Consider the following 57,671-nt stretch of genomic DNA (forward strand, 5'->3'; position numbering starts at 1 on the left):
GGGTCGTTAGCTCAGTTGGTAGAGCAGTTGACTTTTAATCAATTGGTCGCAGGTTCGAATCCTGCACGACCCACCAATGTAAAAAAGCGCCCTAAAGGCGCTTTTTTGCTATTCAAGCATCCCAAAATTCCAATTCTTAACCCTGATGACATACTCTGCGCTTGCTGCGTAAGCAACTCTACGTCGGTGGAAATAAGATACATAGCATCGCATCCGGCATCTCATACGTAATTCGAGTGACTTTTCTCCACCATTCGGCTATCTTGTTTAGCATATAAAACAAATAAAACCGATAATGGCGAATATCACGCTTTGTGTCGGTTTAAATGTTAAGCATATAAAACGAGATGGCAAGATGAGCGTGATGTTTGATCCTGAAGCGGCGATTTATCCTTTCCCCCCGAAGCCGACACCGTTAAGCATTGATGAAAAAGCGTATTACCGGGAGAAAATAAAACGTCTGCTAAAAGAACGTAATGCGGTGATGGTCGCCCACTACTATACCGATCCTGAAATTCAACAGCTGGCGGAAGAAACTGGCGGCTGTATTTCTGATTCTTTAGAAATGGCGCGCTTTGGTGCCAAACATCCCGCTTCAACGCTACTCGTAGCCGGGGTGAGATTTATGGGAGAAACCGCCAAAATTCTCAGCCCGGAAAAGACAATTCTGATGCCGACACTTCAGGCTGAATGTTCACTGGATCTCGGCTGCCCAATTGAAGAATTTAACGCATTTTGTGATGCCCATCCCGATCGTACTGTTGTGGTCTACGCTAACACTTCTGCTGCGGTAAAAGCGCGCGCAGACTGGGTGGTAACTTCAAGTATTGCTGTTGAACTCATTGATCATCTGGATAGTCTGGGTGAAAAACTCATCTGGGCACCAGACAAACATCTGGGTCGTTACGTACAAAAACAGACGGGCGCAGATATTTTATGCTGGCAAGGCGCCTGCATTGTGCATGATGAGTTTAAGACTCAGGCGTTAACCCGCTTACAAAAACAATACCCTGATGCAGCCATACTGGTGCATCCGGAATCACCACAAGCTATTGTCGATATGGCGGATGCGGTCGGCTCCACAAGTCAGTTGATCAATGCTGCGAAAACATTGCCGCATCAGCGCCTTATTGTGGCAACTGACCGGGGAATCTTCTACAAAATGCAGCAGGCGGTGCCAGACAAAGAGTTACTGGAAGCACCAACCGCTGGCGAGGGAGCAACCTGCCGTAGCTGTGCGCATTGCCCGTGGATGGCTATGAATGGCCTCCAGGCCATCGCAGAGGCATTAGAACAGGGAGAAAGCAAACACGAGGTACATGTTGATGAAAGGCTGCGAGAGAGGGCGCTGGTGCCGCTTAATCGTATGCTGGATTTTGCGGCTACACTTCGAGGAAACTGACAATAAAGCGTCATGTTACGCATTGGGGGAAAGATGGATTTTTTTAGCACACAGAACATTCTGGTTCATATACCGATCGGCGCTGGTGGTTACGATCTTTCATGGATCGAAGCGGTAGGGACGATCGCAGGGTTACTGTGTATTGGCCTTGCCAGTATGGAGAAGATCAGCAACTACTTTTTTGGCCTGATCAACGTCACCCTGTTTGGCATTATTTTCTTTCAGATTCAACTGTATGCCAGCTTGTTGCTACAGGTATTTTTCTTTGCCGCCAACATTTACGGTTGGTATGCCTGGTCACGACAAACCAGTCAGCATGAAGCTGAGTTAAAAATTCGCTGGCTGCCATTACCTAAAGCGTTAACCTGGCTGGCGGTTTGCGTTGTTGCTATCGGCCTGATGACGGTATTTATCAATCCGGTATTTGCTTTCCTGACACGTGTTGCAGTCACGATTATGCAGGCGTTGGGTTTACAGGTTGCGATGCCGGAACTACAACCGGACGCCTTCCCGTTCTGGGATTCCTGCATGATGGTACTATCCATCGTGGCAATGATTCTGATGACGCGCAAATATGTCGAAAACTGGTTATTGTGGGTCATCATTAACGTGATAAGCGTAGTGATTTTCGCCTTGCAGGGCGTCTATGCCATGTCGCTGGAGTATCTGATCCTGACGTTTATTGCTCTTAACGGCAGCCGGATGTGGATCAACAGCGCACGCGAAAGAGGCTCACGCGCGCTGTCTCATTAATGGTGATGATGTGAATGGCCAGACACGCCTTCATTAAGGTGGCAGTCTGGTCCATGACAAGGTTGATATTCCATCTGAATGGTGGCGTGCTCAATCTGATAGTGATCCATCAGATAATGTTGGATCGTATCCAACAACGCGTCATGATCGTGTGGCGGGATCACCTGCACATGCAGCGTCATTACTGGCTTTTCACCCACCATCCACACGTGTACATGGTGCACATTGCGGACTTCCGGGATTTCCCGGCACATACGACGCTTCAGCTCAGCGATATCCAGCGACACCGGCGCCCCTTCAAGTAATTCATTCACGCTATCTTTCAATAATCGCCACGCGCTGCGCAGAACCAGAAGCGACACCAGTATCGAGAGAATGGGGTCAGCAGGCGTCCAGCCGGTCCAGATAATAATCAACGCGGCAACGATAGCACCAACCGAACCCAGCAGATCTCCCAGTACATGCAGTGCTGCTGCGCGCACGTTAAGGTTTTTCTCTTCACTACCGTGATGAAGTAACCAGAAAGAAAGTATATTAGCCAGCAGCCCAGCTACGGCAATCGTCATCATCATGCCGCCTTCCACCGGACGCGGCGTGCGAAAACGTTCTATCGCCTCCCAAACAATCAAAATAGTAATCACCACCAGGGCAATGGCATTCACAAACGCCGCGAGTGTGGTCAACCTGAGCCAGCCGAAAGTGTGGCGAATGGTGGGCGGACGACGAGAAAATTGTACGGCAAGCAGGGCGAAAAGCAGGGCAGCAGTATCGGTAAGCATATGTCCTGCGTCGGCCAGCAACGCCAGAGAACCTGAGAGAAAACCGCCAATAACCTCAACCAGCATAAACCCGGCAGTCACGCCGAAAGCATACAACAAGCGACGAGCATTATTATCTTCTGGCAGGTGTGAAGATGTGTGTGAGTGCGCCATGACGAGTCATCCCTTAATTAATCTCACTTAACTTTATGACATCATACCGCTTTTAGAGGGGAAAAATTAAAAGGGAGAGACTCTGCTCTCCCGGTATTGGCTTTTTGGCAGAGTTACTGCGTAGTACCGTCTGTTTTGGTATCGACATCATTGTTGATGCCATCGCCAGTTTGTACTTTTTTATTAATGTCCGGGCAGCGACCATCTTTGCACATCGTATTTTTGTGCTCTTCATCTTTGGTCATGCCGTCATTGTTCATTGAAGAACCATCCGGATGCAACATTGTGCCGCCAGAACCGGTATTTACCCCGTTATTGTCGACGTTATTTGGTGCGACATTTTCACGGGCGTCCGGGGCAACCTGACCCGCATCAGCTGCGGCGTTTGCCTGGCCATTATTGGTTTGCGCTCCGCTATCGGCGGCCAGTGCGGCACCACTGGCAAGGCTTAGAGTGGCAGTCAGAAAAAGTGTGGCCAGTTTTGTCATTTTCATAGGATGCTCCTGTTATGGTCGTTATGTCGGATAACCTCTTCCAACAGTGCATTTGCAGGTGAATATCAGGTAATGGTTTAAGATTTCAGCCAGAAGAATAAATCCAGCAGAGAATCTTGAAAAAATTAATAAACAGAGAAGTTACAGTTAGAAATTGTAGGTCAGATCTCGTTATTCGCGACAATCTGGCGTTTTTCTTGCTAATTCCAGGATTAATCCGTTCATAGTGTAAAACCCCGTTTACACATTCTGACGGAAGATATAGATTGGAGGGATTGCATTCACTAAGATAAGTATGGCAACACTGGAACAGACATGAATTATCAGAACGACGATTTACGTATCAAAGAAATCAAAGAGTTACTTCCACCTGTCGCACTGCTGGAAAAATTCCCCGCTACCGAAAATGCCGCGAATACGGTTGCCCATGCCCGAAAAGCGATCCATAAGATCCTGAAAGGTAATGATGATCGCCTGTTAGTGGTGATTGGTCCTTGCTCAATTCATGATCCGGTAGCTGCTAAAGAGTATGCCACTCGCTTGTTGGCGCTGCGGGAAGAGCTGAAAGACGAGCTGGAAATCGTTATGCGCGTCTATTTTGAAAAGCCGCGCACCACGGTGGGCTGGAAAGGGCTGATCAACGATCCGCATATGGATAACAGCTTCCAGATCAACGACGGTTTGCGCATTGCCCGTAAATTGCTGCTTGATATTAACGACAGCGGCCTGCCTGCAGCGGGTGAGTTTCTGGATATGATTACCCCGCAGTATCTCGCTGACCTGATGAGCTGGGGCGCAATTGGCGCACGTACAACCGAATCGCAGGTGCATCGCGAACTGGCATCAGGGCTTTCTTGTCCGGTAGGTTTTAAAAATGGCACCGATGGTACGATTAAAGTGGCTATCGATGCCATTAATGCCGCCGGTGCGCCGCACTGCTTCCTGTCCGTAACGAAATGGGGGCATTCAGCAATTGTGAATACCAGCGGTAACGGTGATTGCCATATCATTCTGCGCGGCGGTAAAGAGCCTAACTACAGTGCGAAACACGTTGCTGAAGTGAAAGAAGGGCTGAACAAGGCGGGTTTACCGGCGCAGGTGATGATCGATTTCAGCCATGCAAATTCGTCCAAACAGTTCAAAAAGCAGATGGAAGTTTGCGCTGACGTTTGCCAGCAAATTGCCTGTGGCGAAAAAGCTATTATCGGCGTGATGGTGGAAAGCCACCTGGCGGAAGGGAACCAGAGTCTGGAAAGCGGTGAGCCGCTGGCCTATGGCAAGAGCATCACCGATGCCTGCATTGGCTGGGAAGATACCGATGCTCTGTTACGTCAACTGGCGAATGCAGTAAAAGCGCGTCGCGGGTAAGGTTTAATTGTCGGATGCACCGCCAGAGTGGCGTATCCGATTAATCACCGTAGGCATGATAAGACGCGCAGCGTCGCATCAGGCAATGTGCTCCATTGTTAGCAACAAAAAAAGCCGACTCACTTGCAGTCGGCTTTCTCATTTTTAAACGAATGACGTTTACTTCGCTTTACCCTGGTTTGCAACAGCAGCTGCTTTTGCCGCGATCTCGTCAGCATTACCCAGATAGTAGCGTTTCAGCGGTTTGAAATTCTCGTCGAACTCATACACCAGCGGCACGCCAGTCGGGATATTCAGCTCAAGAATCTCTTCTTCGCTCATGTTGTCGAGATATTTCACCAGTGCACGCAGGGAGTTCCCATGAGCGGCGATGATCACGCGCTCACCGCTCTTCATACGCGGCAGAATGGTTTCATTCCAGTAAGGGATCACGCGGTCAATGGTCAGCGCCAGACTTTCAGTCAGCGGTAGTTCTTTCTCGCTCAGCTTCGCGTAACGCGGATCGTGACCCGGATAACGCTCATCATCTTTAGTCAGCTCCGGCGGAGTCACCGCAAAACCACGACGCCACTGTTTCACCTGCTCGTCGCCATACTTTTCAGCGGTTTCCGCTTTGTTCAGACCCTGCAACGCACCGTAGTGACGTTCGTTCAGTTTCCAGGATTTCTCAACGGGCAGCCATGCCTGATCCAGTTCGTCCAGCACATTCCACAGGGTATGGATAGCGCGTTTCAGCACAGAGGTGTAAGCAAAGTCAAAGCTGTAACCTTCCTCTTTCAGCAGCTTACCTGCTGCTTTTGCTTCGCTTACGCCTTTCTCAGACAGATCCACGTCGTACCAACCGGTGAAACGGTTTTCTTTGTTCCACTGACTTTCGCCATGACGAACCAGAACTAGCTTAGTTACAGCCATATACTTACTCCTCAAATCATTATTAAATGATAATAATTCTCATTATATTGCCGTGACGAAGCAACAGCAATGCTTACGCATAACCATAGCGAAAATAGTGTCGCAGTGTAAGGTTGTTGTGAATATTGAGTTGCAAATATGTCGGTGTTTGCTGGTGATTTGAGCAACATGAGGATAAAGCCCTCATCACGAGGGCTTAAAATTATTCAGCAATAAACTGATATTCCGTCAGGCTGGAATACTCTTCGCCAGGGCGCAGGAAGCAGTCCGGCTGCGGCCATTCAGGGTGGTTTGGACTGTCTGGCAGAAATTCGCTTTCCAGCGCCAGTCCTTGCCAGTCGGCGTAAGGTTCGGTTCCCCGTGACGGCGTGCCGCCGAGGAAGTTGCCGGAGTAAAATTGCAGAGCCGGAGCGGTGGTGTAGACCTTCAGCTGCAATTTTTCATCTGCTGACCAGACATGCGCTGCCACTTTCTTGCCATCACCTTTGGCCTGCAACAAGAACGCGTGATCGTAACCTTTCACTTTGCGCTGATCGTCGTCGGCAAGGAACTCACTGGCGATGATTTTGGCGCTGCGGAAATCAAAAGACGTCCCGGCGACAGATTTCAGGCCGTCGTGCGGAATGCCGCCTTCATCAACGGGCAGATATTCGTCCGCCAGAATCTGCAGTTTGTGATTGCGCACGTCAGACTGCTCGCCGTCGAGGTTGAAATAGACGTGGTTAGTCATATTCACCGGGCAAGGTTTATCAACTGTGGCGCGATAGGTAATAGAGATACGGTTATCGTCGGTCAGACGATACTGCACCGTCGCGCCGAGATTCCCCGGAAAGCCCTGATCGCCATCATCTGAACTCAGGGCAAACAGCACCTGACGATCGTTCTGGTTCACAATCTGCCAGCGACGTTTGTCGAACCCTTCCGGGCCGCCATGCAACTGGTTAACGCCCTGACTTGGCGAAAGCGTTACGGTTTCACCGTCAAAGGTATAACGGCTATTGGCGATACGGTTGGCATAACGACCAATAGAGGCTCCCAGAAACGCAGCCTGATCCTGGTAGCATTCAGGGCTGGCGCAGCCAAGCAGCGCCTCGCGGACGCTGCCATCGGAAAGCGGAATACGGGCTGAAAGTAAAGTCGCACCCCAGTCCATCAGCGTGACTACCATCCCTGCGTTGTTACGCAAAGTTAACAGTCGGTACGGCTGACCATCGGGTGCCAGTGCGGGAGTTTCGTTCAGCACTGTCCTGCTCCTTGTGATGGTTTACACACGTAAAAAGTCTCTTTAATGCCTGTTTTTGCTTCATATTGTTCAGCGACAGCTTGCTGTACGGCAGGCACCAGCTCTTCCGGGATCAGCGCGACGATACAGCCGCCAAATCCGCCACCGGTCATGCGTACGCCACCTTTGTCGCCAATCACAGCTTTTACGATTTCTACCAGAGTGTCAATTTGCGGCACGGTGATTTCGAAATCATCGCGCATAGAGGCATGAGACTCCGCCATCAGCTCGCCCATACGCTTCAGGTCGCCTTGCTCCAGCGCGCTGGCAGCTTCAACGGTACGGGCGTTTTCGGTCAGGATATGACGCACGCGTTTCGCCACGATCGGATCCAGTTCATGCGCTACGGCGTTGAATTCTTCAATGGTGACATCGCGTAGGGCTGGCCGCTGGAAGAAACGAGCACCGGTTTCGCACTGTTCACGACGGGTGTTGTATTCGCTGCCAACCAGGGTACGTTTGAAGTTACTGTTGATGATGACCACAGCCACACCTTTCGGCATGGAGACTGCTTTGGTGCCCAGTGAGCGGCAATCGATCAGCAAGGCATGATCTTTCTTGCCCAGCGCGGAAATCAGCTGATCCATGATCCCGCAGTTACAGCCAACAAACTGGTTTTCTGCTTCCTGACCGTTAAGCGCGATTTGTGCGCCGTCCAGCGGCAGATGATAAAGCTGCTGCAATACGGTTCCGACCGCCACTTCCAGTGAGGCGGAAGAACTTAACCCGGCACCCTGCGGCACATTGCCGCTAATCACCATGTCCACACCGCCGAAGCTATTGTTACGCAGTTGCAGATGTTTCACCACGCCACGAACGTAGTTCGCCCATTGATAGTTTTCATGCGCGACAATGGGCGCATCGAGGGAAAACTCGTCGAGCTGATTTTCATAATCGGCTGCCATCACGCGAATTTTACGGTCATCGCGTGGCGCACAGCTAATTACAGTTTGATAATCAATCGCGCAGGGCAGAACGAAACCGTCGTTGTAGTCGGTGTGTTCGCCAATAAGATTCACGCGCCCAGGCGCCTGAATGGTATGAGTGGCAGGGTAGCCAAATGCGTTGGCAAACAGAGATTGTGTTTTTTCTTTCAGACTCATTTCTTACACTCCGGATTCGCGAAAATGGATATCGCTGACTGCGCGCAAACGCTCTGCTGCCTGTTCTGCCGTCAGGTCACGCTGGGTCTCTGCCAACATTTCATAACCGACCATAAATTTACGTACAGTGGCAGAGCGCAGCAGAGGTGGATAAAAGTGCGCATGTAACTGCCAGTGTTGATTCTCTTCGCCATTAAACGGCGCGCCGTGCCAGCCCATAGAGTAGGGGAAGGAACACTGGAAGAGGTTGTCATAACGACTGGTCAGCTTTTTCAATGCCAGCGCCAAATCGCTGCGCTGGGCGTCGGTCAAATCGGTGATCCGCAAAACGTGGGCTTTGGGCAGCAGCAGCGTTTCGAACGGCCAGGCAGCCCAGTAAGGCACTACGGCTAACCAGTGTTCGGTTTCGACAACGGTACGGCTACCGTCTGCCAGTTCACGCTGGACATAATCCACCAGCATTGGCGATTTCTGTTCGGCGAAATATTCTTTTTGCAGGCGGTCTTCACGCTCAGCTTCGTTAGGCAGGAAGCTATTTGCCCAAATCTGACCGTGCGGATGCGGGTTAGAGCACCCCATCGCCGCACCTTTGTTTTCAAAAACCTGCACCCACGGGTATGTTTTCCCCAGTTCTGCTGTTTGCTCCTGCCAGGTTTTGACGATTTCCGTCAATGCCGCAACGCTCAGTTCTGGCAACGTTTTACTGTGATCCGGCGAAAAGCAGATCACTCGGCTGGTGCCGCGCGCGCTCTGGCAACGCATCAGCGGATCGTTACTTTCCGGCGCGTCTGGCGTGTCGGACATCAGCGCCGCAAAGTCATTGGTAAAAACGTAAGTCCCGGTGTAATCGGGGTTTTTATCGCCTGTCACCCGCACATTACCTGCGCAAAGGAAGCAATCTGGATCGTGCGCAGGTAACACCTGTTTGGCTGGCGTTTCCTGCGCCCCCTGCCAGGGGCGCTTAGCGCGGTGCGGTGAAACAAGAATCCATTGCCCGGTGAGCGGGTTATAGCGGCGATGTGGATGATCAACGGGATTAAATTGCGTCATGGTCGTTCCTTAATCGGGATATCCCTGTGGATGGCGTGACTGCCAGTGCCAGGTGTCCTGCGCCATTTCGTCAAGAGTGCGCGTTACGCGCCAGTTCAGTTCGCGCTCGGCTTTGCTGGCATCCGCCCAGTAGGCCGGAAGGTCGCCTTCGCGACGCGGTGCAAAATGGTAATTAACCGGTTTGCCGCAGGCTTTGCTGAAGGCATTAACCACGTCCAGCACGCTGCTGCCTACGCCTGCGCCGAGGTTGTAGATGTGTACGCCAGGCTTGTTCGCCAGTTTTTCCATCGCCACGACGTGACCGTCCGCCAGATCCATTACGTGGATGTAATCGCGTACGCCAGTACCGTCTTCGGTCGGATAATCGTTACCAAAAATCGCCAGTGAGTCGCGACGGCCTACAGCAACCTGGGCGATGTATGGCATCAGGTTATTCGGAATGCCTTGCGGATCTTCGCCCATATCGCCCGACGGATGCGCGCCAACCGGGTTGAAGTAGCGCAGCAGGGCAATGCTCCAGTCCGGCTGGGCTTTTTGCAGGTCGGTGAGGATCTGTTCCACCATCAGTTTGCTTTTGCCATAAGGGCTTTGCGGTGTGCCGGTCGGGAAGCTTTCAACGTATGGAATTTTGGGCTGATCGCCATAGACGGTGGCGGAGGAGCTAAAAATAAAGTTTTTGACGTTAGCGGCGCGCATGGCGCTAATCAGGCGCAGAGTACCGTTGACATTGTTGTCGTAATATTCCAGCGGTTTTTGTACCGATTCGCCAACGGCTTTCAGCCCGGCGAAGTGGATCACGGTGTCGATAGCGTGATCGTGCAGGATCTCGGTCATCAACGCTTCGTTACGGATATCGCCTTCAACAAACGTTGGATGTTTGCCGCCTAAACGCTCGATAACAGGCAGTACGCTGCGCTTACTGTTACAGAGGTTATCAAGAATGATGACATCATGACCGTTTTGCAGTAATTGCACGCAGGTATGACTTCCAATGTAACCGCTACCACCGGTAACCAGAACTCTCATAATTCGCTCCATTAGGCTTATGGTATGAAATAACCATAGCATAACAAAGATGCGAAAAGTGTGACATGGAATAAATTAGTGGAATCGTTTACACAAGAATTTAGCCATTTTTTATGTGCGATTAAGTGATTATAAAATAGAGGGTTTATGAATGATTGCGCTTTTTATCTGAAAAAAAGACGCGGTTTCATGCCTGGATGCGTTAAACCGTAGGCCGAATAAGGCTTTCACGCCGCATCCGGCACAGTCACTCAATTTATTTTGGTAAGCGCATAACGATAGAGGTCACCGTCTGGCACGAACTCCAGACGATGGGTAATACAGGCAGGCGCATCTTCAGCGTGGTGCGAAACAAACAACAACTGCGTTTCACCTTCGCTAATCAGCACATCAACAAATCTACGGATAAGCTGGCGATTCAGCGGATCAAGCCCTTGCAATGGTTCATCAAGAATAAGCAACGTCGGATGTTTCACCAGTGCGCGGACGATCAATGCCAGACGCTGTTGCCCCCAGGAAAGGCTATGGAAAGGAGCGTCTGCGGTGCGTTTATCAATGCCGAGAATATCCAGCCACTGCTGCACCAGTTTTTGCTGGCGATCCGAAACGGCCTGATAAATGCCAATCGAATCAAAATAGCCAGAAAGAATCACATTACGCACGGTAGTGCTGACCCGGTAATCCAGATGCAAACTACTGCTGACGTAACCGATATGTTTTTTGATATCCCAGATGGTTTCACCGCTGCCGCGACGCCGACCAAACAGCGTTAAATCGTTGCTGTAACCTTGCGGATGATCGCCCGTGATCAGGTTTAATAACGTCGATTTTCCTGCGCCATTTGGCCCGACAATTTGCCAGTGCTCGCCAGGATTCACCTGCCAGCTAAGGTTGTTAAGAATGGGGCGATCGTTATAAGAAACCACACCATTGTTCAGCACAATGCGCGGTTCGTTGGCGGGTAAGGCGTGACGTGCTGAAGGTTCATCCGGCTCCGGCAGTTGCACACCTTCAAGCTGTTCGCTATGCGCCAGTTGCGCAACGAGTGCTTGCTGGAGCAGTTCCTCTTTAGCGCCAGTTTCCGCTAATGTGCAATCCGCCAGCACTCCGGCAAACTGGATAAATTCCGGGATCTCATCAAAGCGATTGAGCACCAGTACCAGAGTAATACCGGACTGATGTAACGAGGCGAGCAGTTCTGCCAGTTGCTGACGTGAGGCAACATCAAGACCATCGAACGGTTCATCAAGAATCAGTAAATCAGGATCTGACATCAGCGCCTGACAGAGCAGGGTTTTACGCGTCTCGCCAGTGGAAAGGTATTTAAATCGTCGGTCGAGGAGGGCGGTAATACCGAACTGCTGCGCCAGTTGCAAACAACGCTGTGCATCTTTAACTTCATCCTGAATGATCTCAGCCGTGGTACGCCCGGTGTCATCTTCGCCAGGACTAAGCATATCGGTATTATTCCGCTGCCATTCGTCGCTGACGAGCTTTTGCAATTGCTCGAAGGAGAGACGAGTGATGTGGGAAAACTGGCTTTGCCGTTCACCTTTCAAAAGCGGAAGTTCCCCCGCCAGCGCGCGGGCCAGCGCCGACTTCCCGCTGCCATTTGAACCGACAAACGCCCAACTATCACCCGCGTTTAACGTTAGCTGAGACAATTGCAGCGTTTTTGTGTCGCTAAGACGAAACGTGCCTTGCAAAATTTGCAACGATGACATTTTATATCCCATTTTTTGCAGCGATTACTGACAGGGATACTTGTTTCATAACAAATTGTCAACACGCTTAGCACAGCGTGGCGATAATCACGCTGTCGGCATTAAAGTAGGCCGTGACATTCTGCCCTTGCTCAAGAGAAGCCGCTTCATTTACCGGCACCGTGGCGCACAGGGTTTGCCCGTCGGGTAGCGCCATTAATACTTCGCACTGCTCCGCGCCGCGCTCAATATGACTAATAATGCCCGGCAATTGGTTGTCGGCGTTTTGTGCGACCGCCTCGTCCTGAGTAATACCTACCCACGGCGCTTTCAGCAGTATCAATACTTCTTTGCCTTCATCCAGACCCAGACGCGCGCCGCTTTGCGCGGTAATCGCGACTTTTAATCGTGTTTTACCATCAGCCAGTAGGACATCAACATGCTGTTGAACGTCATCGTGATCGCGGGCGGTGATGGTGCCGAACCACTGGTTACGGGCGCTGGTTTGCAGTGAAAAACGTGAGATCGCGGCCAGCAGGCTGTTCAGCGGCAGGGCGTCGTCGTCACTTAATACATCAAAGGCTTTTTGCTGGATCTGCGCCAGGAGGTCATAGAGCTGAATCAGCCGCTGGCCATAGCGGGTCAGTACCGCGCCACCTCCACCTTTACCGCCTGTTGCGCGCTCAACCAGAATATGCTCACTTAACTGATTCATCTCGTTAATGGCATCCCAGGCGCTTTTATAGCTGATACCGGCATCTTTCGCTCCCTGGCTAATGGAACCGGAAAGCGCAATGTGTTTTAGTAGCGAAATGCGGCGCGGGTCGGCGAATAATTTTTGTTGGAGCTTAAGGGTGAGAAGGATTTCGGCCTGCATAACAATGTCCTGGCAAAAGTCTTATTGTGACGGAAAACGAACGCCACGCAAAGCTGACCGCACAAAAGGGGAGTGCTTTTCTGTGCTTAGCGGTTAGAATAGTGACAGGACTATATCTGGAGTTGACCATGTTAGAGTTATTAAAAAGTCTGGTATTCGCCGTAATCATGGTACCTGTCGTGATGGCCATCATCCTGGGTCTGATTTACGGTCTTGGTGAAGTATTCAACATCTTTTCTGGTGTTGGTAAAAAAGACCAGCCCGGACAAAATCATTGATTCCCTGAATGCCCGCTTAGTCGGGCATTTTCTTTTTTCTCAACTTCCTGCTTTTCCTGCCGATATTTTTTCTAGCTACCTCTCAAAGGTTAACAATAACTGCTGGGAAAATTCTGAATCAGTCGTTATATTGTTGCCTACATAACGTTACATGAAGGGGTTACCAATGGCTCGTAAATGGTTGAACTTGTTTGCCGGAGCGGCGCTCTCTTTAACTCTTGCAGGCAATGCGCTGGCAGACGAAGGGAAGATTACAGTTTTTGCGGCAGCATCACTGACCAACGCAATGCAGGACATCGCTACGCAGTATAAAAAAGAGAAAGGCGTGGACGTCGTTTCTTCTTTTGCCTCGTCTTCTACCCTGGCCCGTCAGATTGAAGCGGGCGCGCCTGCGGATCTGTTTATTTCTGCCGATCAGAAATGGATGGATTATGCGGTTGATAAAAAAGCGATCGACACTGCCACGCGTCAGACATTGCTCGGCAATAGCCTGGTCGTTGTAGCACCGAAAACCAGTGCACAGAAAGATTTCACCATCGACAGCAAAACCAACTGGACTTCGCTGCTGAATGGCGGTCGCCTGGCGGTTGGCGATCCGGAACATGTCCCCGCTGGTATTTATGCGAAAGAAGCACTGCAAAAACTGGGCGCATGGGATACGCTCTCCCCGAAACTGGCTCCGGCGGAAGATGTTCGTGGGGCGCTGGCGCTGGTTGAACGCAATGAAGCACCGCTGGGCATTGTTTACGGTTCTGACGCGGTTGCCAGCAAAGGGGTTAAAGTAGTAGCCACTTTCCCGGAAGATTCGCATAAAAAAGTGGAATATCCGGTTGCCGTCGTGGAAGGGCATAACAATGCGACAGTGAAAGCATTTTACGATTATCTGAAGGGACCGCAGGCTGCGGAAATCTTTAAACGTTACGGATTTACAACTAAGTAATGATACTGACCGATCCAGAATGGCAGGCGGTTTTACTAAGCCTGAAAGTTTCTTCCCTGGCTGTGCTGTTTAGCCTGCCGTTTGGGATCTTTTTTGCCTGGTTACTGGTGCGTTGCACGTTTCCGGGCAAAGCTCTGCTCGACAGCGTGCTGCATCTACCGCTGGTGTTACCGCCAGTAGTCGTCGGCTACTTGCTGTTAGTTTCTATGGGACGGCGCGGATTTATCGGTGAACGCCTGTATGACTGGTTTGGCATTACCTTCGCCTTTAGCTGGCGCGGTGCGGTTCTCGCTGCCGCCGTCATGTCTTTTCCGCTGATGGTGCGGGCAATTCGTCTGGCGCTGGAAGGCGTTGATGTCAAACTGGAACAGGCCGCAAGAACACTCGGGGCTGGGCGCTGGCGCGTTTTCTTTACCATCACGTTACCGCTGACCTTGCCGGGAATTATTGTCGGTACGGTGCTGGCTTTCGCTCGTTCGCTCGGTGAATTTGGTGCAACCATCACCTTTGTGTCGAACATTCCTGGTGAAACGCGAACCATTCCTTCAGCCATGTATACCTTGATCCAGACTCCTGGCGGGGAAAGCGGTGCGGCGAGACTTTGCATCATCTCTATTGCGCTGGCGATGATTTCCTTGCTGATTTCAGAATGGCTGGCAAGAATCAGCCGTGAGCGGGCGGGGCGCTAATCATGCTGGAACTGAATTTTTCCCAGACGTTGGGCAACCATTGCCTGACCATTAATGAAACGCTGCCCGCCAACGGCATCACTGCAATCTTTGGCGTCTCCGGTGCCGGAAAAACCTCGCTGATTAACGCCATCAGTGGACTGACTCGTCCGCAAAAAGGGCGGATTGTCCTCAATGGTCGGGTACTAAATGACGCCGAAAAAGGTATCTGTCTGACGCCAGAAAAGCGTCGCGTTGGCTATGTGTTTCAGGATGCGCGGCTGTTTCCGCATTACAAAGTGCGTGGCAATCTGCGCTACGGCATGGCGAAAAGCATGGTCGATCAGTTCGACAAGCTGGTGGCGCTTTTAGGCATTGAACCGTTACTTGAACGTTTACCGGGCAGCCTGTCCGGTGGCGAAAAACAGCGTGTGGCGATTGGTCGGGCATTGCTGACGGCGCCGGAATTGCTGTTGCTGGATGAACCACTGGCATCACTGGATATTCCGCGTAAACGCGAACTGTTGCCTTATCTGCAACGTCTGACGCGGGAAATTAACGTTCCTATGTTGTATGTCAGCCATTCTCTGGATGAGATCCTCCATCTGGCAGACAGAGTGATGGTGCTGGAAAACGGTCAGGTGAAAGCCTTTGGCGCGCTGGAAGAAGTCTGGGGTAGTAGCGTGATGAATCCGTGGCTGCCGAAAGAGCAACAAAGTAGCATTCTGAAAGTGTCGATACTGGAGCATCATCCGCATTACGCAATGACCGCGCTGGCGCTGGGCGATCAGCATTTGTGGGTCAATAAGCTGGACGAGCCGTTACAAGCTGCGCTACGTATTCGCATTCAGGCTTCCGATGTCTCGCTGGTTTTACAGCCTCCGCAGCAAACCAGCATTCGTAACGTGTTGCGCGCAAAAGTTGTTAATAGCTATGACGACAACGGTCAGGTGGAAGTCGAACTGGAAGTCGGTGGTAAAACGCTGTGGGCGCGTATTAGCCCGTGGGCCAGGGATGAACTGGCAATCAGACCTGGCCTGTGGCTGTACGCGCAAATTAAAAGTGTGTCGATAACCGCCTGATTAAATCAGGTGACTATAAATGAACTGGGCAATGCTGTCGGTGGTGTTATCCCCAATCACAATGTTGGCGCGCGCTTTTACTGCGTCATCGGCGTTGCCCATCGCTACACCCGTTCCGGCGGCTTCCAGCATACTGATATCATTAAAGTTATCGCCAAACGCAATCACATCTTCCATCGACCAGCCTTGTGCCTCAATCCATTTCGTCAGGCGTCTACCTTTGCTGTTGCCGCCGCGTGCAATATCAACTTGATCGTGCCAGGACCATTCGCACTCCAGTCCTAATTCATGTTCAACATGCTTACCAAAATGCTGCAATCGCGGCAGGTCATCGTGCGTCAGGGCGAACTTCCACACCGCCTTAACTTCTTGTGCCGTCTCGGCCAGCGAGGCAACCTGGGTAAAGGTCGGACGCTGTTCTGGCGGCAGGGTTTGCGCCCAGTTAGAAGTACGAATAACATGCCCGGTCGGGTGTTCATACACCATTGCATCATCGACATACATCAGGCCGTGAATGTGGTGTTCATTCAGCATCTCAATGAGTTGCAGGGCTTTATTAACAGGCATTGGATCGGCTTCAAGCACGGTTTTTGCATGATAATCATACAAATAGGTGCCGTTACAGCAAATAGCAGGTGTATCCAGCGCCAGCGCCTGATAAAAAGGATGAATAGCGACGTGATGGCGACCTGTGACGATGATTAATTGATAGCCTGCTTCGCGAGCGCGAGCCAGTGCTTCTATAGATGAGGGAAGCAGGGTCTTTTTCGGGGTCAATAAGGTGCCGTCTAAGTCGAGAGCAATCACGCGTGTGGTCATGGCGTATTCCAGATTAAGGTTAAGAATTTTCGTCTGCGCGAATGGTACACCGATACCACTATCGGACAAAATTCTGCGTTTTAATTCAGCATTCACCGCCAAAAGCGACTAATTTTAGCTGTTACAGTCAGTTGCTAAATGCAAAGGAGCATTCATGAAGCAAACAGTTTATATCGCCAGCCCTGAGAGCCAGCAAATTCACGTCTGGAACCTGAATCATGAAGGCGCACTGACGCTGACGCAGGTTGTTGATGTGCCGGGGCAGGTGCAGCCGATGGTGGTCAGCCCGGACAAACGTTATCTCTACGTTGGCGTTCGCCCTGAGTTTCGCGTCCTGGCGTATCGTATCGCCCCGGACGACGGTGCACTGACATTCGCCGCAGAGTCGGCGCTGCCGGGTAGCCCGACGCATATTTCTACCGATCACCAGGGACAGTTTGTCTTTGTAGGTTCTTACAATGCGGGTAACGTGAGCGTAACGCGACTGGAAGATGGCCTGCCAGTGGGCGTCGTCGATGTGGTCGAGGGGCTGGACGGCTGCCATTCCGCCAATATCTCACCGGATAACCGCACGCTGTGGGTTCCGGCATTAAAGCAGGATCGCATCTGCCTGTTTACGGTCAGTGATGATGGTCATCTGGTGGCGCAGGACCCGGCGGAAGTGACGACCGTTGAAGGTGCCGGGCCGCGTCATATGGTGTTCCATCCAAACGAACAATATGCGTATTGCGTCAATGAGTTAAACAGTTCAGTGGATGTCTGGGAACTGAAAGATCCGCACGGCAATATCGAATGTGTCCAGACGCTGGATATGATGCCGGAAAACTTCTCCGACACCCGTTGGGCGGCTGATATTCATATTACTCCGGATGGTCGTCATTTATACGCCTGTGACCGTACCGCCAGTCTGATTACCGTTTTCAGCGTTTCGGAAGATGGCAGCGTGTTGAGCAAAGAAGGTTTCCAGCCAACGGAAACCCAGCCGCGCGGCTTTAACGTTGATCACAGTGGTAAGTATCTGATTGCTGCCGGGCAAAAATCTCACCACATCTCAGTTTACGAAATTGTCGGCGAACAGGGGCTACTGCATGAAAAAGGTCGCTATGCGGTCGGGCAGGGGCCGATGTGGGTGGTGGTGAACGCACACTAACCGTTGAGTTACCCGGCGCAGTATTTCCTGCGCCGGGGTATTACCCCATCTCCTGTAACGCATGTCTCTGGCGTTCGACGATATTGGTCCATAAATTGTCTTTATCATCAGTCCACAAATTAATCAGCAAAGCAAAAAAGCGTTCTGCTGCCGGAGAAAGCACGGCATCTTTGCGACGAATAATCCCCAATGTCCGACGTATAACGGGTTCCACCAGCGGGATACCAATAATCGAAGAATAGGGCGCATGAGGCATTGCCAGGCCTGGAAGCGCCGAAATCCCCAGTCCTGCTTCCACCAGTCCTAATGACGTCGAAAGATGACGCACTTCGTAAAACCAGTCCAGCTCCCAGGGTTTGTCGGACAATTTTTGCTCAATCAGCAGTCGGTTGCCGCTGGAGGAGCGCACGCCAATCATTTTGTAACCTACCAGTTCCTGCCATTCCACCAGCTGCTTTTTGGCTAATGGGTGGTCACGCCGACAGGCCAGCACGAACGGCTCGTTGACCAGTGGCGTAAAATCGATGGATGAATTTGTGATGTTGTTCATGTTTATGCCAAAGTCCGATTCGTTGCACAGCACCGATTCCATGCAATTATTCGTGCCTTGTTCCAGAATTCGCACTTTAATATTGGGATATAGCTCATTAAATTTGCCAATTGCCAACGGCAAGAAATAAAACACGGCGGTAGGAATACACGCTAATGTCACCATACCACGATGATAAATATTCATATCGCGAATATTAAACAGTGTTTCATCGAATTTTTTTATTAATTCCCGCGCCTCAGGAAGCAACATTCTCCCCGCTTTTGTTAAAGTAACCTTGCGAGTTGTACGCTCAAAGAGTTGAATATGTAAATCCTCTTCCATCTTTTTTATTCTGCGCGTTAATGCAGGTTGCGTAATATTAAGTAATTTAGCAGCATTGTTAAATGAACTGGACTCTGCCAGCGTGACAAATGCTTTCATACTTGATAACTCATGCTTCATTATTACTCCGGAAAATGGAAGCGGTGCTTTTTAGTGATTTGCAGTTAAACCAGTTTAACTGTCTTTTAATCACTTAAATTAATGAAAAAATGTTATTAATCGTAAAGCTAAAGTCATTAGAGATGCTTTGCCCTTAATGTAACCATATCGCAATAAGTTATGTTTTTAAATTGAGGGCATTATTATGAAAAAAATACCCTGCGTGATGATGCGAGGTGGAACCTCGAGGGGCGCGTTCCTGTTAGCGGAACATTTACCTGAAGATCAAACGCAGCGCGATAAAATATTGATGGCAATTATGGGTTCCGGTAATGATCTGGAAATTGACGGTATCGGCGGCGGTAATCCGCTGACCAGTAAAGTCGCCATTATTAGCCGTTCCAGCGATTCTCGTGCTGATGTCGATTATTTGTTTGCGCAGGTAATCGTCCATGAGCAACGTGTCGATACCACACCTAACTGCGGCAATATGTTGTCTGGCGTTGGGGCATTCGCCATTGAAAATGGTTTGATTGCAGCGACATCACCGGTCACCCGCGTGCGTATTCGCAACGTCAATACAGGCACGTTCATCGAAGCCGATGTGCAAACGCCAAACGGTGTCGTCGAGTATGAGGGTAGCGCCAGAATTGATGGTGTACCAGGGACAGCCGCGCCGGTCGCGCTCACTTTCCTGAATGCTGCCGGAACAAAAACCGGAAAAGTTTTCCCGACGGATAATCAGATTGATTATTTTGACGATGTCCCGGTGACTTGTATCGATATGGCGATGCCAGTCGTTATTATTCCGGCTGAATATCTGGGAAAAACAGGCTATGAATTACCAGCAGAACTGGATGCCGACAAAGCATTATTAGCCCGCATTGAATCTATCCGTCTACAAGCGGGTAAAGCAATGGGCTTAGGCGATGTCAGTAATATGGTTATCCCTAAACCTGTACTTATTTCTCCAGCGCAGAAAGGCGGGGCGATCAATGTGCGTTATTTTATGCCCCATTCTTGCCATCGCGCGCTGGCGATAACTGGTGCTATTGCCATTTCCAGTAGCTGTGCGCTGGAAGGCACCGTCACCCGACAAATCGTCCCTTCTGTCGGATACGGCAATATCAATATTGAACACCCCAGTGGTGCGCTTGACGTTCATTTAAGCAATGAAGGTCAGGATGCCACGACGTTACGCGCATCTGTTATTCGGACGACCAGAAAAATATTTTCCGGTGAAGTTTATCTTCCCTGAAAAAATTCTTTGTCGTGATAAGGACAATCAATAAAGGACTTCTGTATGAGTCATACAGAAAGAACAGGATTTTAAATGAATAAGAAATCGTTATGGAAGCTAATTCTGATATTAGCGATCCCATGTATTATTGGCTTTATGCCAGCTCCGGCAGGGTTAAGCGAACTGGCGTGGGTACTGTTTGGTATCTACCTGGCGGCAATTGTGGGTCTGGTTATTAAGCCATTCCCGGAACCTGTCGTACTGTTAATTGCAGTTGCCGCTTCGATGGTGGTCGTGGGTAACTTATCCGACGGTGCATTTAAAACCACCGCCGTATTAAGCGGTTACTCTTCCGGTACAACCTGGTTGGTGTTCTCGGCGTTCACCTTAAGCGCCGCGTTTGTTACCACCGGCTTAGGTAAACGTATCGCCTATCTGCTGATTGGTAAAATTGGTAGCACAACCCTCGGGCTGGGTTACGTTACCGTATTCCTCGATCTGGTACTGGCTCCGGCAACACCGTCTAACACCGCGCGTGCGGGCGGCATTGTGTTACCGATCATCAACAGCGTGGCGGTGGCTCTTGGGTCCGAACCGGAAAAAAGCCCGCGTCGTGTTGGACATTACCTGATGATGTCCATTTACATGGTCACCAAAACCACCAGCTACATGTTCTTTACCGCAATGGCGGGGAACATTCTGGCGCTGAAAATGATCAACGACATTCTGCACCTGCAAATTAGCTGGGGTGGATGGGCGCTGGCAGCCGGTTTACCGGGCATCATTATGCTGCTGGTCACTCCGCTGGTGATTTACACCATGTATCCGCCAGAAATTAAAAAGGTCGATAACAAAACCATCGCCAAAGCGGGTCTTGCTGAACTGGGGCCGATGAAAATCCGCGAAAAAATGCTGCTCGGTGTTTTTGTGTTGGCGCTGCTGGGCTGGATTTTCAGTAAGTCTCTGGGGGTTGATGAATCCACTGTGGCAATCGTTGTTATGGCAACCATGCTGCTGCTGGGTATCGTTACCTGGGAAGATGTGGTTAAAAATAAAGGCGGCTGGAATACCTTAATCTGGTACGGCGGTATTATCGGTTTAAGCTCCTTATTATCAAAAGTTAAATTCTTCGAATGGTTAGCTGAAGTCTTTAAAAATAACCTGGCATTTGATGGTCATGGCAACGTTGCCTTCTTTGTCATTATTTTCCTTAGCATCATCGTGCGTTATTTCTTCGCTTCTGGTAGTGCCTATATCGTTGCTATGTTGCCGGTATTTGCCATGCTGGCGAACGTCTCCGGCGCACCGTTAATGTTAACTGCGCTGGCGCTGCTGTTCTCCAACTCTTACGGCGGCATGGTCACTCACTATGGCGGCGCGGCAGATCCGGTCATCTTTGGCGTGGGTTACAACGACATTAAATCCTGGTGGTTGGTCGGTGCGGTACTGACGATACTAACCTTCCTGGTGCATATCACCCTTGGCGTATGGTGGTGGAATATGCTGATCGGCTGGAACATGCTGTAAATATACTCGTCATACTTCAAGTTGCATGTGCTGCGTCTGCGTTCGCTCACCCCAGTCACTTACTTATGTAAGCTCCTGGGGATTCACTCGCTTGTCGCCTTCCTGCAACTCGAATTATTTAGAGTATATCCATTCATTATTTTTCTGCGCACTTTACGGTGCGCAGATATCTGGAGCATTTGATGATCAAGTTATCTGAAAAAGGCGTGTTTCTCGCCAGTAATAACGAAATAATTACCGAAGAACATTTCACCGGCGAAATTAAAAAAGAAGAAGCAAAAAAAGGCACTATTGCCTGGTCTATTCTCTCTTCTCATAATACATCCGGAAATATGGACAAACTTAAAATTAAGTTTGATTCCTTAGCCTCCCACGATATTACCTTTGTTGGTATTGTACAGACCGCTAAAGCGTCCGGCATGGAACGTTTCCCGCTGCCGTATGTGCTGACCAACTGCCATAACTCACTGTGCGCCGTCGGCGGCACCATTAACGGTGATGACCATGTTTTTGGTTTATCGGCAGCGCAGCGTTATGGCGGTATTTTTGTGCCTCCGCATATTGCGGTCATCCATCAATATATGCGTGAAATGATGGCAGGCGGCGGCAAAATGATCCTCGGTTCAGACAGCCACACCCGTTACGGTGCGTTAGGTACAATGGCGGTCGGCGAGGGCGGCGGCGAGCTGGTAAAACAACTGCTTAATGACACCTGGGATATCGACTATCCGGGCGTTATTGCGGTGCATTTGACCGGAAAACCAGCACCCTATGTGGGGCCGCAGGATGTGGCGCTGGCAATTATCGGCGCGGTGTTCAAAAACGGCTACGTCAAAAATAAAGTGATGGAGTTCGTGGGGCCAGGTGTTGCTGCGCTCTCTACCGATTTCCGCAACAGCGTTGACGTGATGACCACTGAAACCACCTGTTTAAGTTCTGTCTGGCAAACCGATGAAGAAGTCCATAACTGGCTGGCGCTGCACGGTCGCGGCCAGGATTACTGCCAGCTTAATCCACAACCGATGGCGTACTACGATGGTTGCATTAGCGTTGATTTAAGTGCCATCAAACCAATGATTGCGCTGCCGTTCCACCCGAGCAACGTTTATGAAATCGACACGCTGAACCAGAACCTGACCGACATTCTGCGTGAGATTGAAATCGAGTCCGAGCGCGTGGCGCACGGTAAAGCCAGACTCTCGCTGCTGGATAAAGTCGAAAATGGTCGCCTGAAAGTACAACAGGGGATTATCGCAGGCTGTTCTGGCGGTAACTATGAAAACGTTATTGCAGCGGCGAATGCACTGCGTGGTCAATCCTGTGGCAACGACACCTTCTCGCTGGCGGTTTATCCGTCATCACAGCCGGTATTTATGGATTTAGCCAAAAAAGGCGTGGTAGCAGATTTGATTGGCGCAGGCGCAATCATCAGAACTGCGTTCTGCGGCCCATGCTTTGGCGCGGGCGATACACCAATCAACAACGGTTTGAGTATTCGCCACACCACGCGTAACTTCCCGAATCGCGAGGGCTCTAAGCCAGCTAATGGTCAGATGTCAGCGGTTGCATTAATGGACGCCCGTTCTATCGCTGCGACTGCGGCAAACGGTGGCTATTTAACCTCTGCCAGCGAGCTGGATTGCTGGGACAACGTGCCGGAGTACGCCTTCGATGTAACGCCGTATAAAAATCGCGTCTATCAAGGCTTTGTGAAAGGGGCGACACAGCAACCGCTGATCTACGGACCGAACATTAAAGACTGGCCGGAATTGGGCGCGCTGACTGACAATATCGTCCTCAAAGTGTGCTCGAAGATCCTCGACGAAGTGACCACCACCGATGAACTGATTCCTTCCGGTGAAACTTCTTCTTATCGTTCAAATCCGATTGGTCTGGCGGAGTTTACCCTGTCACGCCGCGATCCAGGTTATGTTGGCAGAAGTAAGGCCACCGCTGAGCTGGAAAATCAGCGTCTGGCAGGAAACGTTAGTGAACTGGCAGGGGTGTTTGCGCGTATTAAACAGATTGCTGGTCAGGAACATATTGATCCGCTGCAAACTGAAATTGGCAGCATGGTCTATGCAGTCAAACCAGGTGATGGTTCTGCGCGTGAACAGGCGGCGAGCTGCCAGCGTGTGATTGGCGGTCTGGCGAATATTGCCGAGGAATACGCGACTAAACGTTACCGTTCTAATGTCATCAACTGGGGGATGTTACCGCTGCAAATGGCAGAAGTGCCGAACTTTGAAGTGGGGGATTACATTTATATTCCTGGCATTAAAGCGGCGCTGGATAATCCAGGTACGACCTTCAAAGGTTATGTGATCCATGAAGATGCGCCGGTAACGGAAATTACGCTTTACATGGAAAGCCTGACTGCGGAAGAGCGTGAGATTATCAAGGCGGGTAGTTTGATTAACTTCAATAAAAACCGTCAGATATAAAAAGCGCCATGTGAATGTAGGTCGCATCCGGCACTTATTGTCGGATGCGATGCTGGCGCATCTTATCCGACCTACAAATCACATCGACCCGTAGGCCGGATAAGGCGTTTACGCCGCATCCGGCAATGAGTTAATAGCTCTTATTTCTTTGCTTCTGCAACCACTTTGCTACCCACGCCACGGTTATTGTATTCCCACATGCGGTTGTAGTTAGTGTCATTCAGATTGCGCTGTACTTCGTCGTTATCATCAACGCTGCCGGTATTACCCGCAAATGGACGATTGGAAATCACCGCATCGGCCCACGGTTTGGCCGTGTTAAAACCTTCGTTGATGGCGCTATCACGGATCACCACCTGACCGTTGGTATTGGCATCAACATCCAGCGAGCGGCCCAGCTGCGCGACGCCATCACCGGAAGCATTGAAACGGCTGTTTACCACGAGGAAACCGTAGTAAATATTGGACAGCGTAGCCGGTGCAAACACATACGCTTCTTGCTGAGTACGTGAGTTCACCACGCGGAATTCGGTATTATCGAACACCACTGCGCCGCGACCAGAAACGATATCCACATCCCCTTCAATGTAGCTGTTGGTCACCAGCGTACGCGGCTGACGATTCGTTTCCAGACGGTTTTGCACACCGCTGTTGGTGACAAAGAAGGTATTCTGACGACCGAGAATGTTAACGTTGTTGATCTGCACTTTGTCGCCGTCAGTACGCAATGCTACCGCCGGGTGGTTACCCGCATCTACGCTATCGCCCAGCGTGTTTTCAATGGTCAGGTTTTGCAGTTGCAGGCCATTGTTTTGTGACCAGAAGACCGCAGAACAGAGAACGCCGATGCTGTTGCTGCGTTTGCTCTGGCAGCTATCGTACATATACCACGCTGGTTTACCTGGCATATATTTGCCGCGCGGGTTGACGTCATGACGCCAGTCGGCAGGGCTCATTCCACCATCAAGGGAAAGTCCAATCTTCACATCAATCGGTTTTTCGCCCATACCGTAGACAGTGATTCCCCCCGGAGCGGCAGGGACATAAACTGTACCTTCATACTCACCTGGCATCACGGCAATATACTGGCGCTTATTTGTACGCTTGATAATCGCCGCATCTACCGCCGCCTGAATCGTGGTATGCGTTACACCTTGAGTACCCGCCGGGCCGACAACAAAGTCAGGTTGCGCAGGCAGGGTAATCGGGGAAGGATTCCATGCTGTAGCACCTGGCGTCAGGGACGCAAAATAGTGTTGAGCATCGAAATTCTGCGCTTCTTTTGCCGACAGAATCGGGCGAGAAGACGTACCAGGTGCTACTTGATCGGAAGGACGTTGATCGGGCGGTGTTGAGCTACAGGCGGTCAGCGTCACGCCAAAAGCCAGTGCCAGCGCCAGACGGGAAACTGAAAATGTGTTCACAGGTTGCTCCGGGCTTTGAAATGGAAAAATGAATCCGTTGAAGCCTGCTTTTTTATACTAACTTTAGCGAAACGGGAAGGTAAAAAGACAAAAAGTTGTTTTTAATACCTTTAAGTGATGTCAGATGGCCTGGCACCATCTGACAGATTATTTAACTGAACATCGCGGTAATTGATGCACTGGCGAGAGAGTGGAAATGAACGTTAAAACCGACCATCGCGCCGCTGGCACCTTCATCGACATCAATGCGTTCTACATCAAGCGCGTGAACGGTAAAAATGTAGCGATGGGTTTCGCCTTTCGGCGGCGCTGCGCCATCGTACCCGGTTTTACCAAAATCGGTGCGTGTCTGGAGCACGCCATCAGGGATTGCTACCAGACCAGAGCCAAATCCTTGCGGCAATACACGGGTATCGGCAGGCAAGTTAACAACTACCCAGTGCCACCAGCCGGAGCCGGTTGGCGCATCCGGGTCGTAGCAGGTGACGACAAAACTTTTCGTTCTCGCAGGAACATCATCCCACGCCAGATGTGGCGAAATATTATCGCCATCGTAACCCATGCCGTTAAAGACATGACGATGCGGTAGCTTATCGCCATCGCGCAGATCATTACTGATGAGTTTCATTAACCCTCCTTTCTTGTTTGCAGAAAGTGTAGCCAGAAACCCTCACGCTGACTTCCCGTTATTGGCAAAAAAATGTTTCATCCAGTACGGCGTGATTTACCGCTGCGGTCAGGCGCTGCAACTGTTGCGGGCGAATAATATAAGGCGGCATCAGGTAAATCAGTTTGCCAAAAGGCCGGATCCACACACCCTGCTCGACAAAGAATTTTTGCAGTGCTGCCATATTCACCGGACGAGTGGTTTCGACCACGCCAATCGCCCCCAGCACGCGCACATCGGCAACCATTTCGGCGTCACGGGCTGGTGCCAGTTGCTCGCGTAGTTGCGCTTCAATATTTGCCACCTGCTGTTGCCATTTACCGGATTCGATAATCGTCAGGCTGGCGTTCGCTGCCGCGCAGGCCAGCGGATTGCCCATAAAAGTTGGCCCGTGCATAAAGCAACCGGCTTCGCCGTTACTAATAGTTTCCGCAACCTGACGTGTGGTGAGCGTAGCGGAAAGGGTCATCGTGCCGCCGGTTAAGGCTTTACCGAGGCATAAAATGTCCGGCGCGATCCCCGCATGTTCACAGGCAAACAGTTTGCCGGTTCGACCAAATCCGGTGGCGATTTCGTCAGCAATCAGCAAGATACCTTCACGATCGCACATTTTGCGGATTCGTTTTAACCATTCCGGATGGTAGATGCGCATCCCGCCAGCACCCTGGACAATCGGTTCAATGATCACCGCAGCAATTTCATGACGATGCGCCGCCATCAGGCGCGCAAAGCCCACCATATCGCGCTCATCCCATTCGCCGTCCATGCGGCTTTGCGGAGCCGGGGCAAACAAGTTTTCTGGCAGATAGCCTTTCCACAGGCTGTGCATTGAGTTGTCAGGATCACATACCGACATCGCGCCAAAAGTATCGCCATGATAACCATTGCGGAAGGTCAGAAAACGCTGGCGCGCTTCGCCTTTGGCCTGCCAGTACTGCAACGCCATCTTCATCGCCACTTCTACCGCCACGGAACCGGAGTCCGCGAGAAAAACGCATTCCAGTGGTTGCGGCGTCATCGTCACCAGTTTGCGGCACAGCTCAATGGCTGGCGCATGGGTGATACCACCAAACATCACATGCGACATGGCATCAATTTGCGACTTCATCGCCGCATTAAGCTGCGGGTGATTGTAACCGTGGATCGCCGCCCACCAGGACGACATACCGTCAACCAGGCGTCTGCCGTCAGACAAAATCAGCTCACAACCTTCCGCGCTCGCCACCGGATAAACCGGCAGCGGGGAGGTCATGGATGTGTATGGGTGCCAGATATGGCGTTGGTCAAAGGCAAGATCGTCCGTTGTCATAATCGACTTGTAAACCAAATTGAAAAGATTTAGGTTTACAAGTCTACACCGAATTAACAACAAAAAACACGTTCTGGAGAAGCCCCATGGCTCACCGCCCACGCTGGACATTGTCGCAAGTTACAGAATTATTTGAAAAACCGTTGCTGGATCTGCTGTTTGAAGCGCAGCAGGTGCATCGTCAGCATTTCGATCCTCGTCAGGTACAGGTCAGCACTTTGCTGTCAATTAAAACCGGTGCTTGCCCGGAAGATTGCAAATATTGCCCGCAAAGCTCGCGCTATAAAACCGGGCTGGAAGCCGAACGGTTAATGGAAGTCGAGCAGGTGCTGGAGTCGGCGCGCAAAGCGAAAGCGGCGGGATCGACACGTTTCTGCATGGGCGCGGCGTGGAAGAATCCCCACGAACGCGATATGCCCTATCTAGAGCAGATGGTGCAGGGGGTAAAAGCGATGGGGCTGGAGGCGTGTATGACGCTGGGTACATTAAGTGAATCCCAGGCGCAGCGCCTCGCGGACGCCGGGCTGGATTACTACAACCACAACCTCGACACCTCGCCGGAGTTTTACGGCAATATCATCACCACACGTACCTACCAGGAACGCCTTGATACGCTGGAAAAAGTGCGCGAGGCCGGGATCAAAGTCTGTTCCGGCGGCATTGTTGGCTTAGGCGAAACGGTGAAAGATCGCGCCGGATTATTGCTGCAACTGGCGAATCTGCCGACACCGCCGGAAAGCGTGCCAATCAACATGCTGGTGAAGGTGAAAGGCACGCCGCTTGCTGATAACGACGATGTCGATGCCTTTGATTTTATTCGCACCATTGCGGTGGCGCGGATCATGATGCCAACTTCTTACGTGCGCCTTTCTGCCGGACGCGAACAGATGAACGAACAGACTCAGGCGATGTGCTTTATGGCCGGGGCTAACTCGATTTTCTACGGTTGCAAACTGCTAACCACGCCGAATCCAGAAGAAGATAAAGACCTGCAACTGTTCCGCAAACTGGGGCTGAATCCGCAACAAACCGCCGTGCTGGCGGGCGATAACGAACAACAGCAACGTCTTGAACAGGCGCTGATGACCCCGGACACTGACGAATATTACAACGCGGCAGCACTATGAGCTGGCAGGAGAAGATTAACGCGGCGCTCGATGCGCGGCGTGCTGCCGATGCTCTGCGTCGCCGTTATCCGGTGGCACAAGGCGCCGGACGCTGGCTGGTGGCGGACGAACGCCAGTATCTGAACTTTTCCAGTAACGATTACTTAGGTTTAAGCCATCATCCGCAAATTATCCGTGCCTGGCAGCAGGGCGCGGAGCAATTTGGCGTCGGCAGCGGCGGTTCTGGTCACGTCAGCGGTTATAGCGTGGCGCATCAGGCGCTGGAAGAAGAATTGGCCGAGTGGCTGGGTTATTCGCGGGCGCTGCTGTTTATCTCCGGTTTTGCCGCTAATCAGGCCGTCATTGCCGCGATGATGGCAAAAGAAGATCGCATCGTTGCCGACCGGCTTAGCCATGCTTCCTTGCTGGAAGCTGCCAGTTTAAGTCCGGCGCAACTTCGCCGTTTTGCTCATAACGATGTCACTCATCTGGCGCGACTGCTTGCTTCCCCCTGTCCGGGGCAGCAACTGGTGGTGACAGAAGGCGTGTTCAGCATGGACGGCGATTGCGCGCCACTGGAGGAAATCCAGCAGGTAACGCAACAGCACAATGGCTGGTTGATGGTCGATGATGCCCACGGCACGGGCGTTATCGGGGAGCAGGGGCGCGGCAGCTGCTGGCTGCAAAAGGTAAAACCAGAATTGCTGGTGGTCACCTTTGGTAAAGGATTTGGCGTCAGCGGTGCGGCGGTGCTTTGCTCTGAAACTGTGGCGGATTATCTGCTGCAATTTGCCCGTCATCTTATCTACAGCACCAGTATGCCGCCCGCTCAGGCGCAGGCATTACGTACGTCGCTGGCGGTCATTCGCAGCGATGAGGGTGATGCACGGCGCGAAAAACTGGCGGCGCTCATTACGCGTTTTCGTACCGGAGTGCAGGGTTTGCCGTTTACTCTTGCGGATTCACGTAGCGCCATTCAGCCATTAATCATCGGTGATAACGCTCGCGCATTACGCCTGGCAGAAAAACTGCGTCAGCAAGGTTGCTGGGTAACAGCGATTCGCCCACCAACCGTACCCGTCGGCACCGCGCGTCTACGCTTAACGCTAACCGCAGTGCATGAAACGCAGGATATCGACCGTTTGCTGGAGGTGCTGCATGGCAACGGTCAATAAACAAGCCATTGCGGCGGCATTTGGTCGGGCTGCCTCACAATATGAGCAACACGCAGAGTTACAGCGCCACAGTGCCGACGCCTTACTGGCAATGCTCCCGCAACGCAAATACGCCCGTGTGCTGGACGCTGGCTGTGGACCTGGCTGGATGAGCCGCCACTGGCGCGAGCGTAGCGAGCAGGTGATGGCGTTAGATCTCTCGCCACCAATGCTTGCCCAGGCACGCCAGAAGGATGCCGCAGATCATTATCTGGCAGGAGATATCGAATCCCTGCCGTTAGCGACTGCAACCTTCGATCTTGCATGGAGCAATCTCGCGGTGCAGTGGTGCGGTAATTTATCCACGGCACTCCGCGAGCTGTATCGCGTGGTGCGCCCCAAAGGCGTGGTGGCGTTTACCACGCTGGCGCAGGGTTCGTTACCCGAATTGCATCAGGCGTGGCAAGCGGTAGACGAACGCCCCCATGCCAATCGCTTTTTACCGTCAGCAGATATTGAACAGGCGCTGAAAGGTTTTCGTTATCAACATAATATGCAGCCTGTCACGCTGTGGTTTGATGATGCGCTCAGTGCCATGCGTTCGCTGAAAGGCATTGGCGCAACGCATCTTCACGCAGGGCGCGACCAGCGAGTATTGACCCGTTCACAGCTACAACAACTGCAACTGGCCTGGCCGCAACAGCAGGGGCGATATCCCCTGACGTATTATCTTTTTTTGGGAGTAATTGCTCGTGAGTAAACGCTATTTTGTTACCGGAACGGACACCGAAGTGGGTAAAACTGTTGCCAGTTGCGCACTGTTGCAGGCCGCGAAGGCCGCAGGTTACCGAACGGCAGGCTACAAACCCGTTGCCTCCGGTAGCGAAATGACTGCAGAAGGTTTACGCAACAGCGATGCACTGGCGTTACAGCGCAACAGCAGCCTGCAGCTGGATTACGCCACGGTGAATCCATACACCTTCGAAGAGGCGACCTCGCCGCATATCATCAGCGCGCAAGAGGGCAGGCCAATTGACCCATTGGTGATGAGCGCCGGATTACGTGCGCTGGAACACCAGGCTGAGTGGGTGTTAGTGGAAGGCGCGGGCGGCTGGTTTACGCCGCTTTCGGATTCGTTCATGTTTGCAGATTGGGTAACGCAGGAACAACTGCCGGTGATTCTGGTCGTTGGGGTAAAACTGGGCTGCATCAATCATGCAATGCTGACAGCACAGGCCGTACAGCAGGCAGGGCTAACACTCGCAGGCTGGGTGGCGAACGATGTCACGCCGCAGGGTAAACGCCACAGTGAATATATGGCTACGCTCACCCGAATGATCCCCGCGCCGCTGCTGGGGGAAATCCCCTGGCTCCAGGAAAATCCAGAAAGTGCGCTAACCGGAAAATATATAAATCTCACATCACTGAAGTAGCAAAAAAATTGGTTGAATTGCGAGCGAGATCGCGTCTTCGGTCGCCCGTAATTTAACCAATAAAATGCTAAAAAAATCGCGAAAAAAATTTTACCCCCGCATTATACGATTAGTATGGGAATTGCCCAGGCGGCTGGACATAGGGGCTGCAGGCAGTTATCCACTATTCCTGTGGATAACCATGTGCATTAGAGTTAGAAAACGTAAGGTAAGCGAGAGAATACGCGGCTTGCACGCAAATTGGCGCTAAAGACGGCTTAAATAAATATTTGTTATTTTTCAATCTGTTATATAAATGCAATGGCTGTCAGGAAAGTGTCATCTCCTGCAATAAATCCGTCATCAGCCATCTTGACAAATGTTAAAAAAGCCATTGCTCTGGGGATAACCCTGCAGACCAGAGTTTTATCTCGTCACAGCGTCAATTTTGTCTACGGTTTAGACCTTAGTTTACGGCGTAACAGAAATGTTGTGGTGTGAGACTGTTTTTTTATCCAGTATAATTTATTGGCATTATTAATCATGACGAGTAAAATTACACACCTGCCCGCCCATTCCTTCAGGTAGCAACTCATGAGTAAACCATTCAAACTGAATTCCGCGTTCAAACCTTCTGGCGATCAGCCGGAGGCGATTCGACGCCTCAAAGAGGGGCTGGAGGATGGCCTCGCGCATCAGACTCTGCTCGGCGTGACGGGGTCGGGAAAAACCTTCACTATTGCTAATGTCATTGCTGACCTGCAACGTCCAACCATGGTGCTGGCACCCAACAAAACGCTGGCAGCGCAACTATATGGTGAGATGAAAGAGTTCTTCCCGGAAAACGCGGTGGAGTATTTCGTCTCCTATTACGATTACTATCAGCCAGAAGCCTATGTTCCGAGTTCAGATACGTTTATTGAGAAAGATGCCTCAGTAAACGAACATATCGAACAGATGCGACTTTCAGCAACCAAAGCGTTGCTGGAGCGGCGAGATGTTATTGTCGTAGCGTCAGTTTCCGCTATTTATGGTCTGGGCGATCCTGATTTATATCTCAAAATGATGCTGCACCTCACGGTCGGTATGATTATCGATCAACGGGCTATCCTGCGCCGCCTGGCGGAGTTGCAATATACCCGCAACGACCAGGCGTTCCAGCGCGGCACTTTCCGCGTGCGCGGTGAGGTGATCGACATCTTCCCGGCAGAGTCCGACGACGTTGCGCTACGTGTAGAATTGTTCGACGAAGAAGTGGAGCGTCTCTCGCTTTTCGACCCACTGACCGGGCAGATTATCTCGACCATTGCGCGTTATACCATCTACCCGAAAACGCACTATGTTACGCCGCGCGAGCGCATTGTGCAGGCGATGGAAGAGATTAAAGAAGAACTGGCGGATCGGCGCAAAGTACTGCTGGCAAATAACAAGTTGCTGGAAGAGCAGCGGCTGACCCAGCGTACCCAGTTTGATCTGGAGATGATGAATGAGCTGGGCTACTGTTCGGGCATTGAAAACTATTCGCGCTTCCTCTCCGGGCGCGGGCCTGGCGAGCCACCGCCGACGCTGTTTGATTATCTGCCTGCCGATGGGCTGCTGGTGGTTGATGAATCACACGTCACCATTCCGCAGATTGGCGGTATGTATCGCGGCGACCGGGCGCGTAAAGAAACGCTGGTGGAGTACGGTTTCCGCCTGCCATCTGCGCTGGATAACCGTCCACTGAAATTTGAAGAGTTCGAAGCTTTAGCCCCGCAAACCATCTATGTTTCTGCGACGCCGGGTAATTACGAGCTGGAAAAATCAGGCGGCGACGTGGTGGATCAGGTGGTGCGTCCAACCGGATTGCTTGATCCGATTATCGAAGTGCGTCCGGTAGCGACCCAGGTCGATGATCTTCTTTCGGAGATTCGTCAGCGAGCGGCAATTAACGAACGCGTTCTTGTCACAACACTGACCAAGCGGATGGCGGAAGATCTCACGGAATATCTCGAAGAACACGGCGAGCGCGTGCGTTATCTTCACTCCGACATTGATACCGTTGAGCGTATGGAAATCATCCGCGATTTACGTCTGGGCGAGTTTGACGTACTGGTTGGCATCAACTTACTGCGCGAAGGTCTGGATATGCCGGAAGTTTCGCTGGTGGCAATCCTCGACGCCGACAAAGAGGGCTTCCTGCGTTCTGAACGTTCATTAATTCAGACCATCGGGCGTGCGGCGCGTAACGTCAACGGCAAAGCGATTCTCTACGGCGATAAGATAACCCCGTCAATGGCGAAAGCGATTGGCGAAACCGAACGTCGCCGCGAGAAACAGCAGAAGTACAACGAAGAGCATGGCATTACACCGCAAGGGCTGAACAAGAAAGTGGTCGATATCCTGGCGCTGGGGCAGAACATTGCTAAAACCAAAGCCAAGGGCAGAGGGAAAGCGCGCGCGATTGTTGAGCCGGATAATGTGCCGATGGATATGTCGCCAAAAGCGTTGCAGCAGAAAATCCATGAGCTGGAAGGGCAGATGATGAAACATGCGCAAAACCTGGAGTTCGAAGAGGCGGCGCAAATTCGCGATCAGTTGCATCAGTTGCGTGAGCTGTTTATTGCCGCGTCGTGACAGGATAGCGAAGAAGCCTGATGAGAAACGCGAAATTGCCTGATGCGCTACGCTTATCAGGCCTACATGAGCTCTTCAATATATTGAATTTGCGCGATTTGTAGGCCGGTAAGGCGTTCACGCCGCATCCGGCATGAACAACGTGCACTTTGTTTCAATAGGAAGCCGGAGTTTTCTTTCGACTTCCCGTTAACCCAACGCCTGTAACGCCTTTTCTAGTGCGTTATGTAACAACTGGCGGTCATGACGATAGGGGATATCGCTGGCCTCCAGTACGTCCTGAATCACTATTCTGTCGGTGACCGCAGAAACATCCACTTTCGGCCCAACGACTACGGCATCAATAACCTTCTTGCCGACATACTGCTCCATAATCGCCAGCTTATTTTCCAGCTTCAGATTCGCCGCTGGTAAGCTAAGTTCACGTCCCAGATTGCCGATATAGACCATCGGAGCTGGCGTGCGGCGCAATGCCTGCGCCATTTCCTTAAGCAGCAGGATCGGCATCAGGCTGGTATAAAAACTGCCTGGCCCGATAAGAATCAGATCTGCTTCATTGATAGCATGTACCGCTTCACGCGTGGCAGGCACATTAGGGGTTAACAGTAATTCCTGAATCGGCGTGGTTAACTGGTCAATATTCACCTCGCCGTAAACTTCATGCCCCTGATCGTCAATCGCCATCAGATCAACGGGATGCTCTGACATTGGAATCAAATGCGCATCCACTTTCAGCAGATTACGAATCAAATTGATGGCTTCCAGAGGCCGTACGCTAAGGTGATCCAGCGCCTTTAACATCAGGTTTCCAAGGTTATGCCCGGAAAGTTCGCCATTACCGCCAAAACGGTATTCAAACATCGCGGAAGCGACGCTGGGTTCCGTAATCAACTGATTAAGGCAGTTGCGCATATCGCCCCAGGCAATACCGCCTTCTGAGCGGCGAATTCGTCCTGTCGAACCACCATTATCGGTGGTGGTCACAATTCCCGTTAAACGAGAACCCAAAGACGAAAGTGAGGAGAGAACGCGTCCCAGTCCATGCCCTCCGCCGAGAGCAACGACACGATCAAGGTCAGCCAGCGTACGATTGCGCATATAAATTCCTGAAGTCAGATTATCCGCGCTACAGTAGCGCAACTGACAGGGAAACAGCAATTAACCTGCCAATATTGAGGATATAAATAATTGTTTTCTACCTCTAAAGGACGATATACGCACTGCATTGCTGATGATGTACATCAAAGTAAAACCGTCATTTTCCCTTATTCTGTAGTGAAATAGCACGATCATGACGCTATATACATGATTACATAGCGAAAAGTGTGAATGGTAAAAATCTCATTTACACGCTAGTATCGGCATAACCACTAAACACTCTAGCCTCTGCACCTGGGTCAACTGATACGGTGCTTTGGCCGTGACAATGCTCATAAAGATTGCCACCAGGGCGAAGGAAGAAATGACTTCGCCTCCCGTATCTGGAAAGGTGTACATGGCTTCACAACTGACTGATGCATTTGCGCGTAAGTTTTACTACTTGCGCCTGTCGATTACCGATGTGTGTAACTTTCGTTGCACCTACTGCCTGCCGGATGGCTACAAGCCGAGCGGCGTCACTAATAAAGGCTTCCTGACCGTCGATGAAATTCGTCGGGTTACTCGCGCCTTCGCCAGTCTGGGCACCGAAAAAGTTCGCCTGACAGGCGGCGAGCCGTCTTTACGCCGTGACTTTACCGATATCATCGCCGCCGTGCGGGAAAACGACGCTATTCGCCAGATTGCGGTCACTACCAATGGTTACCGTCTGGAACGCGATGTCGCGAACTGGCGCGATGCAGGCCTGACAGGCATTAACGTCAGCGTTGATAGCCTCGACGCCCGTCAGTTTCACGCCATTACCGGGCAGGATAAATTTAACCAGGTAATGGCAGGCATCGATGCCGCATTTGAAGCCGGGTTTGAGAAGGTCAAAGTCAATACCGTGCTGATGCGGGATGTCAATCATCATCAACTCGACACCTTTCTGAACTGGATCCAGCATCGCCCCATTCAGCTGCGTTTTATCGAACTGATGGAAACGGGCGAGGGTAGCGAACTCTTCCGTAAGCACCATATCTCTGGTCAGGTTCTGCGTGACGAGCTGCTGCGTCGTGGCTGGCTCCATCAGCTTCGTCAACGCAGCGACGGCCCCGCGCAAGTTTTTTGTCATCCGGATTACGCAGGAGAGATCGGCCTTATCATGCCGTATGAAAAAGACTTCTGCGCCACCTGCAACCGCCTGCGCGTCTCCTCCATTGGTAAACTCCACCTCTGCCTGTTTGGTGAGGGCGGCGTTAATCTGCGCGATCTGCTGGAAGACGATACCCAGCAACAGGCGCTGGAAGCACGTATTTCGGCGGCGCTGCGGGAGAAAAAACAGACCCATTTCCTGCATCAAAACAACACCGGTATTACGCAAAACTTATCGTACATTGGCGGTTAAAACGTCAAAAGGAGAGATCAGATGAGTCAGGTAAGCACTGAATTTATCCCGACCCGTATTGCTATTCTTACGGTTTCTAATCGTCGCGGTGAAGAAGACGATACCTCCGGTCACTATCTGCGCGACTCGGCGCAGGAAGCAGGCCATCACGTTGTCGATAAAGCCATAGTCAAAGAAAATCGCTACGCCATCCGTGCCCAGGTATCTGCGTGGATCGCCAGCGACGATGTGCAAGTGGTGCTGATTACAGGTGGTACTGGCCTGACGGAAGGCGATCAAGCGCCAGAAGCACTGCTGCCGCTGTTCGATCGTGAAGTCGAAGGCTTCGGCGAAGTGTTCCGTATGCTGTCGTTCGAAGAGATTGGCACCGCAACGCTGCAATCTCGTGCGGTGGCGGGTGTTGCTAACAAGACACTGATTTTCGCCATGCCTGGTTCAACCAAAGCGTGCCGCACCGCCTGGGAAAATATCATCGCCCCGCAGCTGGATGCCCGTACGCGTCCGTGCAATTTCCATCCACATTTGAAGAAATAAGTATGTCGCAACTGACCCATATCAACGCCGCTGGCGAAGCGCACATGGTGGATGTCTCCGCCAAAGCGGAAACTGTACGTGAAGCGCGCGCCGAAGCCTTTGTCACCATGCGCAGTGAGACGCTGGCGATGATCATTGATGGTCGCCACCACAAAGGCGACGTATTTGCCACTGCGCGCATTGCCGGTATTCAGGCGGCAAAACGCACCTGGGATCTGATCCCGCTCTGTCATCCGCTGATGCTCAGCAAAGTTGAAGTCAATTTACAGGCCGAGCCGGAACATAATCGGGTACGAATTGAAACGCTTTGCCGCCTGACCGGCAAAACTGGTGTCGAAATGGAAGCATTAACCGCAGCCTCTGTGGCGGCGCTGACCATTTATGACATGTGCAAAGCGGTGCAAAAAGATATGGTGATTGGCCCGGTACGTTTGCTGGCGAAGAGCGGCGGCAAGTCGGGTGATTTTAAGGTGGAAGCGGATGATTAAAGTTCTTTTTTTCGCCCAGGTGCGTGAGTTGGTGGGAACAGATGCAACCGAAGTGGCTGCGGATTTCCCAAACGTAGAAGCATTGCGCCAACACCTGGCAGCGCAGAGCGATCGCTGGGCGCTGGCGCTGGAAGATGGCAAATTACTGGCCGCCGTCAACCAGACGCTGGTGAGTTTTGACCATCCGCTGACTGACGGCGACGAAGTGGCTTTTTTCCCGCCGGTAACCGGAGGTTAAGATGGCAGAAACCAAAATTGTTGTCGGCCCGCAGCCGTTCAGTGTAGGGGAAGAGTACCCGTGGCTGGCGGAGCGTGACGAAGATGGTGCAGTGGTCACGTTTACTGGTAAGGTGCGCAACCATAACCTGGGCGACAGTGTAAAAGCATTAACCCTCGAACACTATCCGGGGATGACGGAAAAGGCACTGGCGGAAATCGTGGATGAGGCGCGTAACCGTTGGCCGCTGGGGAGAGTCACGGTGATTCACCGCATTGGCGAATTATGGCCGGGCGATGAAATCGTTTTTGTCGGCGTCACCAGCGCGCATCGTAGCAGCGCGTTTGAAGCCGGGCAGTTTATTATGGATTATCTGAAAACCCGCGCACCGTTCTGGAAGCGCGAAGCCACGCCGGAAGGTGATCGCTGGGTCGAAGCCAGGGAGAGCGATCAGCAGGCGGCAAAACGCTGGTAGTTTTTTGTTGGCCGGATAAGGCACCGCTGCATCCGGCAATTTCACCGCTCTGGACATGCGTTTACGCTGCCTCGATGCACACCCTCATCATTTGCAGTATCCTTTAGATATTCCTTATATCTTCAGGAGAAAGTCATGGACAGATTTCCACGTTCAGATTCAATCGTACAACCCCGTGCTGGCTTGCAAACCTATATGGCGCAGGTATATGGCTGGATGACAGTTGGCCTGTTGCTGACCGCATTTGTTGCCTGGTATGCGGCTAATTCTGCCGCCGTTATGGAGCTGCTATTCACTAACCGGGTCTTCTTAATCGGTTTGATAATCGCGCAATTAGCTCTGGTTATCGTGTTATCAGCGATGATTCAAAAACTCAGCGCGGGCGTAACGACGATGCTCTTTATGCTTTATTCGGCGCTAACGGGCTTAACGCTCTCCAGTATTTTCATTGTCTACACTGCCGCCTCTATTGCCAGTACCTTCGTTGTCACCGCCGGGATGTTTGGCGCGATGAGTCTGTATGGTTACACCACGAAACGCGATTTAAGTGGCTTCGGCAATATGCTATTTATGGCATTAATCGGTATTGTCATCGCCTCGCTGGTGAACTTCTGGCTGAAAAGCGAAGCGTTGATGTGGGCAGTCACCTACATCGGCGTGATTGTCTTTGTTGGACTGACGGCGTATGACACTCAGAAACTGAAAAATATGGGTGAACAGATTGATACCCGCGACACGTCGAACCTGCGTAAATATTCCATTCTTGGCGCATTAACGTTGTATCTGGACTTCATCAACCTGTTCCTGATGTTGCTGCGGATCTTTGGCAACCGCCGTTAAACGCATTTCTTATAAAATCCCGGAATGACACCGGGATTTTTTTTGTCTATTCGATAATAAGTATATATTTAAAAAATAGGCATAAAGATATAATTCATATTGATTATATCTTTATATCTATGCATGTGATGCATTTTTATAAATCTGGTATACCTAAAAGAAAATAGAGTACAATCCTACGGTTTTATTAATGGCTGGTGATATTCATCTGTTAAATAAATGCTTGCGGGTAAAAATCAATCATCTGCTGATAATATATCTCAATGGGATTAATTTTTAAATATATATTCATATAATAAATGGATTGGGGTTCTATGTCTTTCGTATTACCATCGATAACGGCTTATCCACGGCAGTCAAAAAAATACATTTTCATCGCATTGCTACTTGTATCCGTATTATTCCAGCTTTGGCCTGTTTATTTTTTACAGCCATTGAGGGTTATCCTGCGCGTCGGTATCTGCAACTTGCTAATCATCCTGTGTTTGACAGGGTGTTATCGATTATTTGTTGGAAAAATAGCAGCATTGAGTGTGTCACTATTATTGACCATTAACTTTATGGTCGCGCTTTGTACATGGCAAATTTATCAAAGTGAATTTAATATTATCTTTGCGATGAGTATCATGGAAACCCACTGGTCTGAAGTGAAAACAATGTCGGGGTTATATCTATCCTGGATGCCAGTATGTGTTGTTTATTTCTTGCTGACTTATTTTTCTATACACATGGGCGTTAAGTGTGTGTCTACTAAAGTTCAATGTGCATCACTGGTGATACTATTAATATTTATCTCATGGTTTAGCTACAATCAATGGAGTAAACAGAAAAAAGATGGTCTTGGAGGATACTCTCCATTAAGCTCCAGGGTGTTAAGATTTACACCATTTTATACCGCTGCCGATTTTATTATTGCTTATCGAGATATTTCTTTTGCCAGAGAAATAAAACAAATTGATGTGGATTTACCGGGATTGATAGCTAAAGAAACGGATATTGAAAATTATGTTATTATCGTAGGGGAGTCTGTACGGCGCAGTAATATGAGTTTGTATGGCTTTGGTATCAATACCACGCCTGTACAAAATGAGATTGGACCACAGGCGCTTATCTTTGATAATGCAGTTTCTCCAGCGGCGGCAACAGTAACTTCTGTTCCGATGATCCTCAGTAAAGCGACAACAGAAAGTTTTACCACTGCGGACTTATCAAATAATGTTATTGCCGTAGCTAATAAAGTGGGGTATCAGACTACCTGGTTAAGTACCGTGGGTATGTCCGGGAAGCATAATAACTATATTACGCTCATTGGTCGTTCCAGTAATAATACACATTGGGTAAGCGAGGAATACGATGATAGCCTTCTTCCGTTGTTGGATGAAGCATTAAAAGTCAAGGGTAAGAAATTAATACTGCTACATGGTAATGGTAGCCATGAAATTGCCTGTACACGCTACCCTGAATGGGCAGATAAAATTAAAACAGGGGATAAATACGAGGATTGCTACAACAACTCCATACAATTTACCGATTACATCATTGGTGAAATCATGAAACGACTGGAGGGAAGTAAATCCTCATTACTCTATTTTTCTGACCACGGTCTGGAGAAAAATCCCAATATTCCATCGTATTATATGCATGCCGCAGATACTCCCAGTAAAGAAGCCTACGATGTACCGCAATTTATCTGGTATAGCCAGGCTGCTATCGCCAGTCAACCGCGTAAACTTGGACACATTCAAGAAGTTTATTCATTGCTTAATAACTATGCGATGATTCTTGACTGGCTGGGCATCTCTACCCACGAAGAGCATTGCAATTCGCCATTATCTCAGTGTTATCGTCCGGACTCCTCTATTCCAGTAACTGATGGCACCCGCGCTAAAATATTTGAATATAAAGATCTGCGAGACACCTTCGCATCACCGAAGAAAAATGTTTCTTATCGCGAAGCCAGTCCGAATCCGCTGTGATTTTATGCAGAGAGGACATCGCCCGATGTCCCCTCATTGTTATTAAGGAAACAATAAACATTAGTCTGGCGTAAAACATACTTTGTGACAGGACTGTAGCGTATCAGAATGCAGGAACGCATTAGTATTGTATATGTGTGATTGTGAATTTATTTACAATGGATATTAAGTTTCTTATCTAAGGACAACGAAAAGAATGGAATCATACTTGCAAAACAACAATAAACTCGATTTTCTCCGCGAGGCCAGGATATTAAACACCATATGGCTCATTACCGCTTTCGGTTTGGCGGCAACCGCAGGACTGGCCTGGATAGCTAAGCATCTCGAAATCACGGCAACAAAATATGATTCACCGCCGATGTATGTCGCCATAGGATTGTTATTACTTTGTATGTATGGCTTAAGTAAAGATATCAATAAGATAAATGCTGCCATATCAGGCGTAATATATCTGTTTTTAATATCGTTGGTGGCAATTGTCGTTGCAAGTTTAGCACCTGTCTCTGCCATTACCGTCGTGTTCTGCACAGCGGGAGCGATGTTTTTAATCAGTATGCTGGCCGGTTTATTGTTTAAGTTTGATCCTGGTTCTTACAGTTTTATCATTATGATGACATTGACGGGGTTGGCCCTGGTCATCATCGTTAATGCTACATTAATGAGTGAACGACCTGTTTGGGTAATAAGTTGCTTAATGATTGTGTTGTGGTCAGGCCTTATCTCCCATGGACGAAATAAGCTCCTTGAACTGGCAGGAAAAAGCCATAGCGAAGAGTTATGGAGTCCGGTTCGTTGCGCTTTTATAGGTGCATTAACACTCTATTACTATTTTATCGGCTTCTTTGGGATACTTGCAGCAATAGCTATAACGCTTGTCTGGCAAAGACATACTCGATTTTTCCATTAGTATTTAAAGTGGAATGTGGCTAAATTTTGATATTTTGTACAGTTGTGCCTTTATCTAAAAATTAAAAAGGTTTATGGAATGTTCAAAGATAAAACTCTGGCAGCAGATATCAGCGCATTAATGCTCTATATTGGTTCTAAATTAGATACATCAGTATCGCTTGTTCAGCAAACTTGCGATGAATCTGAGCTCAATACTTATCGTTCCGCCGTCGGGGAAATTATGGGGCGCATGTTAATCGACATCATGACCCCCATTTATACACAGCATCCCGAACTTAAACCAAAAGAACTTAACTGAGCTTCACATCGCCGCTTCATTTTTTGCCCGTAGCTTCTTCGCCTGGGTTTCCAGCAGCAGGTAACAGATCAGCGCCAGCAGCAGCGGGATAAAGTAGTACAGAACACGGTAAGCGAGTAGGGCGGCGATAATCGTTCCTTTTGATGTATGTTCCCCTGCCAGTAGCGCGATAAACACCGCTTCCAGCACGCCAATCCCCGCCGGAATATGCACGATGACGCCAGCAATACTACTAACCAGCAACACGCCCAGTACAAAGAAATAGTTCACGCTTTGACCAAGCAATAGCCAGATAATCGCTCCCATTACCATCCAGTTGACGCTGGAAATCAGCATCTGGGCAAGGGCGAATTTCCATGAAGGTAGCACCAGCTTTTGCCCTTTGATGGTCATATGGCGGTGCTTCGCGAAAGCGCAAAACCACAAATAAACCGCGATAATCATTAGTAAGCCAATGCCGAGAATACGCAGCGTGGTTTGATCGATATACCAGTGATCCGGCAGTTCCACCACGCCCACGGTAAAAATAATCCCGGCGAGCAAAATATAGCCCAGCCAGTTGGTGGTAATACTCAGCGAGAAAATCCGTGTAATAGTGCTACCCGGTAATCCCAGGCGGGAGTAAAGACGATAACGCATACCAATGCCGCCGACCCAGGTACTGAGCGTCAGGTTGAAGGCGTAGCAGATAAATGACACCAGCATCACCTGGCGCTTCGCCAGTTTATGACCGCAGTAGAAGCGGGCTAGCAGGTCATAACAGCCGTAAATCAGATAGCTGACGGCCACCAGCCCAACCGCACTGAGCAGTGCAACGCGATTGTAGTCGCGGATGACCTTCCAGACCTCTTCCCAGTCTACCTTTTTGGCGTAGACCACCAGCAACACAATCACCGCGATAAAAAACAGCCAGGTGAGGATCTTCTTTGCCCGGCGCCAGCGTGGATGCGATTTACTCATCAGGGTTTTACCCCCGTGTTTTCCGTTTCTACCCGATCCTGAGTTTCCATTGCCGGCTGCGCGGGCGGATCAACTTGCGCCAGACGTGGCGTATGCGCCGGAAGCCAGCCCACCAGCGCCGGGAAATGGCGTAGAAAGTGGAATGCCAGCACGCTTTTAGTCAGGTTCCACCAGGTGCGTTTTGGCAGCATGGTTTCATCTACCTGCTGGCAGTCAGCGGCGATGATGCCATTCAGATTGTCGCGTAACGTCTGGTTAAAATTACGATCGTGGATGATAACGTTTGCTTCAAGATTCAGCGACAAACTGAGCGGATCGAGATTACTGGAGCCAACCGTCGCCCAGTGATCGTCCATCAACGCCACTTTGCCGTGGAGCGGGCGGCGGCGATATTCAAATACCTGAACGCCGCCTTTAACCAGATAGTTATACAGCAAGCGCGCGCCGACTCTGACAATAGGCATATCCGGTTCACCCTGAATGATCAGTTTGATCCGCACCCCACGCCGTGCCGCTTTACGCAAGGCGTGTAAAAATCGATAGCCGGGGAAGAAGTAGGCGTTGGCGATAATCACTTCCCGCCGCGCCTGAGTGAGCATTTTCAGATAGTGGCGCTCAATATCGCTGCGATGTTCTTCGTTATCGCGCCAGACCAGCAATACCTGCGCTTCTCCCGGCTGGCGGTTCTCTTCTGCCTTGTGATGACGTCGCCACCAGCGCCGTGCCGCGCTTTGTCCGGGCAGGTTTTCCAGTTCAAATTGCAGAATATCTTCCACAATTGGCCCCTCCAGGCGCACCGCGTAATCCTGTTTGGCCTCTGGACCGTAGCTGGACATATGCTCGGCGGAGTAATTCAGCCCGCCAATAAAGGCGATGCGTGCGTCGATCACCACAATTTTGCGATGCATCCGGCGAAACACATTGGTGCGCATACCGAACAGGCGAGGGCGGGGATCGTAATAACGAAACACCACGCCAGCCGCCGTCAGTTCATTGACAAACTCATCGCTGAGATCCGGCGAACCGTAGCCATCCAGCAAGACTTCCGCTTTAACCCCGCGTCGTGCAGCGTCCAGCAATGCTGCGTGTAATTGTTTACCGACGTCATCCTCGAACCAGATAAACGTTTCAAGAATAATGCGTTCTTGCGCCTCACCAATCGCTTTAAATACAGCGGGATAATATTGCTCGCCGTTCTCCAGCAACTGGATCTTATTGCCTTCGCGCCAGCTACATTTCATAAATGAATCTCCGCACTCAAAGGGGCATGATCAGAAAGATGTCGCCAGGTGCGCAGCGGTAGCGAGGTTGGCGCGCTGGCGCTGGCGTTTTTGACATAGATCCTGTCCAGACGTAGTAGAGGAAATTGCACCGGAAACGTGCGCGCCGGGCGTCCGTGGGCGCGGGTAAATATCTCATCCAGCCCGGCCTGTACTTTTAAGGGATGATTGGCTTTTTGCCGCCAGTCGTTGAAATCACCCGCCACTAAAACGGGTTCGTCGGGAGGAAGCTGGTTTACCCATTCGGCGAGCATCGCAAGCTGCGCCTGACGGTGCGCCTCACGCAGGCCAAGATGCACGCACATTACATGAATCGCTTTCCCGGTCACCGGCGGCACAATGCGGCAGTAGAGCACGCCGCGCTTTTCCGCCCCATCGACAGAAACATCGCGATTTTCATAATGTTCAATGGGATAACGCGAAAGAACCGCGTTGCCGTGATGTCCTTCTGGGTATACGGCATTGCGGCCGTAGGCAAAATCGCTCCACATAGTGTCGGCGAGAAACTCGTAGTGCGAGGTATCGGGCCAGTTTTCCACATGCAGTGGATGAACTTCGTGCGCGCCCATCACTTCCTGCAGGCAAACAATATCGGCGTTGACAGTGCGCACGGCGTCGCGAAGTTCCGGCAAAATGAAGCGTCGGTTAAACGCTGTAAAGCCTTTGTGAATATTGATGGTGAGTACCTTGAACGAAAATTGTTGTGTTTGATCGGGCATAATTTTCCTGTCTTTGCCTCTTATCTCATTGAAATAGTGTAGTCGGCGTCACAAAAAGGTGCGGTCTTACGGAATTTTCCGTAAAGTTCGGTACTCTGAGTTAGTAGAGATAAATTCTTCAGGAGAGAAGCCATGAAGTGGCAACAACGTGTTCGTGTCGCAACTGGCCTAAGTTGCTGGCAGATTATGTTGCATTTACTGGTAGTGGCGCTGCTGGTGGTGGGCTGGATGAGTAAAACTCTGGTTCACGTCGGCGTGGGATTGTGCGTGCTGTATTGTGTAACGGTAGTGATGATGCTGGTGTTTCAGCGCCACCCCGAACAACGCTGGCGCGAGGTGGCAGACGTACTGGAAGAGCTGACCACCACCTGGTATTTTGGCGCGGCGCTGATTGTGCTGTGGCTGTTGTCCCGCGTACTGGAAAACAACTATTTGCTGGCAATTGCAGGGCTGGCGATCCTTGCCGGCCCGGCGGTGGTGTCGTTACTGGCGAAAGATAAAAAGTTACATCACCTTGCGTCTAAACATCGCGTACGCCGCTGACCCTGTCGTGGCCGTTATCACCAGTAGCGGCCACAAACTGTTCCACACAATATCCAGACTCGCATCCTTCAAATAAATCTGCTTGGTAATGTCCGTAAAGTGGCGGATTGGGTTAATCCACGTCAGGTTTTGCAGCCACACCGGCATGTTCTCTACCGGCGAAACGTAACCGGAAAGCAGAATGGCGGGCATCATAAAGACGAATACGCCGATAAACGCCTGCTGTTGCGTTGCACAGAGTGATGAAATCAGCAGACCGAATCCTACCAGTGACAAACCGTAAATCACCATCGTGAAATAGAACAGCGCCAGCGATCCGGCGAAGGGGATTTGATACGCCCAGATACCAATCGCCAGCACAATGGTGGCCTGGAACGTGGCGACAATTAACGCCGGTACGGCTTTACCGATGAATATCTGCCAGGTGGTGAGGGGCGAAACCAGTAGCTGATCGAGCGTTCCCTGTTCGCGTTCGCGGGCGACAGAAAGTGAAGTGACGATCATCACGCCGATAGTGGTGATCATGGCGATCAACGATGGCACCACAAACCATTTGTAGTCGAGGTTTGGGTTATACCAGTTGCGTACCACCAGTTCGCTGTTGTTGGGTTTCGGTTTTCCTTCCAGCAGCTCCTGCTGATAGTTTTTGACGATCTGTTGCAGGTAGTTGGCGGCGATTTGCGCACTGTTGGAGTTACGCCCGTCGAGAATTAACTGCAACGGCGCGGTCTGGAAGGTATCCAGTTTGCGTGAGAAGTCTGCCGGGAAACGCACCAGCAGTAGCGCCTTTTGCGTGTCGATGGTTGGGCGGATCTCCTGCGGACTTTTCAGCAGCAGTACGTGGGTAAAGGCGCTGGCGCGGGCAAAACGCTGGGTCAGCTCCACCGAATGCTCGCCGTTATCTTCATCGTAGATAGCGATGGTGGCGTTGGTCACTTCCAGCGTGGCGGCAAACGGGAACAGGATCACCTGAATAAGCACGGGTAAAATCAGAATCGCCCGCGTCTGCGGTTCGCGCAGCAGCGACTGCAATTCTTTGCGGATTAACGTCCATAAGCGATGAAACATGCTCTTCTCCCTAATCCAGCCGACGTTTGGTTTTCAGCCACGTCAGGCCGATAAACATCACCGCCGAAGCGATCAAAAACAGCACGTTCACCACCAGCACCACCGGAATATTCCCGGCGAGGAACAGGCTTTGCAGGGTGCTGACGAAATAACGTGCGGGAATGATGTACGTCACCGCGCGGATCACCGCTGGCATACTGTCGATCTGAAAAATAAAGCCGGAAAGCATAATCGACGGCAGGAAAGCTGCGTTCAGTGCTACCTGAGCGGCGTTGAACTGGTTGCGGGTAATCGTAGAAATCAGCAGCCCCATCCCCAGGGTACTGAGCAAAAACAGACTGGTGATAAAAAACAGGATCAGCAGCGAACCGCGATAGGGCACGCCGAGAATAAACACCGACACCAGCATACAGAGCAGCATCGCCAGCATACCGAGGAAGTAATAGGGGATCAGCTTACACAGCAGCAATTCCGTGCGGGTAATCTCCGTAGAGAGCAAAGCCTCCATAGTGCCGCGCTCCCACTCCCGCGCTACCACCAGCGAGGTGAGGATCGCGCCGATAACCGTCATGATAATGGTTACCGCACCGGGGATAATAAAGTGCTGGCTTATCGCCGCCGGGTTAAACCAGTAGCGTGTCTGGACGTCGATAAGCGGTTCAAACATCTGCCCATTGTCCTCTGCCCGCTGCATTTGCCAGATCTGCCAGATCCCTTCGACATAACCCTGCACAAAGTTGGCGGTATTCGGCTCGCTGCCGTCGGTGATCACCTGAATCGGCGCGGTAGCGTTGGCGCGCTCCATCTGTTCGGCAAAATCCACCGGAATCACCACCAGACCGCGAATTTTCCCCGCCTGCATTTTGGCGATCAGTTCCTGACGGTTATCGCTGATGGTGGCGTCGATGTAGGGCGAACCGGTCATGGTGTGGGTGAAATCCAGCGCCGCTTCGCTACGCTGCTCCAGCAAAATCCCGACCCGCAGCTTACTGGAGTCGAGGTTAATGCCGTAACCAAAAATAAACAGCAGCAACAGCGGGATCACCACCGCAATCAGCCAGCTACTAGGATCGCGAATGATCTGCCGCGTCTCTTTGACGCACAGCGCCCGCACACGACGCCAGGAAAGGATCGGGTTACTCATTGCCATGCTCCTTATCCCAGTTGTGGATCAATTGAATAAAGGCTTGCTCCATAGTGGGATCGGGTTGCTCATCGTTAGCCGACTGCGCTTTCAAATCGTCCGGCGTGCCGCTGGCAATCAGCTTCCCGCGATACACCAGCCCGATGCGGTCGCAATATTCCGCTTCATCCATAAAGTGGGTGGTAACCATCACCGTAACGCCTTTCTCTACCATGCTGTTGATATGCAGCCAGAACTCGCGGCGGGTGAGGGGATCGACGCCGGAGGTCGGTTCATCAAGAAACAGAATGTCCGGTTCATGCATCAGCGAGCAGGCCAGCGCCAGCCGCTGTTTAAAACCCAACGGCAGTTCATCGGTGGCATGTGAGGCGATACTTTTCAGGCCGAACGCCTCGCTCATACGGGAGATTTTTTCGTTCTGCGCCCGACCGCGTAAACCATACACACCGGAGAAAAAGCGTAAATTCTGTTCGACCGTCAAGTTGCCATAGAGCGAAAACTTTTGTGCCATATAGCCGAGATGCTGGCGCGCTTTACCGGAACTTTCTTTCAGATCCATCCCCAGCACCAGCGCCTGACCAGAGGTCGGCACCAGCAAGCCACACATCATCTTAAAGGTGGTTGATTTCCCCGCGCCGTTTGGCCCGAGCAAACCAAAGATTTCACCGCGTTTGACGGCAAAATTCACATGATCGGTGGCGGCAAAATCACCAAATTTCTTGGTCAGCTCTTTCGCTTCGATCACCGTCTCGCCGGGTGTGCCTTCTACCGTATGTAATATTGCGCCCAGCGGCGATTCCGAGGTTCCGGCACCGCCCAGCAAATCAATAAACGCATCTTCAAAACGCGGCGTAGTTTCGTTGATGTTGATTTCCGGCATCCCGTCAGCGCGGCGAATATCGTCTGGTGTGGCCTCTTTTTTGAGGATCAGGCGCACGGATTTCCCCTGAATCATCCCGTCGCTGACCTGTGGCAGTTTCAATGCCCGTTGCAGCAATTTGCGGTTGCCCTCGTGCGGGCTGGTCATCAGAAAACTGCGTCCGGCCATAGTCTGCGTCAGAGCCGTCGGTTCCCCCTGATACAGCAGCTCGCCTTCGTTCATCAGCAACACATCACGGCACTGCTCGGCTTCATCGAGATACGAGGTGCTCCAGAGGATCAGCATCCCTTCGCCTGCCAGCTCATGCACCATCTGCCACAGTTCGCGCCGTGAGATAGGGTCAACGCCGACGCCGGGTTCATCGAGCAGTAACACTTTCGGCGCGCCCACCAGGGTACAGGCCAGCCCGAGTTTTTGCTTCATCCCGCCAGAGAGCTTGCCCGCCAGGCGTCCGGTAAACGGGCCAAGAGACGTAAACTCCAGCAGGCGAGCAAAAGTCTGCTTCCGCGCTTCACCGGTGACGCTGCGCAAATCCGCGTACAGATTGAGGTTTTCCATCACCGTGAGATCTTCATACAGACCGAATTTCTGCGGCATATAGCCAAGCACTGCGTGCAGCGCAGCGTCGTTTTTGATCGGATCAAAGCCAATCACCGTGGCACTGCCGCTGTCGGGTTTCAGTAATCCCGCCAGCATCCGCATCAGCGTGGTTTTGCCCGCACCGTCCGGCCCCACCAGCCCCGTCACATAACCAGCGTGAATGGTGCAGTCGAGCGGCGCGACGGCGGGCTTATCCATGCCCGGAAAGCGTTTTTCCAGGCCGTTCAGCGTGATAACGGCATCATTCATGTCCTGCCTCGTCACCGAATTGCACCGTCACTGGCATACCCTGGCGTAACGCATCATCGGCGTCGGTCACCACAATACGCAGGCGATAGACGAGGTCGGTACGCAGATCCGGCGTTTCGACGGTTTTCGGGGTAAATTCAGCAGTCGGCGAAACGAAACCAATCTGCCCGTGATAGGGTTTGTCCGGGCGACCATCGGTATAGAGCAGCACTTTGCGTCCCGGCTGCGCCTGGTCAAGATTACGTTCATCAACATAAGCGCGCACCCACACCGGACGCGTCAGCGAGACGGTAAACACCGTGCCGCCTTCATTGAGCACCGTGCCAGGCTCTACTGCGCGGGTTAACAGCGTGCCGTCAGACGGTGCGACCAGCGTCGAATCCTGCAAATTCAGCTCCGCCTGCGCCAGTTGCGCCTGTGCCTGTTCGAGGCTGGCTTTTGCCTGGGCGATATCCTGTTCGCGGTTACCGGAACGGTACTGACGCAATTTATCCTGAGCTGATTTCAGCGTTGCCTGCGCCTGGTCGCGCGAGGAGCGGGCATTTTCCAGGTCATTTGCCGAAATGGTGCGGCTTTTCCACAACCCTTGCTGGCGGTTATAGAAGTTCTGCGCATAGTCATATGCGGCTTGCGCCTGTTTCACGGCGGCGGCCGCCTGAGCGATTTCTTCATCGCGATACCCGGCAAGCATCAGGTCATACTGCGCCTGCGCCACCGAAACGCCCGCTTTCGCCTGCATCAGGGCAATCTCATACGGCTTATGATCCAGTTCGCCCAGCACCTGGCCCGCTTTGATCGCATCACCTTCGTCTACCGCCAGCGACTCAACGCGACCACCGACACGGAAGCTCAGATTCACCGTACGAATATCCACGTTGCCATACAGCGTCAGGCCGTTATCCTGGCGGCTTTGATACCACCAGTAGCCTCCGGCAACCACGGCGGCAAGCACCACTACCGCCAGTCCAGTCACGACAGTTTTTTTCATCACTACAAACTCCTTTGCGATAATCCTTGCAAAATCAGGTCGATATGACAGGTCACCGTCTGGTTGATCAGTTCGGTCTTTTCTTCATCGAACGCGGTCCAGCCGGTACGTAACAGAATTGTTTCTTTGCCAAGACGGAACGCCAGAATCTCACCAATCAACGCATGGGTATGAAGGATCATGCGGGTATCGTTGGCGTCGCAGCCGGTCCAGGCGGCAATCAGGCGTGTCAGGTGGCTGTGTAGCGGGCTAATCACCTGTTCGTGCACCAGGTGATAGGCTGCCGTAGGAGAGAGCTGCTCACGGGAGATAAACTTACTGAGGTTGACGGTGTCATCCTGGGTGAGCAGCTTAATCATGTTCCTGCAGGCGCGAAGGATCAGTTCACGGATAGCTGCGCGATCAGGCTGTGGTTGTGCGAACAAGCGTTCGGCTTCTTCGGCGTGCGGACGGAACTGCTCGCCAATAAAATCGGCAATCCACTGGGCGCAGGCGAGGTACAAATCCTCTTTCGAACCGAAGTAGTAGGTGATGGCAGCGATATTCTGCCCGGCCTGGGCGGCGATATCGCGGGTGGTGGCGTTCATTCCATACTCACCAAACTGCGCCAGTGCAGCGGCAATCAGCTGCTTTTTCGCCTGTTCACCTTTGGTTGTCATGGCAGGACTATTCATAGCACAGCCCATTCTTAATCAAATGATTGATTAAGATTATGACTCATTTTTCGCGTTGTCCAGTATGGCTAAGAATTTGAGCAACGTCAGTCACAGGGATAATTTATGCGCTGCGTCACAAAAACTGCTACACTCCGCTCCCTCATGACATTGTGGTTTTTGTCATTTTCCTTTTCAGTATCTCCCTGAAAACTACACCGGTAACGGTCGGGGCGGTTCGGAGTAGTTATGTCTTTCGATTCTTTGGGTTTAAGCCCTGATATCCTGCGCGCCGTTGCCGAGCAAGGTTACCGTGAACCCACCCCTATTCAGCAGCAGGCGATCCCTGCGGTGCTGGAAGGCCGCGACCTGATGGCCAGTGCCCAGACCGGCACGGGCAAAACAGCGGGCTTTACGTTACCGCTGTTGCAACACCTGATTTCCCGCGAGCCGCACGCCAAAGGGCGTCGTCCGGTACGCGCGTTGATCCTCACCCCGACCCGCGAACTAGCGGCGCAGATTGGTGAAAACGTCCGTGATTACAGCAAATACCTGAACATTCGTTCGCTGGTGGTGTTTGGTGGCGTCAGCATTAACCCGCAGATGATGAAGCTGCGTGGCGGTGTTGATGTGCTGGTGGCAACGCCGGGGCGTTTGCTGGATCTGGAACACCAGAACGCGGTGAAACTGGATCAGATAGAGATCCTCGTCCTTGATGAAGCTGACCGTATGCTCGATATGGGCTTTATCCACGATATTCGTCGTGTGTTAACAAAACTGCCAGCGAAGCGCCAGAACCTGCTGTTCTCCGCGACTTTCTCTGACGAGATTAAAGCTCTGGCAGAAAAACTGCTGCATAACCCGCTGGAAATCGAAGTGGCACGCCGCAATACCGCCTCTGAGCAAGTGACCCAGCACGTTCACTTTGTCGATAAGAAACGCAAACGGGAATTGCTGTCACACATGATTGGTAAAGGCAACTGGCAGCAGGTGCTGGTGTTTACACGTACCAAACATGGTGCTAACCATCTGGCTGAACAATTAAATAAAGATGGCATTCGCAGTGCGGCGATCCACGGCAATAAATCGCAAGGTGCGCGTACCCGTGCGCTGGCCGATTTTAAATCGGGCGATATTCGCGTGCTGGTGGCGACCGACATCGCCGCGCGTGGCCTGGATATCGAAGAGTTGCCACACGTCGTCAACTATGAGCTGCCAAACGTACCGGAAGATTATGTCCACCGTATCGGGCGTACCGGTCGTGCCGCCGCCACCGGCGAAGCGTTATCGCTGGTGTGTGTTGATGAACACAAACTGCTGCGTGATATCGAAAAACTGCTGAAAAAAGAGATCCCACGCATTGCGATTCCGGGCTATGAGCCGGACCCGTCAATCAAAGCCGAACCGATCCAGAATGGTCGCCAGCAACGCAGTGGCGGCGGTCGTGGGCAGGGTGGTGGTCGCGCTCAACAGCAGCCACGCCGCGCTGAAGGTGGTGCGAAGTCTGGTAACGCGAAACCCGCAGAAAAACCATCTCGTCGTCTCGGCGATGCCAAACCGGCAGGCGAACAACAACGTCGCCGCCGTCCGCGTAAACCTGCCGCTGCGCAGTAATCTTTTATGCCGGGCTATGCCCGGCATAAAACAGATGACAAAGACCCAAATATCCTGGCCTGTTCCCCTTTCCCTGAATGGATGAGAGGAAAACCCCACATCCGGAAAACGTCTTTGCGAGCAGCTTTCCAGAAACAGAAAAACCATTACCCCTGAAAACCGAAAAATGCCACAATATTGGCTGTTTATACAGTGTTTCAGGTTTTCTCATGGCATTAACCGCCGCGCTTAAAGCGCAAATTGCCGCCTGGTATAAGGCGCTTCAGGAACAGATCCCCGACTTTATTCCCCGTGCGCCGCAGCGGCAGATGATTGCGGACGTCGCCAAAACGCTGGCCGGAGAAGAAGGGCGGCATCTGGCGATTGAAGCGCCCACCGGCGTTGGGAAAACGCTCTCCTATTTGATTCCTGGCATTGCGATTGCCCGCGAAGAGCAAAAAACGCTGGTGGTCAGTACCGCCAACGTGGCATTGCAGGATCAGATCTACAGCAAAGATTTACCTTTGTTGAAAAAGATCATTCCCGATCTTAAATTCACCGCCGCTTTCGGGCGTGGGCGCTACGTTTGCCCACGCAACCTGACGGCGCTCGCCAGCACTGAACCCACGCAACAGGACCTGCTCGCTTTTCTTGACGACGAACTGACGCCTAATAATCAGGAAGAGCAAAAACGCTGTGCAAAGCTGAAGGGCGATCTCGACACTTATAAATGGGATGGCCTGCGCGATCATACTGATATCGCTATTGATGACGATCTCTGGCGACGGCTGAGTACCGACAAAGCCAGCTGCCTCAACCGCAACTGTTACTACTACCGCGAATGCCCGTTTTTTGTTGCCCGTCGGGAGATTCAGGAAGCAGAAGTGGTGGTGGCAAACCATGCGCTGGTGATGGCGGCGATGGAAAGCGAAGCTGTATTGCCAGACCCGAAAAACTTGCTGCTGGTGCTGGATGAAGGGCATCACCTGCCGGACGTGGCGCGGGATGCGCTGGAGATGAGCGCCGAAATCACCGCGCCCTGGTATCGGCTCCAACTGGACTTGTTCACGAAACTGGTCGCCACCTGCATGGAGCAGTTTCGCCCGAAGACCATCCCACCGCTGGCAATCCCTGAACGTTTGAATGCGCATTGTGAAGAGTTGTATGAGCTTATCGCCTCTTTAAACAACATTCTCAATCTCTATATGCCTGCCGGGCAGGAGGCTGAGCACCGGTTTGCGATGGGCGAACTGCCTGATGAAGTGCTGGAGATCTGCCAGCGGCTGGCGAAACTGACCGAGATGTTGCGTGGCCTTGCAGAACTGTTCCTCAACGATTTAAGCGAGAAAACCGGCAGCCACGATATTGTGCGTCTGCATCGGTTGATTTTGCAGATGAACCGCGCGCTGGGGATGTTTGAGGCGCAAAGCAAACTCTGGCGGCTGGCCTCGCTGGCGCAATCTTCCGGTGCGCCAGTGACCAAATGGGTGACGCGGGAAGAGCGTGACGGGCAGCTACATCTCTGGTTTCACTGCGTGGGGATCCGCGTCAGCGATCAGCTGGAAAGGCTGCTGTGGCGCAGCATTCCGCACATTATTGTCACCTCCGCAACCTTGCGTTCGCTGAACAGTTTTTCGCGTTTGCAGGAGATGAGCGGGCTAAAAGAGAAAGCAGGCGACCGCTTTGTGGCGCTGGATTCACCGTTCAACCACTGCGAGCAGGGCAAAATTGTTATTCCCCGGATGCGCTTTGAGCCTTCCATCGACAACGAAGAGCAGCACATTGCTGAAATGGCGGCCTTTTTCCGTGAGCAGGTGGAGAGCAAAAAGCATCTCGGCATGTTGGTGCTGTTTGCCAGCGGACGGGCGATGCAGCGGTTTCTCGACTATGTGACGGATTTACGTTTGATGTTACTGGTGCAGGGCGATCAGCCGCGCTACCGCTTAGTTGAACTGCATCGCAAACGCGTCGCTAACGGTGAGCGCAGCGTGCTGGTGGGCTTACAGTCATTCGCCGAAGGCCTTGATCTGAAAGGCGATCTGCTCAGTCAGGTGCATATCCATAAAATCGCCTTTCCGCCTATCGACAGTCCGGTGGTGATCACCGAAGGCGAATGGCTAAAAAGTCTTAATCGCTACCCGTTTGAGGTGCAAAGTCTGCCAAGTGCTTCGTTTAATCTGATTCAGCAAGTTGGGCGTCTTATTCGAAGCCACAGTTGCTGGGGCGAAGTGGTTATCTACGACAAACGCTTGTTGACCAAAAATTATGGCAAGCGACTACTGGATGCATTACCGGTATTTCCAATAGAGCAACCGGAAGTCCCTGAAGGTATAGTTAAAAAGAAAGAAAAAGCGAAATCCCCACGCCGTCGGCGGCGTTAATGATGTGAGTCAGGTAAGGAGTCGTAAATGGACTATCGCAAAATCATTAAAGAGATCGGGCGCGGGAAAAACCACGCACGCGATCTGGACCAGGATACGGCGCGCGGTCTGTATGCCCATATGCTCAATGGCGAAGTGCCTGACCTTGAGTTGGGTGGCATATTGATTGCACTGCGTATCAAAGGGGAAGGGGAAGCAGAGATGCTCGGCTTTTACGAAGCCATGCAAAATCACACCATCAAGCTGACGCCCCCCGTCGGCAAGCCGATGCCGATTGTCATCCCCAGTTACAACGGCGCGCGTAAACAGGCCAACCTGACACCGTTGCTGGCGATTCTGCTGCATAAACTCGGTTTTCCGGTGGTCGTTCACGGCGTTAGTGAAGATCCGACTCGCGTGCTGACCGAAACCATTTTTCAACTGATGGGGATTGCGCCAACGCTACATGCCGGACAAGCACAGGCGAAGCTTGACGAGCACCAGCCGGTATTTATGCCCGTAGGCGCGTTTTGCCCGCCGCTGGAAAAACAACTGGCGATGCGCTGGCGGATGGGCGTGCGCAACAGTGCGCATACCCTGGCGAAACTGGCGACACCGTTTGCCGAAGGTGAGGCACTGCGTCTTTCCAGCGTCTCGCATCCGGAATACATCGGGCGAGTCGCGAAGTTCTTTCGCGATATCGGCGGACGGGCGCTGTTAATGCACGGCACTGAAGGCGAAGTCTATGCTAATCCGCAACGCTGCCCGCAAATAAATCTTATTGACCGCGAAGGGATGCGGGTGCTGTATGAAAAACAGGACACTGCTGGCAACGAGCTACTGCCACAAGCAAAAGACCCGGAAACCACGGCGAAGTGGATTGAACGTTGCCTGGCTGGCACCGAACCAATTCCCGAGTCACTGAATATCCAGATGGCTTGCTGTCTGGCGGCGGCGGGCGAAGTGGCAACTATTAGCGATGGTCTGGCGCGCATTAAGCAATCATTTTAATTTCTTCCTCAGCCGGATGATGAGTGTCATCCGGTCTTTACTCCACTGCACCATGAAAGTGCAGCATCTTTATTGACCTTCCCGTGTGCGGCGCGCAGCATAAAAAAACAACAGGCATATAACATAAACAGGAGTTAACCATGGAAAGTGGTCATCGCTTTCATGCCCGGACGCTGCACAACTTTGTTCTGACTGTGTTTCGTCAGATGGGTAGCGAGGAACAGGAAGCAAAATTAGTAGCAGATCATTTAATCGCAGCAAATCTGGCAGGGCATGATTCACATGGTATTGGCATGATCCCGAATTATGTGCGTTCCTGGCAGCAGGGCTATTTGCAGATCAACCATCACGCCAAAATTGTCAAAGATGCGGGGGCTGTGGTCACGCTTGATGGCGATCGCGCATGTGGTCAGGTAGCTGCATATGAGGCCATGACTCTGGGCATTGAAAAAGCACGTCACCACGGTATTGCTGCCGTGGCGCTGCGTAACTCACATCATATCGGGCGCATTGGTTATTGGGCGGAACAGTGCGCGGCGGCGGGGTTTGTCTCTATCCACTTTGTCAGTGTGGTAGGGAGCAAGGCTGTTGCGCCGTTCCGTGGTCGTGACAGTCGCTTTGGCACCAATCCGTTTTGCGTTGTTTTCCCACGTAAAGATGACTTCCCGCTGTTGCTCGATTACGCCACCAGCACCATTGCGTTTGGTAAAGCGCGTGTGGCCTGGCATAAAGGCGTGCCCGTACCACCTGGTTGCCTGATCGACGTTAACGGTGTGCCAACGACCGATCCGGCGGTAATGCTGGAGTCACCGTTAGGAGCGTTGTTGGCTTTTGCTGAACATAAAGGTTACGCCCTGGCGGTGATGTGCGAAATTCTCGGTGGTGCGCTTTCTGGTGGTAAAACCACTTATCAGGAAACATTGCAGCACAGCCCGGATGCCGGTTTTAACTGTATGACGAGCATTATCATTAACCCGGAGCTGTTCGGTGCGCCAGATTGTGCAGAGCAGTCCGAAGCCTTTGCCGAGTGGGTGAAAGCCTCGCCGCATGATGAAGATAAACCGATTTTGCTGCCGGGAGAGTGGGAAGTGAATATGCGCCGTGAACGGCAGGAAACGGGGGTTCCGTTGGATGCCGGAAGCTGGCAGGCAATTTGCGACGCCGCGCGGCAGATTGGTATATCAGAAGAGACGTTGCAGGCTTTCAGCCAGCAGTCAGCCAGCTAAAAAAAGCCCGTCCAGTGACGGACGGGCAAACAAGGGTAACATAGGATCAATGAGGGTTGGAGCACATGCGTCTGTCGGCAAACAGACAGGGAAATTCAGAACCTGATAGCTTCTTGCCGGATGCGGCGTAAACGCTTTATCCGTATATGGACACCTCCCGTTGTGCAAGTTATTTTTCATCTGTGTGACGGGAGTAAGTTGCATTCGTATATCCGGCCTCTCTTACGGTACCGTCGTACCCGGCCATGATGTTATCTGCACATCTGTTTCCTTTCGGCCTGCCGGCTTTGCTTTGCAGGGAGCCATGGATAAGGTCGGATTTGCCAGATGTCGGTCTTACCTGTTACACATCAGTTCTTTATAACTTTGCACACTTACGGCAGGTTTGTTGCTCGTTTACTTACAGGGACGTCAGTGCTGCTTACGCTGCATTCTTCACCCCATGGTATTCTTCACCACGA

At 51.5% G+C, this 57,671-nt stretch carries 54 protein-coding genes, 1 tRNA gene and 1 riboswitch (1 of these 56 running past the window's edge); of the genes, 31 read left to right on the plus strand and 24 right to left on the minus strand.

The window, feature by feature from the left end:
* The 3 genes from WES_RS14275 to pnuC all read left to right on the plus strand — a co-directional run bounded on the left by WES_RS14275 (position 1) and on the right by pnuC (position 2,155).
* Positions 1-76 (plus strand) — tRNA-Lys (locus WES_RS14275).
* A gap of 279 nt (positions 77-355) precedes the next feature.
* Positions 356-1,402, plus strand: a complete 1,047-nt coding sequence (gene nadA / locus WES_RS14270) for a quinolinate synthase NadA (RefSeq protein ID WP_000115322.1) — start codon at positions 356-358, stop codon at positions 1,400-1,402.
* A gap of 33 nt (positions 1,403-1,435) precedes the next feature.
* A complete protein-coding gene (gene pnuC / locus WES_RS14265; RefSeq protein WP_016159053.1) occupies positions 1,436-2,155 on the plus strand; it encodes a nicotinamide riboside transporter PnuC in 720 nt (239 codons plus the stop codon).
* Here the strand turns inward: pnuC and zitB are convergent.
* The gene (zitB, locus tag WES_RS14260) at positions 2,152-3,087 is read right to left on the minus strand and encodes a CDF family zinc transporter ZitB (protein ID WP_000951315.1); all 936 of its coding nucleotides are present in this window, start codon (positions 3,085-3,087) and stop codon (positions 2,152-2,154) included. The genes pnuC and zitB overlap by 4 nt on opposite strands.
* Before the next feature lie 113 nt (positions 3,088-3,200).
* Positions 3,201-3,581 carry a YbgS-like family protein gene (locus WES_RS14255; protein WP_000784348.1) on the minus strand — a complete coding sequence of 127 codons (381 nt, stop codon included), beginning with the start codon at positions 3,579-3,581 and terminating at the stop codon, positions 3,201-3,203.
* Between the two features lie 315 nt (positions 3,582-3,896).
* Between WES_RS14255 and aroG the strand changes: the two genes are divergently transcribed.
* A complete protein-coding gene (gene aroG / locus WES_RS14250) occupies positions 3,897-4,949 on the plus strand; it encodes a 3-deoxy-7-phosphoheptulonate synthase AroG (protein ID WP_016159052.1) in 1,053 nt (350 codons plus the stop codon).
* Positions 4,950-5,108: 159 nt separating this feature from the next.
* Here aroG and gpmA read toward each other — a convergent pair whose 3' ends face one another.
* The 7 genes from gpmA to modE form a co-directional block, all read right to left on the minus strand.
* The gene (gene gpmA / locus WES_RS14245) at positions 5,109-5,861 is read right to left on the minus strand and encodes a 2,3-diphosphoglycerate-dependent phosphoglycerate mutase (protein WP_001295305.1); all 753 of its coding nucleotides are present in this window, start codon (positions 5,859-5,861) and stop codon (positions 5,109-5,111) included.
* A gap of 202 nt (positions 5,862-6,063) precedes the next feature.
* Positions 6,064-7,104: a galactose-1-epimerase gene (gene galM, locus WES_RS14240; RefSeq protein WP_000931389.1), complete on the minus strand. Its 1,041-nt coding sequence runs from the start codon at positions 7,102-7,104 to the stop codon at positions 6,064-6,066.
* Positions 7,098-8,246 carry a galactokinase gene (gene galK / locus WES_RS14235; RefSeq protein WP_016159051.1) on the minus strand — a complete coding sequence of 383 codons (1,149 nt, stop codon included), beginning with the start codon at positions 8,244-8,246 and terminating at the stop codon, positions 7,098-7,100. The genes galM and galK overlap by 7 nt, the downstream gene beginning before the upstream one ends.
* A gap of 3 nt (positions 8,247-8,249) precedes the next feature.
* The gene (gene galT, locus WES_RS14230) at positions 8,250-9,296 is read right to left on the minus strand and encodes a galactose-1-phosphate uridylyltransferase (protein ID WP_000191508.1); all 1,047 of its coding nucleotides are present in this window, start codon (positions 9,294-9,296) and stop codon (positions 8,250-8,252) included.
* Positions 9,297-9,305: 9 nt separating this feature from the next.
* Complete coding sequence (gene galE / locus WES_RS14225) at positions 9,306-10,322, minus strand: UDP-glucose 4-epimerase GalE (protein WP_001265444.1); 1,017 nt, start codon at positions 10,320-10,322, stop codon at positions 9,306-9,308.
* Between the two features lie 251 nt (positions 10,323-10,573).
* Positions 10,574-12,046 carry a molybdate ABC transporter ATP-binding protein ModF gene (gene modF / locus WES_RS14220; protein WP_016159050.1) on the minus strand — a complete coding sequence of 491 codons (1,473 nt, stop codon included), beginning with the start codon at positions 12,044-12,046 and terminating at the stop codon, positions 10,574-10,576.
* A 67-nt stretch (positions 12,047-12,113) separates the two neighbouring features.
* A complete protein-coding gene (gene modE, locus WES_RS14215; protein ID WP_016159049.1) occupies positions 12,114-12,902 on the minus strand; it encodes a molybdenum-dependent transcriptional regulator in 789 nt (262 codons plus the stop codon).
* Between the two features lie 128 nt (positions 12,903-13,030).
* Here modE and acrZ point away from each other — a divergent pair, with 128 nt between their 5' ends.
* The 4 genes from acrZ (at position 13,031) to modC (ending at position 15,870) form a co-directional block, all read left to right on the plus strand.
* On the plus strand, positions 13,031-13,180 hold the full coding sequence (acrZ, locus tag WES_RS14210; protein ID WP_000891515.1) for a multidrug efflux pump accessory protein AcrZ: 150 nt from the start codon (positions 13,031-13,033) through the stop codon (positions 13,178-13,180).
* Positions 13,181-13,346: 166 nt separating this feature from the next.
* Positions 13,347-14,120, plus strand: coding sequence for a molybdate ABC transporter substrate-binding protein (gene modA, locus WES_RS14205; protein WP_000113011.1), 774 nt, complete (start codon positions 13,347-13,349; stop codon positions 14,118-14,120).
* Positions 14,120-14,809, plus strand: coding sequence for a molybdate ABC transporter permease subunit (modB, locus tag WES_RS14200; RefSeq protein ID WP_000604034.1), 690 nt, complete (start codon positions 14,120-14,122; stop codon positions 14,807-14,809). Before modA ends, modB begins: the two co-directional genes overlap by 1 nt.
* A 2-nt stretch (positions 14,810-14,811) precedes the next feature.
* On the plus strand, positions 14,812-15,870 hold the full coding sequence (gene modC, locus WES_RS14195) for a molybdenum ABC transporter ATP-binding protein ModC (protein WP_000891689.1): 1,059 nt from the start codon (positions 14,812-14,814) through the stop codon (positions 15,868-15,870).
* On the opposite strand, the gene ybhA is transcribed toward modC, so the two are convergent.
* On the minus strand, positions 15,871-16,689 hold the full coding sequence (ybhA, locus tag WES_RS14190) for a bifunctional pyridoxal phosphate/fructose-1,6-bisphosphate phosphatase (protein ID WP_010354383.1): 819 nt from the start codon (positions 16,687-16,689) through the stop codon (positions 15,871-15,873).
* A 154-nt stretch (positions 16,690-16,843) separates the two neighbouring features.
* Here ybhA and pgl point away from each other — a divergent pair, with 154 nt between their 5' ends.
* The gene (pgl, locus tag WES_RS14185) at positions 16,844-17,839 is read left to right on the plus strand and encodes a 6-phosphogluconolactonase (RefSeq protein ID WP_000815435.1); all 996 of its coding nucleotides are present in this window, start codon (positions 16,844-16,846) and stop codon (positions 17,837-17,839) included.
* A 40-nt stretch (positions 17,840-17,879) separates the two neighbouring features.
* Here pgl and WES_RS14180 read toward each other — a convergent pair whose 3' ends face one another.
* Positions 17,880-18,833 (minus strand): LysR family transcriptional regulator, encoded by a 954-nt coding sequence (locus WES_RS14180; RefSeq protein ID WP_016159048.1) that lies wholly within the window; start codon positions 18,831-18,833, stop codon positions 17,880-17,882.
* A gap of 184 nt (positions 18,834-19,017) precedes the next feature.
* On the opposite strand from WES_RS14180, the gene WES_RS14175 reads away from it, so the two are divergent.
* The 3 genes from WES_RS14175 (at position 19,018) to WES_RS14165 (ending at position 24,023) form a co-directional block, all read left to right on the plus strand.
* Positions 19,018-20,070 (plus strand): 4-oxalomesaconate tautomerase, encoded by a 1,053-nt coding sequence (locus WES_RS14175; protein WP_000723669.1) that lies wholly within the window; start codon positions 19,018-19,020, stop codon positions 20,068-20,070.
* A gap of 75 nt (positions 20,071-20,145) precedes the next feature.
* Entirely contained in the window at positions 20,146-21,579 is a 1,434-nt protein-coding gene (locus WES_RS14170) for an anion permease (RefSeq protein WP_016159047.1), read from the plus strand.
* 182 nt (positions 21,580-21,761) lie between these two features.
* Entirely contained in the window at positions 21,762-24,023 is a 2,262-nt protein-coding gene (locus WES_RS14165; protein ID WP_016159046.1) for a hydratase, read from the plus strand.
* Positions 24,024-24,163: 140 nt separating this feature from the next.
* Here the strand turns inward: WES_RS14165 and WES_RS14160 are convergent, their stop codons facing one another.
* From WES_RS14160 to bioA, 3 genes are all read right to left on the minus strand, one after another.
* On the minus strand, positions 24,164-25,447 hold the full coding sequence (locus WES_RS14160; protein ID WP_016159045.1) for a putative acyl-CoA thioester hydrolase: 1,284 nt from the start codon (positions 25,445-25,447) through the stop codon (positions 24,164-24,166).
* A 151-nt stretch (positions 25,448-25,598) separates the two neighbouring features.
* Positions 25,599-26,075: a kinase inhibitor gene (locus tag WES_RS14155; RefSeq protein WP_016159044.1), complete on the minus strand. Its 477-nt coding sequence runs from the start codon at positions 26,073-26,075 to the stop codon at positions 25,599-25,601.
* Positions 26,076-26,133: 58 nt separating this feature from the next.
* Positions 26,134-27,423, minus strand: coding sequence for an adenosylmethionine--8-amino-7-oxononanoate transaminase (gene bioA / locus WES_RS14150; RefSeq protein ID WP_016159043.1), 1,290 nt, complete (start codon positions 27,421-27,423; stop codon positions 26,134-26,136).
* 86 nt (positions 27,424-27,509) lie between these two features.
* On the opposite strand from bioA, the gene bioB reads away from it, so the two are divergent.
* The 5 genes from bioB to uvrB all read left to right on the plus strand — a co-directional run bounded on the left by bioB (position 27,510) and on the right by uvrB (position 33,711).
* Positions 27,510-28,550, plus strand: coding sequence for a biotin synthase BioB (gene bioB / locus WES_RS14145; protein ID WP_016159042.1), 1,041 nt, complete (start codon positions 27,510-27,512; stop codon positions 28,548-28,550).
* Positions 28,547-29,704, plus strand: coding sequence for an 8-amino-7-oxononanoate synthase (gene bioF / locus WES_RS14140; protein WP_016159041.1), 1,158 nt, complete (start codon positions 28,547-28,549; stop codon positions 29,702-29,704). The genes bioB and bioF overlap by 4 nt, the downstream gene beginning before the upstream one ends.
* On the plus strand, positions 29,688-30,443 hold the full coding sequence (bioC, locus tag WES_RS14135) for a malonyl-ACP O-methyltransferase BioC (protein ID WP_016159040.1): 756 nt from the start codon (positions 29,688-29,690) through the stop codon (positions 30,441-30,443). Before bioF ends, bioC begins: the two co-directional genes overlap by 17 nt.
* Complete coding sequence (gene bioD / locus WES_RS14130; protein WP_016159039.1) at positions 30,436-31,116, plus strand: dethiobiotin synthase; 681 nt, start codon at positions 30,436-30,438, stop codon at positions 31,114-31,116. The genes bioC and bioD overlap by 8 nt, the downstream gene beginning before the upstream one ends.
* Positions 31,117-31,689: 573 nt before the next feature.
* Complete coding sequence (gene uvrB, locus WES_RS14125; RefSeq protein ID WP_000042546.1) at positions 31,690-33,711, plus strand: excinuclease ABC subunit UvrB; 2,022 nt, start codon at positions 31,690-31,692, stop codon at positions 33,709-33,711.
* 189 nt (positions 33,712-33,900) lie between these two features.
* Here uvrB and yvcK read toward each other — a convergent pair whose 3' ends face one another.
* Positions 33,901-34,809, minus strand: coding sequence for a uridine diphosphate-N-acetylglucosamine-binding protein YvcK (yvcK, locus tag WES_RS14120; protein WP_010347415.1), 909 nt, complete (start codon positions 34,807-34,809; stop codon positions 33,901-33,903).
* 265 nt (positions 34,810-35,074) lie between these two features.
* A riboswitch (molybdenum cofactor riboswitch) is annotated at positions 35,075-35,219 on the plus strand.
* Here yvcK and moaA point away from each other — a divergent pair.
* The 9 genes from moaA to WES_RS14075 all read left to right on the plus strand — a co-directional run bounded on the left by moaA (position 35,207) and on the right by WES_RS14075 (position 41,936).
* Entirely contained in the window at positions 35,207-36,196 is a 990-nt protein-coding gene (moaA, locus tag WES_RS14115; protein WP_010351242.1) for a GTP 3',8-cyclase MoaA, read from the plus strand. Its footprint overlaps the riboswitch before it by 13 nt.
* 21 nt (positions 36,197-36,217) lie before the next feature.
* Positions 36,218-36,730: a molybdenum cofactor biosynthesis protein B gene (gene moaB / locus WES_RS14110; RefSeq protein WP_000084634.1), complete on the plus strand. Its 513-nt coding sequence runs from the start codon at positions 36,218-36,220 to the stop codon at positions 36,728-36,730.
* A 2-nt stretch (positions 36,731-36,732) separates the two neighbouring features.
* Positions 36,733-37,218, plus strand: a complete 486-nt coding sequence (gene moaC / locus WES_RS14105) for a cyclic pyranopterin monophosphate synthase MoaC (RefSeq protein ID WP_000080885.1) — start codon at positions 36,733-36,735, stop codon at positions 37,216-37,218.
* Positions 37,211-37,456: a molybdopterin synthase sulfur carrier subunit gene (gene moaD, locus WES_RS14100; protein ID WP_000598607.1), complete on the plus strand. Its 246-nt coding sequence runs from the start codon at positions 37,211-37,213 to the stop codon at positions 37,454-37,456. The genes moaC and moaD overlap by 8 nt, the downstream gene beginning before the upstream one ends.
* Before the next feature lies 1 nt (position 37,457).
* Positions 37,458-37,910 carry a molybdopterin synthase catalytic subunit MoaE gene (moaE, locus tag WES_RS14095; RefSeq protein ID WP_000852287.1) on the plus strand — a complete coding sequence of 151 codons (453 nt, stop codon included), beginning with the start codon at positions 37,458-37,460 and terminating at the stop codon, positions 37,908-37,910.
* A gap of 135 nt (positions 37,911-38,045) precedes the next feature.
* Positions 38,046-38,750 carry a Bax inhibitor-1/YccA family protein gene (locus tag WES_RS14090; protein ID WP_000373623.1) on the plus strand — a complete coding sequence of 235 codons (705 nt, stop codon included), beginning with the start codon at positions 38,046-38,048 and terminating at the stop codon, positions 38,748-38,750.
* A 314-nt stretch (positions 38,751-39,064) separates the two neighbouring features.
* Positions 39,065-40,726, plus strand: coding sequence for a phosphoethanolamine transferase (locus WES_RS14085; RefSeq protein WP_016159037.1), 1,662 nt, complete (start codon positions 39,065-39,067; stop codon positions 40,724-40,726).
* A gap of 196 nt (positions 40,727-40,922) precedes the next feature.
* The gene (locus WES_RS14080; protein ID WP_016159036.1) at positions 40,923-41,636 is read left to right on the plus strand and encodes a Bax inhibitor-1/YccA family protein; all 714 of its coding nucleotides are present in this window, start codon (positions 40,923-40,925) and stop codon (positions 41,634-41,636) included.
* A 78-nt stretch (positions 41,637-41,714) separates the two neighbouring features.
* Positions 41,715-41,936: a hypothetical protein gene (locus WES_RS14075; RefSeq protein WP_016159035.1), complete on the plus strand. Its 222-nt coding sequence runs from the start codon at positions 41,715-41,717 to the stop codon at positions 41,934-41,936.
* A gap of 3 nt (positions 41,937-41,939) precedes the next feature.
* Here WES_RS14075 and WES_RS14070 read toward each other — a convergent pair whose 3' ends face one another.
* From WES_RS14070 to WES_RS14060, 3 genes are read right to left on the minus strand one after another with little or no spacing between them, the layout of a single operon-like run.
* Entirely contained in the window at positions 41,940-42,896 is a 957-nt protein-coding gene (locus tag WES_RS14070) for a lysylphosphatidylglycerol synthase domain-containing protein (RefSeq protein WP_016159034.1), read from the minus strand.
* Positions 42,896-44,137, minus strand: a complete 1,242-nt coding sequence (clsB, locus tag WES_RS14065) for a cardiolipin synthase ClsB (RefSeq protein WP_000650352.1) — start codon at positions 44,135-44,137, stop codon at positions 42,896-42,898. Before clsB ends, WES_RS14070 begins: the two co-directional genes overlap by 1 nt.
* Positions 44,134-44,895: an endonuclease/exonuclease/phosphatase family protein gene (locus WES_RS14060; protein ID WP_016159033.1), complete on the minus strand. Its 762-nt coding sequence runs from the start codon at positions 44,893-44,895 to the stop codon at positions 44,134-44,136. The genes clsB and WES_RS14060 overlap by 4 nt, the downstream gene beginning before the upstream one ends.
* A gap of 132 nt (positions 44,896-45,027) precedes the next feature.
* On the opposite strand from WES_RS14060, the gene WES_RS14055 reads away from it, so the two are divergent.
* Positions 45,028-45,438: a YbhQ family protein gene (locus WES_RS14055; RefSeq protein WP_000871987.1), complete on the plus strand. Its 411-nt coding sequence runs from the start codon at positions 45,028-45,030 to the stop codon at positions 45,436-45,438.
* Here the strand turns inward: WES_RS14055 and WES_RS14050 are convergent.
* The 5 genes from WES_RS14050 to cecR are packed head-to-tail and all read right to left on the minus strand — an operon-like array spanning position 45,400 to position 51,041.
* Positions 45,400-46,506, minus strand: coding sequence for an ABC transporter permease (locus tag WES_RS14050; protein ID WP_000469029.1), 1,107 nt, complete (start codon positions 46,504-46,506; stop codon positions 45,400-45,402). The genes WES_RS14055 and WES_RS14050 overlap by 39 nt on opposite strands.
* Before the next feature lie 10 nt (positions 46,507-46,516).
* On the minus strand, positions 46,517-47,650 hold the full coding sequence (locus WES_RS14045) for an ABC transporter permease (protein WP_016159032.1): 1,134 nt from the start codon (positions 47,648-47,650) through the stop codon (positions 46,517-46,519).
* A complete protein-coding gene (locus WES_RS14040) occupies positions 47,643-49,379 on the minus strand; it encodes an ATP-binding cassette domain-containing protein (RefSeq protein ID WP_010354757.1) in 1,737 nt (578 codons plus the stop codon). Before WES_RS14040 ends, WES_RS14045 begins: the two co-directional genes overlap by 8 nt.
* Positions 49,372-50,367 (minus strand): secretion protein HlyD, encoded by a 996-nt coding sequence (gene hlyD / locus WES_RS14035; RefSeq protein ID WP_016159031.1) that lies wholly within the window; start codon positions 50,365-50,367, stop codon positions 49,372-49,374. Before hlyD ends, WES_RS14040 begins: the two co-directional genes overlap by 8 nt.
* 2 nt (positions 50,368-50,369) lie before the next feature.
* Positions 50,370-51,041: a DNA-binding transcriptional regulator CecR gene (cecR, locus tag WES_RS14030; RefSeq protein WP_016159030.1), complete on the minus strand. Its 672-nt coding sequence runs from the start codon at positions 51,039-51,041 to the stop codon at positions 50,370-50,372.
* 228 nt (positions 51,042-51,269) lie between these two features.
* Here cecR and rhlE point away from each other — a divergent pair, with 228 nt between their 5' ends.
* The 4 genes from rhlE to WES_RS14010 all read left to right on the plus strand — a co-directional run bounded on the left by rhlE (position 51,270) and on the right by WES_RS14010 (position 57,210).
* On the plus strand, positions 51,270-52,634 hold the full coding sequence (rhlE, locus tag WES_RS14025) for an ATP-dependent RNA helicase RhlE (RefSeq protein WP_016159029.1): 1,365 nt from the start codon (positions 51,270-51,272) through the stop codon (positions 52,632-52,634).
* Positions 52,635-52,843: 209 nt separating this feature from the next.
* Complete coding sequence (dinG, locus tag WES_RS14020; RefSeq protein ID WP_016159028.1) at positions 52,844-54,994, plus strand: ATP-dependent DNA helicase DinG; 2,151 nt, start codon at positions 52,844-52,846, stop codon at positions 54,992-54,994.
* A gap of 27 nt (positions 54,995-55,021) precedes the next feature.
* On the plus strand, positions 55,022-55,984 hold the full coding sequence (gene ybiB, locus WES_RS14015) for a DNA-binding protein YbiB (protein ID WP_016159027.1): 963 nt from the start codon (positions 55,022-55,024) through the stop codon (positions 55,982-55,984).
* A gap of 140 nt (positions 55,985-56,124) precedes the next feature.
* Complete coding sequence (locus tag WES_RS14010; protein WP_016159026.1) at positions 56,125-57,210, plus strand: malate/lactate/ureidoglycolate dehydrogenase; 1,086 nt, start codon at positions 56,125-56,127, stop codon at positions 57,208-57,210.
* 421 nt (positions 57,211-57,631) lie between these two features.
* On the opposite strand, the gene WES_RS14005 is transcribed toward WES_RS14010, so the two are convergent.
* Positions 57,632-57,671: the 3' end of an IS110 family RNA-guided transposase gene (locus WES_RS14005; protein ID WP_016235157.1), read on the minus strand. It continues 983 nt past the right edge of the window; the window shows 40 of its 1,023 coding nt (coding positions 984-1,023); its start codon lies beyond the right edge, outside the window; it ends in the stop codon at positions 57,632-57,634.

Origin of the sequence: Escherichia sp. KTE31 (genome assembly GCF_000407925.1) — a bacterium.
Classification (GTDB): Bacteria; Pseudomonadota; Gammaproteobacteria; order Enterobacterales; family Enterobacteriaceae; genus Escherichia; species Escherichia ruysiae.

Excerpts from the sequence above, each read along its gene's own strand:
- WES_RS14080 (WP_016159036.1), top strand. The coding sequence starts at position 40,923 with ATGGAATCATACTTGCAAAACAACAATAAACTCGATTTTCTCCGCGAG.
- modE (WP_016159049.1), bottom strand. The coding sequence starts at position 12,902 with ATGCAGGCCGAAATCCTTCTCACCCTTAAGCTCCAACAAAAATTATTC.
- modA (WP_000113011.1), top strand. The coding sequence starts at position 13,347 with ATGGCTCGTAAATGGTTGAACTTGTTTGCCGGAGCGGCGCTCTCTTTA.
- WES_RS14255 (WP_000784348.1), bottom strand. The coding sequence starts at position 3,581 with ATGAAAATGACAAAACTGGCCACACTTTTTCTGACTGCCACTCTAAGC.
- modB (WP_000604034.1), top strand. The coding sequence starts at position 14,120 with ATGATACTGACCGATCCAGAATGGCAGGCGGTTTTACTAAGCCTGAAA.
- WES_RS14010 (WP_016159026.1), top strand. The coding sequence starts at position 56,125 with ATGGAAAGTGGTCATCGCTTTCATGCCCGGACGCTGCACAACTTTGTT.
- WES_RS14090 (WP_000373623.1), top strand. The coding sequence starts at position 38,046 with ATGGACAGATTTCCACGTTCAGATTCAATCGTACAACCCCGTGCTGGC.
- WES_RS14055 (WP_000871987.1), top strand. The coding sequence starts at position 45,028 with ATGAAGTGGCAACAACGTGTTCGTGTCGCAACTGGCCTAAGTTGCTGG.
- hlyD (WP_016159031.1), bottom strand. The coding sequence starts at position 50,367 with ATGAAAAAAACTGTCGTGACTGGACTGGCGGTAGTGGTGCTTGCCGCC.
- gpmA (WP_001295305.1), bottom strand. The coding sequence starts at position 5,861 with ATGGCTGTAACTAAGCTAGTTCTGGTTCGTCATGGCGAAAGTCAGTGG.
- WES_RS14175 (WP_000723669.1), top strand. The coding sequence starts at position 19,018 with ATGAAAAAAATACCCTGCGTGATGATGCGAGGTGGAACCTCGAGGGGC.
- nadA (WP_000115322.1), top strand. The coding sequence starts at position 356 with ATGAGCGTGATGTTTGATCCTGAAGCGGCGATTTATCCTTTCCCCCCG.
- rhlE (WP_016159029.1), top strand. The coding sequence starts at position 51,270 with ATGTCTTTCGATTCTTTGGGTTTAAGCCCTGATATCCTGCGCGCCGTT.
- moaC (WP_000080885.1), top strand. The coding sequence starts at position 36,733 with ATGTCGCAACTGACCCATATCAACGCCGCTGGCGAAGCGCACATGGTG.
- pnuC (WP_016159053.1), top strand. The coding sequence starts at position 1,436 with ATGGATTTTTTTAGCACACAGAACATTCTGGTTCATATACCGATCGGC.
- acrZ (WP_000891515.1), top strand. The coding sequence starts at position 13,031 with ATGTTAGAGTTATTAAAAAGTCTGGTATTCGCCGTAATCATGGTACCT.
- WES_RS14075 (WP_016159035.1), top strand. The coding sequence starts at position 41,715 with ATGTTCAAAGATAAAACTCTGGCAGCAGATATCAGCGCATTAATGCTC.
- moaA (WP_010351242.1), top strand. The coding sequence starts at position 35,207 with ATGGCTTCACAACTGACTGATGCATTTGCGCGTAAGTTTTACTACTTG.
- galK (WP_016159051.1), bottom strand. The coding sequence starts at position 8,246 with ATGAGTCTGAAAGAAAAAACACAATCTCTGTTTGCCAACGCATTTGGC.
- ybiB (WP_016159027.1), top strand. The coding sequence starts at position 55,022 with ATGGACTATCGCAAAATCATTAAAGAGATCGGGCGCGGGAAAAACCAC.
- dinG (WP_016159028.1), top strand. The coding sequence starts at position 52,844 with ATGGCATTAACCGCCGCGCTTAAAGCGCAAATTGCCGCCTGGTATAAG.
- moaE (WP_000852287.1), top strand. The coding sequence starts at position 37,458 with ATGGCAGAAACCAAAATTGTTGTCGGCCCGCAGCCGTTCAGTGTAGGG.
- zitB (WP_000951315.1), bottom strand. The coding sequence starts at position 3,087 with ATGGCGCACTCACACACATCTTCACACCTGCCAGAAGATAATAATGCT.
- pgl (WP_000815435.1), top strand. The coding sequence starts at position 16,844 with ATGAAGCAAACAGTTTATATCGCCAGCCCTGAGAGCCAGCAAATTCAC.
- bioC (WP_016159040.1), top strand. The coding sequence starts at position 29,688 with ATGGCAACGGTCAATAAACAAGCCATTGCGGCGGCATTTGGTCGGGCT.
- WES_RS14060 (WP_016159033.1), bottom strand. The coding sequence starts at position 44,895 with ATGCCCGATCAAACACAACAATTTTCGTTCAAGGTACTCACCATCAAT.
- moaB (WP_000084634.1), top strand. The coding sequence starts at position 36,218 with ATGAGTCAGGTAAGCACTGAATTTATCCCGACCCGTATTGCTATTCTT.
- bioB (WP_016159042.1), top strand. The coding sequence starts at position 27,510 with ATGGCTCACCGCCCACGCTGGACATTGTCGCAAGTTACAGAATTATTT.
- uvrB (WP_000042546.1), top strand. The coding sequence starts at position 31,690 with ATGAGTAAACCATTCAAACTGAATTCCGCGTTCAAACCTTCTGGCGAT.
- WES_RS14070 (WP_016159034.1), bottom strand. The coding sequence starts at position 42,896 with ATGAGTAAATCGCATCCACGCTGGCGCCGGGCAAAGAAGATCCTCACC.
- WES_RS14085 (WP_016159037.1), top strand. The coding sequence starts at position 39,065 with ATGTCTTTCGTATTACCATCGATAACGGCTTATCCACGGCAGTCAAAA.
- bioA (WP_016159043.1), bottom strand. The coding sequence starts at position 27,423 with ATGACAACGGACGATCTTGCCTTTGACCAACGCCATATCTGGCACCCA.
- galT (WP_000191508.1), bottom strand. The coding sequence starts at position 9,296 with ATGACGCAATTTAATCCCGTTGATCATCCACATCGCCGCTATAACCCG.
- WES_RS14040 (WP_010354757.1), bottom strand. The coding sequence starts at position 49,379 with ATGAATGATGCCGTTATCACGCTGAACGGCCTGGAAAAACGCTTTCCG.
- bioF (WP_016159041.1), top strand. The coding sequence starts at position 28,547 with ATGAGCTGGCAGGAGAAGATTAACGCGGCGCTCGATGCGCGGCGTGCT.
- WES_RS14155 (WP_016159044.1), bottom strand. The coding sequence starts at position 26,075 with ATGAAACTCATCAGTAATGATCTGCGCGATGGCGATAAGCTACCGCAT.
- aroG (WP_016159052.1), top strand. The coding sequence starts at position 3,897 with ATGAATTATCAGAACGACGATTTACGTATCAAAGAAATCAAAGAGTTA.
- modC (WP_000891689.1), top strand. The coding sequence starts at position 14,812 with ATGCTGGAACTGAATTTTTCCCAGACGTTGGGCAACCATTGCCTGACC.
- modF (WP_016159050.1), bottom strand. The coding sequence starts at position 12,046 with ATGTCATCGTTGCAAATTTTGCAAGGCACGTTTCGTCTTAGCGACACA.
- clsB (WP_000650352.1), bottom strand. The coding sequence starts at position 44,137 with ATGAAATGTAGCTGGCGCGAAGGCAATAAGATCCAGTTGCTGGAGAAC.
- WES_RS14180 (WP_016159048.1), bottom strand. The coding sequence starts at position 18,833 with ATGAAGCATGAGTTATCAAGTATGAAAGCATTTGTCACGCTGGCAGAG.
- yvcK (WP_010347415.1), bottom strand. The coding sequence starts at position 34,809 with ATGCGCAATCGTACGCTGGCTGACCTTGATCGTGTCGTTGCTCTCGGC.
- WES_RS14050 (WP_000469029.1), bottom strand. The coding sequence starts at position 46,506 with ATGTTTCATCGCTTATGGACGTTAATCCGCAAAGAATTGCAGTCGCTG.
- ybhA (WP_010354383.1), bottom strand. The coding sequence starts at position 16,689 with ATGACCACACGCGTGATTGCTCTCGACTTAGACGGCACCTTATTGACC.
- galE (WP_001265444.1), bottom strand. The coding sequence starts at position 10,322 with ATGAGAGTTCTGGTTACCGGTGGTAGCGGTTACATTGGAAGTCATACC.
- WES_RS14165 (WP_016159046.1), top strand. The coding sequence starts at position 21,762 with ATGATCAAGTTATCTGAAAAAGGCGTGTTTCTCGCCAGTAATAACGAA.
- WES_RS14170 (WP_016159047.1), top strand. The coding sequence starts at position 20,146 with ATGAATAAGAAATCGTTATGGAAGCTAATTCTGATATTAGCGATCCCA.
- cecR (WP_016159030.1), bottom strand. The coding sequence starts at position 51,041 with ATGAATAGTCCTGCCATGACAACCAAAGGTGAACAGGCGAAAAAGCAG.
- moaD (WP_000598607.1), top strand. The coding sequence starts at position 37,211 with ATGATTAAAGTTCTTTTTTTCGCCCAGGTGCGTGAGTTGGTGGGAACA.
- WES_RS14045 (WP_016159032.1), bottom strand. The coding sequence starts at position 47,650 with ATGAGTAACCCGATCCTTTCCTGGCGTCGTGTGCGGGCGCTGTGCGTC.